A 57,671-nucleotide genomic window follows, 5' to 3' on the forward strand; every position below is an offset into this window, starting at 1 on the left:
CCGACGTATTGACGAATTTGGAACTGCTGGAAATACGAAACTATGCCGGTTTACTACGATGAAATGAGAAATTCCAACTACGCCGGCTTTTCGCAAAAAAGTGCAAGGCATCTACCTGCGGTTTTAGTTCAACAAGTTTCGGAGTGATCGCGGTTGAGCGATTCATCGTAGTAAACCGCCACAGTTTTGGCGGAGGCAGTCAGATTTGTGGGTGTTAAACCAAAGATTGTCCCTTTTGACTAGTCGTTTAAGAACGTCCTCAATGACTAAGTTGCAGGTGGTTGCGGTTGTGTTACACTAACGCTGCGTATATGACGCAAATATCTCGATACAGATCAATGATGTCCGTCGGTATTTGACGGAGCTAGACTGTTTAGCCGCCCTGAAGGTTTATGCAGGGAGCATGTGATCACAGGGCTTGAAAAGAAAGTTGAGCAAACACTGTGTCTGATCAACAGCAAGAAAACGAAATAACGACGACGCAAGCCGCTCCCGCTGCACCGGTTGCGTTGGACCAGGTCGCGGCGCCCGCGCAAGCCTCGGCTCCTGAGACGCCTAAGGCTGCTTCGACGCCTACGCCTTCAGCGGCTGAGAAGGCCGTGCCTGCAACTGGTGAGGAGGCTGCTCCGGCAAAGCCCAAGCGTACGCGCCGCACGGTCAAGCCTGCCACTGACGGCGAGGAGGTCACCAAGCCCAAGCGCCGTACCACGCGCACGACGCGCGCCAAGCGCACCGTTGCAGCTGACTCCTCGGCGCCGATTTCCGATGAGGTCGCGCAGGCACGTGCGTTGGCGCAGATTAGCGAGGCTCAGGTGGTGCGCGCCCGCCGTCGTGCTGCCGAGCGCGAGGCCGCGGCTCTGACCGAGCTTGCAGCTCCGTCTGTGCCCGAGACGCCTGCCGCCGACCAGCCGACCGAGAAGCCGGTACCGCGCACACGCCGTCGTACGGCTGCTAAGGCCGAGCAGGTTGCCGATCAGGTAACCCCCGAGCTCACTGAGGCTTCGGTCCGTTCCGCGGCAGGGGAGGGCACATCGCCTGTTGAGCCCGCTGCGCCTGTCGAGGCCAGCGAAGTTTCCGTTGTCGATCCGGCTTTGCGCCCGCACCGTCGCGGTCGCAAGCCCAAGGCCTTCGTCGAGGCAGAGAAGGCCGCAGCCGCAGCTGCAGCCGCTCGGGATGCTGCGGCGACCGCCGAGTCTGCAACCGCCGCCGACGCGCCCGTCCAGGATGCTACGACTTCCGAGGCCGCTCCCGCCGATGTCGAGCCCGCCGACCTCCGTCCCGGTCCCAGCCGTCGCACTGCTGCTAAGCGCACGTCCAAGGCTAAGGCTGCCAAGAAGGGCGCGTCCGAGGATTCCGCCGAGACGACCGTCGATGCATCGGCTGATGCCGCCGAGTCCCAGGACGTCGAACAACCTGCGTCCGAGAAGCCCAAGCGCGGTCGTAAGAAGTCCGCTAAGGCCAAGACGTCCGAGCAGCAGGCTGATGTCGAAGCGCAAGTCGATTCCGGTGCCGAGGCCAATGACGCTGCTGCGGCCAATGCCGACGCCGCCGCAACTGATGGTGCCGCGCCCGCCGAGGCCGAAGACGGCGCTCGCCCCAACCGTCGCCAACACAAGCGTAACGACGAGCGCAACGACCGCAAGGACGAGCGCAACAACGACCGTCGCAACCGCCAGCGCGATCGCAAACAGCGCAACAAGGAGCGCAACGCCGCCCCCACCGAGCCCACGCTTTCGCGCGAGGAGCTCGCGGCCATGAAGGTCGCCGAGCTGCGCGAGAAGGCCAAGGAGTTCGAGATCGAGACGACCGGCAAGAAGAAAGCCGAGCTCGTCGAGGAGATCTACGTCACCGCCGCGAAGGCCGAGGGCTTCCGCGACATCAAGGGCATCCTGCAGATTCGTCCGGACAGCTCCGGTATCATCCATGCCCATGGCTACATGAAGTCCAACGACGACGCCTTCGTGCCCGCCTACCTCATCCGCTCCGCGCGCCTGCGCACGGGCGACGTCATCGAGGGCTCGCTGCGTCCTTCGCGCGGCGGCGACAAGCGCGCCGGCCTCGCCAAAATCACGACCGTCAACGGTCTGGACCCCGAGCAGATTCGCAACCGTCCCAAGTTCGGCGACCTCACCCCGGTCTATCCCAACGAGCCGTTGCGCATGGAGCACGGCAAGGACTCCATTACCGGTCGCGCCATCGACATCGTGTCGCCGATCGGCAAGGGTCAGCGTGGCCTGATCGTGTCCCCGCCCAAGGCCGGCAAGACCACGATCCTCAAGAAGATCTGCCAGTCTATCTCGATTAACAACCCCGAGGTGCACCTCATCTGCCTGCTCGTCGACGAGCGCCCCGAAGAGGTCACCGATATGCAGCGCTCCATTAAGGGCGAGGTCGTGGCCTCGACCTTCGATATGCCCGCCGACAACCACACCCGCGTGGCCGAGCTCGTCATCGAGCGTGCCAAGCGCATCGTGGAGCTGGGCGGCGATGTCGTGGTGGTGCTCGACTCCATCACGCGTCTTGCCCGCGCCTACAACTTGGCGGCGCCCGCCTCGGGCCGTATCCTTTCGGGCGGCGTCGATTCGGCGGCGCTGTATCCGCCCAAGCGCTTCCTGGGCGCAGCCCGTAATATTGAGAACGGTGGCTCGCTCACCATCCTGGCCTCTGCCCTCATCGACACCGGTTCCAAGATGGACGAGGTCATCTTTGAGGAGTTTAAGGGCACCGGCAACATGGAGCTTAAGCTCGACCGCGACCTGGCCGATCGCCGCATCTTCCCGGCTATCGACCCCGTTGCCTCTGGTACGCGCAACGAGGATCTGCTGGTCGACGAGCAGATGCGCCCGTTTGTCTTTGGCCTGCGTCGCATTCTTGCCGGCATGAACAACACCGAGCGCGCGGCCGCATCGTTTATCAAGGGTCTTAAGGGCACCAACACCAACCAGGAGTTCCTGGTGCGTTCGGCCAAAAAGCACAGCGACTACGAGCAGACGTTCTAGGTTGTCATCCACACGCAGCGATAGTCATCAATGCAATAAAGGGTCGGGGCTTTGAGCCTCGGCCCTTTTCTATATCGCCGCTCCGCGCTTTTTTGACCATAAGACTGGCAAGCAGCAGGTTTCCCGTTTCAATCCGACATCGTCGCTTGCAATCGACAGGGCGGTTTCGCATAATAGCTTTTAAGCTTCGCGACGGAAAACGCAGATGAAACGAACCATATACCGTTGCTTTGGGGCATAGCCCCGCTTCATCTTCTCTCGCGCAGCCAACTGAATGATGCGATTTGGGTGCTGGAAGATGGGGAGAGCTCATGGCTTCTTCTGATGCAACACAACGAGCAGTCCTTGCCGGACTTTCGTGCGGGATCGGCCTTGCCGCTCCCGTGGTTATGTATGCCGCGACGCTGCCGTTTTCGTCGGTGAACGAGACGGTCGTGGCGGGTGCGGTTCCCTTCGCCGTGGGCGCGGTGGCGGGCGTGGGTATCTATGCCGCCTCGCTGGGTATCTCCGAGTACCGTGCGCAGCGTGAAGAGCGTCTGTTCCAGCCCGATGCCATGGGCGGTGCCGCCAATCTCAATCAGCATCAAAGCGAGTTCAAGACCGCCTCGATTCCAGCCCAGCAGCAGGATGCGACTCCTTACGCTGCGGCTTCTGCTTCTCAGACTCAGGCGGAGCAGTCTACCTCGGCATTCCTTTCCGGCCTGACTGGTGCGTTCCAGCGCCGTCATGCCGATGATGGCGTCCCTACCATCGCGCGAGCCGCAGATGCTATGGACGAGGCCGAGGCTTGGTCCATGATCGACAGTATGCTCGACGACGATTCGCCGGTGAGCTGCGACCCTGCACACTCGCGCGACGTCTATCAAGTCGCCATCGACGAGCTCACCAACGGCGGGCAGACCGGCTCCTTCAATCGCGACGACATCGCCGCCGCGGCACGCGCCGTGTCTGGTTCCCAGGCCGCCCCTGCGGGCAGCACGGCGGCTTTCGTGGCACTCGTTGCCAACGCGGCAGCCAATAACGCCTACAGCGCTACCTCGGCGGACGCGAACGCTTCTGCCGACAATTCGTACGTTGATGAAGCCATGACTGCGGACGAGGAGGCCGTTGCCGCCCGCCGTGCCGCCGAAAGCTCGCTGTGGGGCGCTCCTGCCCAGCAGCAGGCGGCTGAGGCTGCGCCGTACAATGCAAACCTCGCCAGCATGCCTATCATCTCCGGTGCCGCGGACATCGATCTCGATGACCTCGATGAGCCTGCAGCCATCACCGCATCGATTGATGCCCAAGATCGCATCGACACCGGCGACCTTCCGGATGCCTCGCTCGAGGTTGATGTCCCCATGGCCGATTACTCGGGCCACGAGGACATGTGGGCCGCCGCCACCGCGATTCTGGATGAGATTGACGAGCCTGCTCCTGTTGCAGCCCCCGCTCCCGTCGCTGCCCCTCAGCCTGCTGCCCCCGCCTATGTCGGCCGTCACAGCGCTGTGTTCCCCGAGGATACCGCCCGTATCTCGCGCGAGAGCATCGAGCGGGCCGAGGCTATTGCCGCCGGCATTATGGAAAATCGTCGTCACGAGCGCGTCAATCAGATCCTCGAGGAAGAGATCGAGCGCCTGCAGTCCTCTACCGCCAAGCGTACGGGCCGTGCCTATCTGAGCGTTATCGAGGGCGGTACCGCCAGCTTCGCGCCGCTCCGCGCGGAGGCATAACTTCTGCATGGTTAAGATCAATCGAAAATGGGCGGTTGTAACCTGCCTGATGGCGCTCTTGATCTGGGGCAATTCGCTGGTTCCCGGCTCGGGGTCGGGCTCGCTGAGCCTGACGGTCATGGAAGCTATCCGCGGTTTCCTGCACGGCGTGGGACTTCCATATGAATGGGTGACCAACTTTGTTGTTCGCAAGTGCGCGCATTTTACCGAGTATATGGTGCTCGGCATCTTGGCAACGCACGCCTTTGATTTTGAGGGCCGGCGCACCTTTGACGTGCTGCTGCCCACGGCGGTGTTCCTGCTGCTGATTCCTTCGATCGACGAGACGATTCAGCTCTTTGTGCCGGGACGCGCCGGCATGATCACCGATGTGATGATCGACTACTGTGGAGCGGCAACGGGCGTTGTGCTCCGATATCTACTACAATCGCTCATATGTGCCAAAAAGGCCGCCTAGGACGTATGTTTGGTCCTAGGCGGCCTTTTTTATTTGAGGACTTATATGAGGCGTGGTGGCGTCGTTCCGTAGGTCGGATTTGCCGGGCGCGCCACGCCCTGTGGGTGCGTCTGCTACTGAAGCGCCTGTGCGCCCAGGGCCAGGCAGCCCATAATGCCCTGTTTGCCCTCGAGGCTGTTGTTGACGATGTAGTTATCGATGTCGTTGACCTCGGGCGTGACGATATAGCCGTTGAGCATCTCGGCACACTTTTTGCGTGCGAGCGGCACGATGGGGGTGTGGTCGGCCACACCGCCGCCGATGATGATCTTTTGCGGCGCGTAGCACAGCGTGTAGGTCATGAGCGCCTGTGCCAGATAGCCCGCGAGCAGGTCCATGGCCTCTGGGTCATCGGCCATGTCTCCGGCGCTCTTGCCATCCCAGCGCTTTTTAACGCCGGGGCCGGCGATGAGGCCCTCGAGGCAGTTGTCATGGAAGGGGCAAGCGCTATGCTCGCCGATGGTGTCGCGCGGGTCGCGCGTGACCAGGATGTGGCCGGCCTCGGGATGCATCATGCCGTGTACGAGCTTACCGCCCGAGAGCACGCCGGCGCCCACACCGGTGCCGATGGTCAGGTAGACCACGTCCGTGAGGCCCTGGGCGCAACCAAAGGTGACCTCGCCCAAGCAGGCAACGTTGACGTCGGTGTCGTAGCCGCAGGGAATATTGAGCTCGTTTTGGATGGTGCCCAGCAGGTCGAAGTAGCGCCATGCCGTTTTGGGTGTCTCCAGGATCTTGCCGTATTGGGGCGAGGCGGGGTTGACTGCGGTGGGGCCAAATGCGCCGATGCCCAGCGCGGCGATGCCCTTGTTCGCAAACCATGCGTTGACGGCCTCAACGGTCTCCTGCGGGGTCGTGGTCGCGATCTGCTCACGCTCCAGGACCGTACCGTCTGCATAGCCCGTGGCGCAGACCATCTTGGTGCCGCCGGCCTCGAGCGCTCCGATAAGCTGCTGTTCTGCCATAGTATTCCTCTCTCTGGGACGAGTTGCTCCGTGACTAAAGTATAGGGCTCTAAACCATTTAAGAAAGCGCTATAAAAAGAAGCCTCGCAACGTGGCGGGCGGTGCGAGGCTTCTTTGGTTGCTTTAGTTGCCGGGCCGTCCTTACCCGCGCGGTTTGATTTTATCACGCAGGGACTTGAGGTTCTCCAGCGCCGCGTTGAGCGTCTCGTCACGCTTGGCAAAGTGGAAGCGAATCAGATGGTTGACGGGCTCGCGGAAGAAGCTCGAGCCGGGCACTGCGCCCACGCCTACCTTAGACGCGAGGTCCTCGCAGAATTCGAGGTCGCTGTCGTAGCCAAACTCAGAGATATCCATCATCACGTAGTAGGCGCCCTGCGGCACGTTATGCTCAAGACCGATGCTGTCGAGTCCCTGGCAGAACAGGTCGCGTTTGGCGGTATAGAGGTCAAGGACTTCATCGTAATAGCTGTCGTTGAAGTTGAGGGCGGTGACGACAGCTTCCTGCAGGGGAGCGGCAGCACCCACGGTGAGGAAGTCGTGGACCTTCTTGATGCGCTCGGTGATCTCGGCAGGGGCGATGGTGTAGCCCAGGCGCCAGCCGGTGATGGAGTAGGTCTTAGACAGCGAGCTGCAACTGATGGTTCGTTCGAACATGCCGGGCAGCGTGGCCATATAGACGTGCTCGTGGGGCGCGTAGACGATGTGCTCGTATACCTCGTCGGTGATGCAGTAGGCGTCGTACTTTTTGCAGAGGTCGGCGATAAAGGTGAGCTCCTCGCGCGTGAAGACCTTGCCGCAAGGGTTGGAAGGGTTGCACAGGACGATGGCCTTGGGGTCGTTGTCGCGGAAGGCAGCCTCGAGCGCCTCGCGGTCAAAGTCGAATGTGGGCGGGTTGAGCGGCACGTAGATGGGCTCGGCACCCGAAAGAATCGTGTCGGCGCCGTAGTTCTCGTAGAACGGCGAGAAGATTACGACCTTGTCGCCGGGGTTCGTGACCGTCATCATGGCGGCCATCATGGCCTCGGTGGAGCCGCAGGTGACTACGATATTCTCGTTGGGGTTCACCGGCATGCCCATAAAGTGCTCCTGTTTGGCAGCGAGCGCCTCGCGCATGGCCTGGGAGCCCCAGGTGATGGAGTACTGGTGATAGAGCGGCTTGGGGTCGCTGGCGATGGCGCTGAGGCTGTTGAGCAGCTGCGCTGGGGGATCGAAGTCAGGGAAGCCCTGCGAGAGATTGACGGCATCGTACTTATTGGAGATGCGTGTCATGCGGCGGATGACCGAATCGGTAAATGTTGCCGTGCGGTTGGAGAGTTCTTTCATGCCGGTCCTTTCGAGGATTTGCAGTGGGGCAAGTTTACTCCTATGGAACCGGTGGGAATTGCTCGAAACGCGCTCGAAAAACTCTTTTCAAAATTCTTGAAAATTGGGGCTTGCATCGCGTGGCGTTCCTTGCAATAATAGTCGAGCGCGAAGCGCGCAGGACACGGTGGGTGTAGCTCAGTTGGCTAGAGCGACGGGTTGTGGTCCCGTAGGTCGAGGGTTCGAGTCCCTTTACCCACCCCAGTTCTTGCTTCGTGTTGATATCGGGTCGTTAGCTCAGTTGGTAGAGCAGGGGACTCTTAATCCCAAGGTCCAGGGTTCGAACCCCTGACGGCCCACCACACGATATCTCATCTAAAGTCCGCCATAACGGACTTTAGCTTTGGGTCGTTAGCTCAGTTGGTAGAGCAGGGGACTCTTAATCCCAAGGTCCAGGGTTCGACCCCCTGACGGCCCACCCAAAGATCGTTAAAGCGACTGGCTCAGGCTGGTCGCTTTTTTGTTGACCTCGCATGGGGTCGAACCCGTTGGGGCGCGGAGCTGAGGAAATGCGTAAGCATTTGCCAGCGCAGCGCGCAAGGCGCGAAGCGCCGCAGTGACCGCCTGCGCAGCAGGCTGACCCCCTGACGGCCCACCCAAAGATTGTTAAAGCGACTGGCTCAGGCTGGTCGTTTTTTGTTGACCTCGCATGGGGTCGAACCCGAAAGGGCGCGGCCGCTTTCACAGATTGAGTCTACCCTGGGGATCGGTGAAACCGTCAGTACCCTCCTTGAGTTTCTTCTCGTCTGCCTTCACGCGACGCTCGAGCTTTTTTGTATCCTCGGCAGGCGGTAGGTTCTCGGGAACAATTCCGCGGTCGATGAGGCTACCACGCACGCTCGTGTTGTTCTCGACGTGTTCTTGTTTGATCTGGTCCAGACCGTACAGGTCGTGTTCCTCGGCGTTGAAGGCCGTCATCGAGTTCGTGAGGTCCTTTGCTTTGATGAGAACATCGGCTAGCTTGTCCGCCAATGCAGCACTCTTGGGCACACCAAGCTGCCGCTTTATGTCCGCCGTGCTTCTGCCGCCGAATAACGCCTCATCGCCCTTCGACTTGATGATCGCGAATCCTTTGGAGTCCACGCCTCGTTTGAACGCAATGCCCGAGAGCTGTTTCTCTGAATCGGATAGCGAGTGGCGCGCCTGCAAGCGCTGAATCTCTGCGAAGCGCTGCTCTATGAGCTCTTGGCGGCGCGTCTGCACGGCAAAGTATGCCTGGGCGAGCGCGATCTCTGGCTTGTTTGAATCTCCGTTCTGCGCGATTAAATAGCATGCATAGCGCGTAAGTTTGTAGTCTTTAACCGCGCGAGCGGCGACACCGGCAGTTACCATTTTCGTGGTGTCACGAAAATGGGAATCAACTGGAGTTTTGTTTGTTTCGCATGAGACTTTTGCCCTCTTAACAACTTCGGCGAAGTTCTCCCATCGAGTGTACCCCATGGGTTCCATTAAATCGCGTGCGAGCCAATACTCAACGCCGTCTTCCACATTGGCGTAGCTATCAAGTTCGATACGCCACTTCTCGATATCTCTACTGTCCATATCTCCTCCTCGCTGGTCTATCTTCTATGCGGGCTTTGCCCGCTCTGTATTCAGAATAAGGATACGCTGTCGTGCGGACACGAATGGGCCCCGTGCTGCTTCGAGCTCACGGGGCCCATGGATATCGATTGGTTGTGTTCTGCTTTAGATAGGTGTCCGGTTTAATCCGCTCGATAGTGCGACCCGAGACTTTCGGTTCGCTTGCGCATGGCTTTGACCATTTCCTGTGCTAGTCGAATCTGCGATTGCAGGCGGGCGAGGGCAGCGATTTCGCTGTCGTTGGCATGTGGCTTATTTAGAGCCGTGGCTTCGTCTTGCAGGCTTTCAAGCTGTTGCAGGGCCTCGGATAGGCCTGTTTCGGTCCTGTTGATCATGCAATAGGTGCTCATCGTGTGCCTAAGGCTGTGTGTCAGGCGTTCGGCATCTGTTGTGGCAATGCCGTACTGGGGGAGGGTGATATCCGCCTTCAGGGCTGCCTCAGGCTCCTTCTGCGCTGCAAGGGCTGCCGATGCGCCCGCGACGCGCCCGAACACGATGCCGTTGGCGCTTGACAAGCCACCAATGCGGTCGGCGCCGTGCATGCCGCCTGTCGCCTCGCCGCAAGCGTAGAGGCCCTCAACGCCCGTGTGCGCGGTCTTATCGATCTTGATGCCGCCGTTAGCGGCGTGGGCATACATCGCAACGCGCATCTCGTCGGTCGGCGCGATGCCGTGCTCGTCTTGCAGCCAGGTGGCAAAGGTCTGCACAAACTCTGGGACATCCTCGCGGGGGAAGTCGTAGTGGAGTGCCAGGCCTTCGGCACCTGCCTGTTCGATGACGAGATCGATAGCGCGGGAGGCCAAGCGTGACGTGAAGGGACCATATCCAGAGCGCTGCTCGAGCAGGTCGTCCAGCTTGTCGTCGGCAATATCTACCGGCTGGTCTACATGCACGTAGCGCCAGGTTTTCTCGTTGAAGACCAAGTTACGCCTGGGCTCGATGAAGCCAGGCATCATCTGCATGAACTCTATATTAGTAAGTGTTGCGCCGTGCGCCAGTGCGATGGCCTGCGAGGAGCTGAGCACATCAGCCGACGTAAGGCTGCGCTCGAACAGGCCGCCTGTGCCACCGGCTGCGATGATCGTGGCCTTGGCAGCAAAGGGCACGATTCGATTTTCGGTAAGGTCGTAGAGTACGGTTCCGGTTATTCTGCCGTTCGTGTCCTCAACAAGGTCGATAAGCTCATGGCGGGGGAGCAGGCGAATGCCGAGCGACTCGATCCAGGTCGTCAGAGCGTCCTCAAGGGGCTTGCGGGTGAGGCCGCGCCACATGCGCGTCTTGTGGTCAAAGCAGGGGATAAATTGCTTTTGTTGAGCACTCTTGGCGCTTTGCGGACGCTGGAGCTCAACGCCCAGGTCTTGCTCGAGCCAGTCAATCGCTTGGGGAATGCCGTGGACGAACGTTTGGACGAGTTCGGGGTCGGCAACGCCGCCGCCGACGGCCAGGATGGTGTCGATGAGGTCCTGCTCGTCGTCTTCGTCGACGGGACCGATGAGGCCGAGGCCCCAGGTACCCGGGAAGAAGCTCGATCCACTCATGGTCTTGCCGGCGCTTGCCACAGTGACGGTTGCACCCGTGCGTGCCGCTTCGATGGCGGCACAAAGGCCCGCAATGCCAGATCCTATTACCAGTACATCAGTCGATTCCATCGGATTCCTTTCTCGTCCGGCGCATTGTCGCACGGGTGATCGGCAATGGGGCCGCAAAGACCCGGCAAATCGGTAAAGGGCAAATATGGCAGGTGGGCGTCATGGACGCTCTGACGCTCCATCTCATCACATCTTGCATTTCGCCCCAGCTGATATATCGGCATTAGCTACCCTGCGCCAGCGCAAACAAAAAGAGCCGCTACCCGGGTGGGTAGCGGCTCCAAAGCTCAACTATATGAGCATCGCGCGGGCGCGATTAGGCCTTGAGGGCCTCCTCGACGGCGACAGCGCAGGCGACGGTGGCACCGACCATGGGGTTGTTGCCCATGCCGATGAGACCCATCATGTCGACGTGCGCAGGCACGGAGGAAGAACCGGCGAACTGGGCGTCGGAGTGCATGCGGCCCATGGTGTCGGTCATGCCGTAAGAGGCAGGGCCGGCGCCCATGTTGTCCGGGTGCAGGGTACGGCCAGTGCCGCCACCAGAAGCGACGGAGAAGTACTTCTTGCCAGCCTCGAGGCGCTCCTTCTTGTAGGTGCCAGCGACGGGGTGCTGGAAGCGCGTGGGGTTGGTGGAGTTACCGGTGATCGAGATGTCGACGTTCTCGTGCCACATGATGGCAACGCCCTCGCGGACGTCGTCGGCGCCGTAGCAGTTGACGGCGGCGCGGGGACCATCGGAGTAGGGGATGGTCTCGACGACCTTGAGCTCGCCCGTGAAGTAGTCGAACTGGGTCTTCACGTAGGTGAAGCCGTTGATGCGGGCGATGATCTGAGCAGCGTCCTTGCCCAGACCGTTGAGGATGACGCGCAGCGGCTTCTTGCGAGCCTTGTTGGCGTTCAGAGCCAGGCCGATAGCACCCTCAGCGGCAGCGAAGGACTCGTGACCGGCCAGGAAGGCGAAGCACTCGGTGTCGTCGGAGAGCAGCATAGCGCCCAGGTTGCCGTGGCCCAGACCGACCTTGCGGTCCTCGGCGACGGAGCCGGGAACGGTGAAGGCCTGGATGCCCTCGCCGATGATGGCGGCAGCCTCAGAAGCGGACTTGACGCCACGCTTGACAGCGAGAGCGCAACCGAGGGTGTAGGCCCACTCGGCGTTCTGGAAGGCGATGGACTGGGTGTTGTTGACGATCTCACGCGGGTTGAAGCCCTTGTCGGTGCAGATCTGCAGAGCTTCCTCGAGGGAGGCGATGCCGTTGTCGGCGAGGCACTTGTTGATCTTGTCAGCGCGGCGCTCGTAACCTTCGAACGTAACAGTCATAGTTATTTCCCTCCCTTTCTACTCGTGAACCGGGAACACGCTGGCGACGGAGTGAGTCTCCTCGTCGGTGCGCGGGTCGATGTACTTGGCAGCATTCTCCCACTGACCATAGTGGCCCATAGCGCCAGCGATGGCCTCCTCGGGGGTCTTGCCGGCCTTGATGGCGTCGGTGAACTTGCCGAGGTTCAGGAACTCGAATGCGATGATCTCGTTCTTGTCGTTGAGAGCCATGCGGGTGACGTAGCCCTGAGCGAGCTCGAGGTAACGAGCGCCCTTGGCCTTGGTGCCGAACATGGTGCCGACCTGAGAGCGAAGGCCCTTGCCGAGGTCGTCGAGGGAGGCGCCCACGGGCAGGCCGCCCTCGGAGAACGCGGTCTGGCTGCGGCCGTAAACGATCTGCAGGAAGATCTCGCGCATAGCAACGTTGATGGCGTCGCAGACGAGGTCGGTGTTGAGGGCCTCGAGGATGGTCTTACCGGGAAGGATCTCGGAAGCCATGGCGGCAGAGTGGGTCATGCCCGAGCAGCCGATGGTCTCAACGAGGGCCTCCTCGATGATGCCGTCCTTGACGTTCAGCGTGAGCTTGCAGGCGCCCTGCTGAGGTGCGCACCAACCCACACCGTGCGTAAGACCGGAGATGTCGGAAATCTCCTTAGCCTGGACCCACTTGCCCTCCTCGGGGATGGGTGCGGGGCCGTGGTATGCACCCTTGGCAACGGGGCACATGTTCTCCACTTCCTGTGAGTACTGCATGCCTCTCCTCTCTATCGTGTTGGCGTCCCGTCTGGGGGTCGTGGCTGGCGATTGCCGGGCGACCCTTCGAAAGGGACATGACATGCAGCTCCTATAATACCGCGAAATGCACGGAATATTCGGCGAACGGCTCAGTTTTCGTAGCGAGAAGTCCGGAAGTTTTAATTGAAACGGTTTAACTCTATGTTCTGTGGTCGTGAGTTTCCGTAGAGGGGGTCCGTCTTGGGCAAGCTTTTGGTCCGCTCTTGCAAGCGTTGCAGTGGTTGACCTGTTGCAACGGTGCCGTTCGCCGCCTGTTTGCTGCCTTTGGCCGCGCGAGTGTATTGTTTTGCGTGAATGTTTTGATGGCACGCTTCAATCGTGCAGTATTGGATGGTAAGCAGATCCCGGCGAAGGGAGCGCCATGCAGCGCGTTTGGAGAACGGTTACCGGCTTTTACCATGTCTGTGCCCGCGGTGTGGGCAAACAGCTCATCTTTGAGGGCGATGAAGACCGGTGGGAGTTTTTGGAGCTGATGCGCGAGCGCTGCCGCAAGGCGGGCGTGACGGTTATCGCCTGGTGCCTTATGGGCAATCACGTGCGTCTGGTGCTTGCAGATTACGAGGACGCGATGAGCGCGGCGATGCACCGGCTGCTTTTGACGTACGCGCGGCGGTTCAATAAGCGCACGGGGCGCACAGGCCATCTGTTCCAGAACCGTTTTGACCGGCGTTCGCTCGATACCGATTGGCAGGTGATGGAGGCTATTCGCTCCGTACACGCCGATCCGCAGGAGGTGGGCGTTAGCCTAATCGAGCGTTATCCCTGGAGCAGCTTTGCGGAACATCTGCGTTCTTACGACGGTGACGCGGCCGATGTCGCGAGGGGATTTTCTGATCCTTCTTGCGTGCTTGAGCTTTTTGGTTCTGCCGAGGGCTTTATTGCCTATTCGCTTTCGACGCCCGACGGCAGTGAGCCAGCGCTGTGCGATATGAAAGAGACGGAATGGGAACGCCACGCCTTTGCCGACAAGATGGCGAAGGAGCTCGGGGTTCCGCTTCGTGGGGTTAAAGTCGCACCGCCGGCGCAGCGCGATACCGTTATTTTTGGATTGCACGATGCCGGTTTTACGGTGCGCCAGATTGAGCGGTATACCGGGATTGGCAAAAGTACCGTCTCTCGTATCGTGCGCGCCCGCGCGCGAACGGCGATGCGGGCTGGCGGAAACGTGATGTAAGGTCGCCTGTTCACCGCAGTTGGGGTCGTCCATACGCCGCAACCAGCGTTCAAAAGCTTGGTACGGTAACTGCACTTCTTAATATGCATAGAACAATCGTCATCTTGCATAAAAAAACAGCTCAGTCCGGGTTTGCCCGTGCCTACCCCCGTCTGCGCCGTGCAAAAAACGGAGTTTTCAGCATCGTGGTGCTTTCGGCACTGCCGCAGTCTTGCAACATACGGGTCCCGAAGCTATTTATGCCTTCCGATGCGCCTCCGAAGCGCATGTATGTGATCCCTGAGACCGCGATGCTTGTTCTAAAACACAATATATATGCGCCTGGAGACGTTGATTAACGCTTTCGATGCGTATACATACAGCTTGGCGTGCTGAATACTCGCAAAAATGCACGTCGCACCCTATGGGACCCGTCTGCGGCAGGCGCGAAGCGAGTCGGAGCTCAGCAGAACGGGGCTTGGCGCATTGCTTGGCGGGCCCGGGGCCCTGCCGCAGGCCTTTGGTGCTGTGGAAAACGCCCGTGTTCGCGTCTGGCCGTGTGGTAAATGACAGACGGGGCGCCGGACGCGCTGATTTTGTGTGTTCGTGCTCATTAGGAAAAACAGAGCCGCCCGTATCGGGCGGCTCGGCAATCAAAAACCTTGGATTCGGAGCATACGCTACTGGTTAGCTTGCCCCTCGAGCATGCCGTCGAGGGTGCGCCAGGCGAGCTCGGCGCATTTGACGCGGGCGGGCATGTGCGAGATGTCCTGGAGCTGGGCGGCTTCGTCCAGGTCTTCCAAGTCCTCCTCGGAGAGCTGCTCGCCGCGGATCATGGCGAGGAAGAGCTCTGCCAAGCGGTGAGCTTCCTCGACGGTCTCGCCGGTGATGAGGTCGGCCATGATGTCGGCACTGGCCTGACTGATGGCGCAGCCGTGGCCGGTAAAGGAGGCCTCCTCGATCACGCCGTTCTCGACGCGCAGCTGCAAGGTGAGCTCGTCGCCGCAGCTGGGGTTGATGCCGTCGTGCTCGTGCGTGGGGGCATCCATCTCGTACTTGTAGTCGGGGTGCGAGTTGTGCTCCATAAACGTGGTGGAGGTGTACAGATTACCCATTGAACGTGCTCCAAACGTGATGCAGGCCGGCGATGAACTTATCGATGTCGGCCTTGTCGTTGTAGAAGGCCACGCTGGCGCGGCAGCAGGCGAGGTTCTCGACGCCCAGCCAGGTAAGCAGCGGCTGCGCGCAGTGGTGACCGGCACGGATGCACACGCCGTCCATGTCCATGATGCTCGCGACGTCGTGCGGGTGGATACCCTTGACGTTAAAGCTGACGACGCCGTGATGGTTGTCCCAGTAGATGGAGCCGATGATCTGGACAAAGTCGAGCTGCATGAGTTCGCCCATCAGGTAGTGGACGAGTGCCTGCTCGCGTGCCTGGATGTTTTCGTAGCCAACCGTGTTGACGAGGTAGTCGAGTGCCGCACCCGTGGCGAAGATGCCGGCGGCGTCCTGCGTGCCGGCCTCGAACTTCTCGGGGACGGGCGCCCAGACGGCGTCCTGCTCGGTGACCGAATCGATCATCTCGCCGCCGGTGAGCATGGGCGGCATGGCGTTGAGCAGGTCCATCTTGCCCCACAGCACGCCGATGCCCATGGGGCCCATGGCCTTGTGCGCGCTAAAGGCAAAGAAGTCGGCGCCCAGGTCGGCCACGTTGACCGGCATGTGCGGCAGCGACTGCGCACCGTCGACGACCAGGTAGCCGCCGTACTTGTGCACGAGTTTGCCGAGGTTCTTGACCGGGTTCTCGACGCCCAGCACGTTGGAGACCTGGCCCACGGCCAGGATCTTGGTCTTGGGACCAACCTTGGCAAGAACTTCCTCGGTGGTGAGCTGGCCGGTCTTGGTGGGGTAGAGGTAGACGAGCTTGGCGCCGGTCTCGCGGCAGACCTGCTGCCACGGAATCAGGTTGGAGTGGTGCTCCATGATGGTAATGACGACCTCGTCACCGGGCTCGAGCACCGTTGGCGCAAAGCTCTTGGCGACCAGGTTGAGCGACTCGCTCGTGTTGCGGGTGAAGACGACCTCGTTGGCCTGTGAGGCGCCGATGAGGTCGGCGATCTGCTGGCGGACCTTCGCGATGGCCTCGGTGGCCTCGACGGACAGCGAGTACAGGCCGCGCAGGGGGTTGGCGTTCATACGCTGGTAGAAGTCGCGCTCGGCTTCGAGCACGCAGGCAGGGCGCTGCGCGGTGGCGGCACTATCGAGGAAGGCGATCTCGGGGTGCTGCTGAAACAGCGGGAACTGCGCCTTGTAGGGGTTGGTCTCGATGTCCACAGTGGGCCAGCCGCGCGAAGCCTCGTCGCTGGCGTCGAGCTCCATGGGCTCGGGGGCAGTACAGGTGTCGCATTTAACGTGCTCGGTGTCGATCATGCGAGCTCCTCTTCAAAGTTGTCGATCAGGTTGTTGCCCAAGCGGACGACGGCTGCGCGGGTGCGCTCGTCGGTGGCGGAAAGCGCGGCGTCCTCCAGCTTGGCGCGGATGAACAGGTCCTCGGCGGCGTTTTGGTCAAGGCCGCGGCAGGCGAGGTAGAACAGCTGCTCGTCGCGGACGTGACCGATGGTGGCGCCGTGGTTGCCGGCGACGTCGTCCTCGTCGCACAGTATGACGGGAACGGTCTTGTTGTCGACGCCCTTGTTGGCCAAAAGCACCATCTCGCGCTCGGTGCCGGTTGCACCCTTGCAGCCGTGCACGAGGTCGATGGTGCCGCGGTAGACCTTCTTGGACGTGCCGGTCAGTACGCCGTTGGCGTCGATCTCGCACTCGGTCTTGCGACCGCGGTGGCGCAGCTCGTAGTTAAAGTCGCGCACCTGCTCGCGGGCGCCCAGGTAGTCAGTATCGATGGTGACCTTGGCGGTATCGCCCAGCAGGTCGCCGGCAAGGCCGGTGGCGCTGGCGCCGGCACCCAGGACGGTGTGCTGTACGTTGACACGGGCGCCCTCGTCCAGGAACAGGCCGGTGTCGTCGAGCGCGATCCAGCTATCGTCGAGCGTCTGCGTGCAGGTCACGTTGACGGTGGCGTACTCGTGGGCGCACACGCGTAGCACGGAGCCCACGACGCCTTGGCCGGCAACGGGGGAGTCTAGGGCAATATGCAGATCGAGCGTCGACTGGGGACGGACGACGACGTCAATGGCGGCAATCGCAGCCGCTGCGTCGACGCCACTCACGCGCACGGTAACCGTGGCGTGCTGGTATGCGGGCACATCGATGACGATGCGCTTGGTGGCGTGGTCGGCCAAGTAGGTGTAGGCAGCCTCGCCCATGCCAGTCTCGAAGGCCTCAGCGGGGGAGAGCTCCTCCTCTAGCTTAATGGCACCGGCCTGGTAGACGGAGGTGGCGGGCACGTCGAGCTCGGTCTCGGGCGTGATGCGGGCGCGGTCGGCGGCATCACCCGGGGCGGAGGCGCGGCGCTCGGGGAAGTGCTCGGCCATGGCGTCCATGGCGGCGTCAAAGGCGTCGGCAGAACCGCGGAACTGCTCGTCCAGCCCCTCGACCTCAATGGTTTCGGCGGGAGCGGCGGCAAGTTCGTCCGAAAGCTCAAGCTTGGTCTGGTTCATCTTGAGCCAACCCCAAGTGGCGGCCGGCATCGCATTAACTTGCTCGAGCGTGGTAGCAGCGGTGTTCGTGGTCTGTTTCATTATCCGATCGCTCCTTCCATCTCGAGCTTGATCAGGTTGTTCATCTCGACGGCGTACTCCAGCGGCAGCTCCTTGGAGACCGGGTTGGCAAAGCCGTTGACGATCATGGTACGGGCCTCTTCCTCCGAGATACCGCGGCTCATCAGGTAGAACACCTTGTCGTCGCCGATGCGGCCGATGGTGGCCTCGTGGCCGATGTCGACGTTCTTGGCGCGGATGTCCATGGCGGGGATGGTGTCGGAGCGGCTTTGGTCGTCGAGCATGAGCGACTGGCAGCTTACGGTTGCCTTGGAACCCTCGGCCTTAGGCGTGGCCACGATGGAGCTGCGGAAGGTCTGGATGCCGCCGCTCTTGGAGATGCCCTTGGTCTCGACGGTTGCCGAGGTATCGGGCGCGTTGAGCACGACCTTGCAGCCGGTATCCAGGTTCTGGCCGGCGCCGGCAAAGGTGATGCCGGTAAAGCTCGAACGGGCGCGGCGGCCGTTGAGCACACTCATGGGGTAGAGGTAGCCCACGTGGCTACCGAAGGAGCCGCTGATCCACTCGATGTCGCCGTCCTCGTCCACGCGCGCACGCTTGGTGTTGAGGTTGTACATGTTCTTGGACCAGTTCTCGATGGTCGAGTAGCGCAGGTGCGCACGCTTGCCCACAAAGAGCTCGACGGCGCCGGCGTGGAGGTTGGCTACGTTGTACTTGGGCGCGGAGCAACCCTCGATAAAGTGCAGGTCGGCGTCGTCCTCGACGATGATGAGCGTGTGCTCAAACTGGCCGGCGCCCTTGGCGTTAAGATGGAAATAGCTCTGCAGCGGGAAGTCGAGCTTGGTGCCCTTGGGCACGTAGACAAACGAGCCGCCCGACCATACGGCGCCGTGCAGGGCCGCAAACTTGTGGTCGGTGGGCGGGATGAGCGTCATAAACTTCTCGTGGATGAGCGGTTCCCACTGCGGGTCGTGCAGGGCCTCCTCGATGCCGGAGTAGACGATGCCCATCTTAGACGCTGTGTCCTGCATGTTGTGGTAGACGAGCTCGGAGTCGTACTGCGCGCCGACGCCCGCCAGGTAGCTGCGCTCGGCCTCGGGGATGCCCAGGCGCTCAAAGGTGTTCTTGATGTCGTCGGGCACCGATTCCCAGTCGTGTTTTTGGTCGGTGTTGGGCTTGACGTAGGTGACGATGTTGTCCATGTCCAAGCCCTCGATGGAGGGGCCCCACGTCGGATCCGGGAAGCGGTTGAAAATCTCGAGGGACTTTAAGCGCAGGTCGAGCATCCACTGCGGCTCGTCCTTCTTGGCGCTGATCTCGCGCACGATGTCGGGCGTGATGCCGGCGTCGAGGCGCTCGAATCCCTCCTCGCCATAGGTGAAGTCGTAGAGGCTGCGGTCGATGTCCGCGACCTCGGTGCGGTTCTTGGTCATTGCGTCGCCCCTTTACGCCTGCTGCTCGGTAGCGGCGGCCTGAGCTTGGGCACGCTGCTCGGCGGCCTCGCGCTCGAAGGTCTCAAAACCGTTCTTGTCGATCCAGGGGATTAGCGAGGCGTCGTCCTCGCGTACGATGTGGCCCTTGACCATAACGTGGACGCGGTCGACATCCAGGTGCTCCAGGATGCGCGTGTTGTGTGTGATGATGAGCATGGAGCCGTCGCAGCTCTTGCGGTAGGCGTCCATACCATGGCTGACGGTGGACAGGGCGTCGACGTCCAGGCCTGAGTCGGTTTCGTCCAGGATGGCGAGCTTGGGCTGCAGCAGCAGAAGCTGGAGCATCTCGACCTTCTTTTTCTCGCCGCCCGAGAAGCCCACGCCCAGCTCACGGTTGAAGTAGGCGGTATCCATGTTGAGCTCGGCCGCGAGCTCCTTGACGCGACGGCGGAACTCCTTGCCCTTCATCTCCAGGCCGGGACGGCCGGCGATGCTGGCGCGCAAAAAGCTCGACAGCGGCACGCCCGGGATCTCGACCGGGGCCTGGAAGCTCAGGAACAGGCCGGCGCGCGAGCGTTTGTCGGTGGTGAGCTCGGTGATGTCTTGGCCGTCAAAGACGATGCGGCCGTCCTGCACGGTGTAGACGGGGTCGCCCATGACCAGGTGGCCGAGGGTGGACTTGCCGGCGCCGTTGGGTCCCATCAGCACGTGGGTCTCGCCGGCGGCGACGTTGAGGTTGACGTTGTGGAGGATGGTCTTCTCGTCCACGGAGGCGGTCAGACCTTCGATGGAAAGCAGCGGATTTGCGCTCATGCTGTCCCTCTCTGTATATGATGTACTCATAGGTGTACTAAACCCTAGGAATCTTCTCGGAATAAAGTTACTATGGGTTCGGCGTTAGTCAAGGGAAAACCCGACTAATCCACTCGACTTTTCTAGATGTGGGACAAAATAACAAGGTTTGTTTGTCCCACTTACTTAAAATTTGGGACAAACAGACCTGGTTATGTTGTCCCAGATGTGATGGGAGGGTAGGTATGCTCATTTCTTCCAAGGGCCGCTATGCCCTCCGGCTGATGATCTATATCGCGGCGCTGGGCGACGCCGAGGGCAAGATTGCCCTGCGCGAGGTTGCCGACCGCGAGCATATCTCACAAAAGTATTTGGAGCAGCTGGTTCGTCCGCTTATGAAGGCGGGCCTGCTTAAGAGCGTGCGCGGCAAGGGCGGCGGCTACATGATGGCCAAGGATCCAGCCGAGGTGCGTGCCGGCGACATCCTGCGCGCCGTCGAGGGCAGCACGGCGCCCGTGGCGTGCGACGGCATCGACAACAGCTGCACCCGCAGCGATTTGTGCTCGACCGTCAAGTTCTGGCGCGGCCTGGACGACGTGATCGAAAAGTACGTCGACGGCGTGACGTTGGCCGACCTGGCCGCCGTCCCCGAAATCAACTTTGACATTAAGCTGTAGGTTGAGCGCAATTCCTTAAGATTTCGCGGAGGGTTGTTGCCGTTTACCGAGGGGTTGTTGTGTAACAACGGGCGAGCTGCAATACTGATTTTTATCTTTGCAAACTGAACTTTAACTACACCAATGCAGGGAGGATCTTATGCAGCCCAAGCATTCTGCTATTGTCGCGGGCCTGACGTTGGCGCTTTCGTTTGGCGCCGTTTCCTCGCCGGCACCCGCCGCTGCCGAGGAGCCCACGCCGGGCGTTGCCTCGGATGCCACCGATATCGATAAGGGTCTCTACACCCAGCAGTCCTTCTCGGGCGTGCTGAGGTCGGTCCAGGGTGTTTCGTTTGTCAACGTGACTCCCGAGATGAAGTACTTTACCAAGTACGAGAGCCATGGCAACTACAACCAGGGATTTTCGTATGGTGACGGCTATAACGCACTGGGCTACTATCAGTTTGATCGCCGCTGGTCGCTCATTCCGTTTATGAAGCAGGTTTACAACTACGATTCTGCCAAGTACGGCATGCTCAAAGATGCGATTGATCGCGGCAGCGAGATTTCCAACGCGAGCAATGCCATGTACGAGAACGGCCAATTTACCGAGCTGGGCCGTATCGCGCAAGAGGCTTTCCAGGGTGCTTACAACATCGATCCTGTCGAGTTCTCGGCACTTCAGGACGCCTATGCGTACAACTCTTACTACGCAGTGACCGAGGCGTGGCTCAAGAGCGGCCTGGGCATTGATATTTCGGGCCGCGCCGATTGCGTCAAGGGCATGGTGTGGAGCATCACCAACATGTGCGGCACCGGTGGCTGCAGGGACTTTTTCCGCTGGGCGAATCTTTCCAACGATATGTCCGACCGCGAGTTTGTGACGGCGCTCTCCAATAGCGTGGTCAACAATGTCGCCACTAAGTTTTCGAGTCAGCCCCAGTATCATGAGGGCTGGAAGAATCGTTATAAAAATGAGCTGAAGGACTGCTTGGTTTTTATCGCCGAGGATGAGGCTGCCGCTGCGACGCCCGTGCAGCCCGAGCCCACACCGGCGCCCTCGCCGACACCTGATTCGAATGACGACTCGAGTGACGATGCCAACGATGACAGGATGGATGCGCCCTCGACCGATGCTGACGGTAATGGCTCTGCTGGTGGCACTACCAACGACGGCTCTACCTCGAACGGCTCCAATTCGAACGGCTCTGCTGCGGGCGATTCGTCTTCAAGCTCTGCCGGCAATACGGACAGCGACGCTTCTGGTTCGACCGACGCTGACACCTCTAACTCATCCATCGGCTCGAGCGATTCGTCCGTTGACACCGGCTCTAACAACGGCTCTGGCTCTGACGCAACCCCTGATTCCGATGCTTCCAAGGACGACTCGAATAAGGCGCCGGACGCTCCCGTTGCTTCGCCGGACAAGAAGCCTTCTTTCTCCGAGCAGCTTGGTTCTACGCTGGGTTCTTCGCTGATGGCTGGCGTCAATAACGGCTCGGCCCAGAACAAGGACAACTCTGATCAGGTTTCCACGGAAAAGGCTGAGGCTGCAAAGGGCGACTCCAAGGACGAGGCATCCGAGAAGGTTGAATCCGATAAGGGTTCTAGCTCTGAGGAGAAGGACAAGGATAAGAAGTCTGAATCTGAGGAGAAGGACAAGAGCAAGACCGAGGGCGAAAAGCAGCAGGGCGAGGACGAAAAGAAACAGTCCGAAGACGACGACAAGAGCGGTGCCGACAACCAGAGCCAAGAGCAAAATGGCTCCAAAACGGTGACCACTACTACCACGACGACTACAACTACCAAGTCATCTGGCGGCAATATGCCCAAGACGGGCGACTTGATCGTGATGGCGAGCCTTGCCAGTGCAAGCTTGGCCACACTGGGCGCTACGTCTATCGTAAGTGGTAAGCATAAGCTCGATCAGCAAAAGAAGGCTGCTGGGCAGAACGACTCCGAGGAGTAGTCCCTTTCGGTTGCCCGACAGCTAAAGATTCGCAATGGGGGCCGGTGCAGTTGCATCGGGCCCCATTTTTGTTGCACAACGATTTGTTATGCCCCCTCAAGGCCTTTGTTCCTACCGTTGCCCGATGCCTTTGCGCGGATGCAGCGTTGTGCTTGAACTGCTCGCTACAATGGGCCTCGTGCTACGTTTTAGGGAGAAGTTACAGTGTCTGAACAGGAGTATTGCAACAGTGCCGATACTTTTGGCGTACGGCTTGTCAACCATGTCGATGATGCGGTTATGCCGGTCGGTGTACATGATTTTGCCGATGCCATTGGTCGTTGCATGCTGATCGATAAGACCATGTTTATTGCCGATGTGTTGGACTGCGGCGCGTCCGTTGTGGTGTGCTGTCGACCCGAGGGTTTTGGCAAGAGCATGAACTTGTCGATGCTCAGGGCTTTTCTGGAGCGTCCCGCGGTCGGTCGCACCGGTCGGAGCTCGTTTGCCGATGCTCAGATTTGGGATGCGGACGGCGGGCGTTATCGGGATGAGTACGCTTGCTATCCGGTGATATCGCTGGACTTTTCTGGTGCTGCGAGGCGTGGCCCCGCTGTTGCCGACGTCCTGCGCGATGCTCTTTCGGGCGAGTGCGCCCGCCTGCTGGCGCTCTTGGAGGCTCCGGATTTAGCTCGAGATAAGGTGCGTCACATCGAACGCGTCGCGCGTGGCGTGGCGAGCGCGGACGCGGTTGACTCGGTGCTCGGTGTGCTCATAGAGCTGCTGGAGATTGCCTGCGATGAGCAGGTTGTATTGCTCGTTGATGGGTACGATGCGGCGTGGTCTCGCCGTGCGAGCGCGAGGGACGCTTCCGACGCCGATCCGGCAGAACTACTTGACCGTGTGCTGTTTGACGCCATTGCTGTCGCGGGTCATTCGCTACGCTTTGCTTGTCTGATGGGGGAGCGTCCCAGTCCTGCCGAAGCGGCGCTTTCTTCGCGCAGTTGCTCGTATTGTCTGTCGACGCCGCTTTCGACGTGGTGTGACCGTTGGTTCGGCTTTTCGGATGCCGAGGTCCAGGCTCTGTTGAATCATGCTGGGCGCGAGGAATACCTTGATGATGCGCGTGAATGGCTCGAGGGATATCGGTTTGGTAGGGCCTATTGCTCGAGTCCAGCGCGTGTGATCGGTTTTCTGGACCGAGGCTGCACGGCGCCTGTGCGCGCCGATCTGTATGGGTATGCGGATTGCCTGAGTAGGGTAGTTGCCGGGTGGAATCTCGACCGCCTTTCGGTCTTGTTTGATTTGCTCGAGGCCCATGGGTGTGCTGAGGTCCCGCTTTGTTTGGGCACTGCAGAGCCAGATGTCTCACCTGACGATGGCATGTGGACAGCGCTGTATCTGTCCGGTTTTCTCACGACGGATATGACTGAGGAGCCAGAGCATGGCGATCGGCTCCGTGCTTTGCGATTGCCCAATAACGAGCTTCGCCAGGCCTTGCGTCTAGTGATTGTTGAGTGGTTTGAGTGCGATGCCGAAGACATTCGAGACGTCGATGCGTTTCGCGACGGGCTGTGCCGTGGGAACGAGGATACGGTGAGGCGGGCGCTAAGCCGCATCCTGGGGGATGCGGGAATCGGTGAGACCGACCCAGATAAGCCGCTACCATATCATCTGCTCTTGCAGGGGCTCTGCTTTGGCTTGCCGGGCTATGCCAATCCTGCCTCGAGGCGAAAGTGTGGTGCGGGTCGCTGGGACATCCAGGTTTTCCCTACGGGTGCTGTGTTCGACGTAGCAGATACGATTGGCATGCTGGACGAGCGCCCGCTGATAACGATTAACTTGATGTATGATCCCGATGTGGATGCGCTGGGCCTGGAATTGCTGGCCGTGCAGGCGCTGCTCGACATAGAGCGCGACGGTATCGACGAAATCCGTGTGCCGCGACCCGGCGTTGGCCGCATGCGCTGGGGGTTTGGGTTTGATGGGCAGCATGTGGCTACGGTGTGCCAACGGCTTTAAGCGCCGAGGTGTTTCCGGCTTCCGTTACTCGGTGTCCTTCATGGGCGGCATGGGCTTCCAGTTGGGATCCTTGATGATCTTGCGGGCGTCCTTCATGCCGCGCCGCAGCGCCGGAATGCCGGTCTTAAAGCACTTATCGACCGCAGCCAGGCGAATGAATTCCTTGCAGAAGGTCGCGGCATTGCCCAGGCGGAACAGCATGGGGTGGTAGTCACCGTAGATCTGCATATAGCGAGCGAGGAAGCCTCGGTTGCGCATGATGTAGTAACGGTTGGTGTCGCTCGTGGAGTTGAGCTGGCGTTTGCCAGCGATGTCCCAGTTAGAGACGGCGCGGGCGCGCTTGAGCACCACGTCGGCAACAACGGCGGCGGGGAAGTGTTGGCTGGCTACATAGCCGTAGCAGGCATCGTCGCCGTAGATAAAGAAGCGCGCATCGGGTAGGCCGATCTTGTCGACCACGCGGCGCGAGAACAGGCCGCCCTCAAAGCACAGCTGGTTCATGGCGCGGTAGCCCTCGGGTCCCAGGTCCCACTTGGCGACAGGGTTGGGAATGCCGAGCGAAAGGATGAGCTGGTACTGCCAAAAGAAAGCGCCGCCGTCAAAGTCCAGGCGCGAACCCTGGATGACATCGTAGCGGTCGGTCCACTTGGCAAGACGCTCGATGCCTTCGGGGATGACGAGCACGTCGTCGTCCATCACCCAGAACCACTGGGCGCCCAGGTCGTAGGCGCATTTAGTGCCGGCGGAGAAGCCGCCCGCACCGCCGCCGTTTTCGAGCTGCGGGGCGTAGATGACACGGTCGGTGCCGCCCTGTGCGTCGGGCTGCTCGGTGTCGATGCCCCACAGGTTGGCCAAGCGCTCGTTAAATGCGGTGCACATGGCCTCGGTCTCGCGCGAATTCTCGTTATCGACAATCACGATGCGCCAGGGCGTTGCCGTGAGCTTGGTCATAGAGTCGAACAAGTTGGCCAGGAGTTCCTGGCGCTTGTACGTAACGACGACGATGGCGAGCTTATCGATGGGAGCGGGAAGGGTTGAAGGCATGGGGCAATATATCCTTTCACGCGCGGCGAGCGAGCGCTGCACGGAAGCTATCGAATACGTCCTTGGGACTGTCCTATTGTAAAGGCTCGGCGCACCTTGACGGCAAGCTTTGAATAAAACGCAGGAACCTGCCATGGGCCCGCCGCATGATGTGGGGCTGCTTTGCCCGCAAGAGGCTCCATAGATTATATAAACGCCCGCTGGCGCGCTGACCCTTTGATACCATGAAACGACAGGTATTTCCTAAGGAGCACATTTGTCTACTAACGCCTCTGGCAGCCCTGTTCTGTCGCTGCTTATTCCCATTTACAATGTTCAGCGCTACCTGCGCGAGTGTCTCGATTCCGCCCTGGCGCAGACGCTCAAGGATATTGAGATCATCTGCATTAACGACGGGTCGACCGACAACTCGCCGGCGATTATCCGCGAGTATATGGAGCGCGATAGGCGCGTCAAGATGATCGACAAGGCCAACAGCGGCTACGGCGACTCGATGAACCACGGTCTGGAGATGGCGCGTGGCAAGTACGTTGGCATCTTGGAGTCCGATGACTTTATGGCGCCCGACGCACTCGAAAAGCTTGTCTCGGCCGCCGATAGCAATAATGCCGACTTTGCGAAGGCGAACTTTGATTTCTACTGGTCTAAGCCCGAGGAGCGCCGTTCGCTGCACGAGATGTTTAAAGCCAAGGACTGTGGCAAGCCAGTGCACCCGAGCGATACGACGCAGTTCTTTAAGCAAAAGCCGTCGATTTGGTCGGCCGTGTACCGTCGCGATTTTCTTGAGCGCAACGGCATTACGTTCCTGCCGACTCCGGGGGCATCCTTTCAGGACACGTCATTCGCCTTTAAGGTGATCGCGTGCGCCGATAAGGCTGTTTACCTGCATGATGCTGTTTTGTCGTATCGACAGGACAACGAGAATTCCTCGGTCAATTCTTCGGCTAAGGTCTTTTGCGTCAATACCGAGTATGCCGAGATTGAGCGTTGGATTCGAGAGGATTATGCCCGCGACCACGCAAGCGTCGATGTCGCGCGCATGCTCATGTTCAATCAGCTCATTAAGTACGATTCGTACATGTGGAACTACGTGCGCCTGGCGCCTAAGTTCTATAAGGAGTTCCTGGTGCAGATGGCCAAGGAATTTCAGGCGGCCTTGGACGCCGGGGACTTTTCGCTTGACGACCTCAAGCCGTGGAAGCGCGCAAATCTCGCTGCCATCCTCAAAGATCCTGAGGGCTGGGTTGACGAGCACCCGAGTTTTGCGACGGATGGTGCCTTGGGGCGTGCTAAGTATTACGCCTCGGTTGGAGGCCCAGGCGTGGTTGCTGCCTTCCTCATCGAATCGCTGAGGGGGTAGGTCGGCATGGGAGAGGCCTCGTGTCCTAAAGCTACCATTGTCGTCCCCGTTTACAACTCTGCGCGCTCGATTCAGCGATGCCTCGATTCGCTGTTGGCCCAGTCCGAGCGCTCGATTCAGGTTGTCTGCGTCAACGACGGTTCGACTGATGATTCGTTGAACGCGTTGCGCCAGATCGCGCAGGCCGACGATCGTGTACTGGTGATTGACCAGGAAAACGCGGGCGTCTCGTGCGCTCGAAATGCCGGTATCGATGCTGCCGAGGGCGAGACCGTCTTTTTTGTGGACGCCGACGATTACATCGATGCCCAGACGGTCGAGCGCGTGCTGCATGCCATGGAGTCTGCGGATGCCGAGGCCGCCGTTTTTGGCGGCGTCTGTGAACCTGCCGATGCTGCCCCCAAACGCGTCCAGCAACTCATGAGCCCCAAAGCTAGTATCTTTGGCGCCCGTGATCCCCAACTGCTGTTCCATTCGAATGCGCAGCCCTATGCCTGCCGCGCGGCTTTTTCGCGCGAGCTGTTCAATCGCGAAGGTATTCGCTTCGCCCCCGGTTTGGCTTTGGGCGAGGACGTCGTCTTCCAATTTGCGGCTTATGCGCTTGCCCGCAAGACCGTCGTCATGCCGGACAAGTTCTACCACTACGTGATGGAGAGTGAATCGGCGACGCACGAGTTCAACAGTGCCGAGGCTCGCGCCAAAAAGCTTGACGCCCACATGAGGATGCTCGAGGAGGTCTTGGAGGACTGGGCGGCCTACGGTCTTTTGGACCTGTGCCCCGGCGAGCTGATAACTTGGTTTTTGGACCTAATTGTGTTCGACCTGGCGCGCTTGGATGCCGATGACTTCCATCGCGTGGCGGCTCGCGTCAACATGGACCTTACGACGTTTTTGGGAACGGAGTGGGCGGATATGCCTGCTAAGGGGGCCGTTTGCCGTGTTGCCCAGAAGCTCGTTGCGGCGACCTCGGGCGTTTCGATGGCAGACGCCACGCTGTTCTATCTTTCGACTCGCGGTCTCAAAGCCTGCCTGGAGCGCTTTATCTAATTCCAAGCGCTGCCGCTCGCCGCAACTCGGCTGTTAAAATAACCCTGTTACACGCTACTCAACAGGAGGTTCTCTTGCAGAACTCTGATACCCCTAAAGTTTCGCTGCTTGTCCCTATTTGCAATGTCGAACGCTACCTGCGCGAGTGCCTCGATTCCGCCGTGGCTCAGACGCTCAAGGACATCGAGATCATCTGCATCAATGACGGTTCCACCGATAGCTCGTCGGATATCATCCGCGAGTACATGGAGCGCGACCCCCGTGTGAAGATGATCGACAAGACCAACAGCGGCTACGGTGACTCGATGAACCGCGGCCTGGAGATGGCGCGCGGCGAGTACGTGGGCATCCTTGAGTCCGACGACTTTATGTTTGAGGATTCGCTCCAAAAGCTGGTCGCCAAGGCCGATGCTGAGCATGCCGATGTGGTGAAGGGCGACTTTTACCTGTATTGGTCCACGCCCAGCGAGCGCCGTGAGCTGTTTGGGATTATCGACGAGCATATGACGGGCGCCGCGTATCGCCCCGTCGATCGCCCGGGTATCTTCTACCGCAAGCCTTCCATTTGGTCGGCTATCTATCGCCGTGAGTTCCTCAACGACAATCAGATTCGGTTCCTTCCCACGCCGGGCGCCTCGTATCAGGACGCCGGCTTTAACTTTAAGGTTTGGGCTTGCGCCGAGCGTGCCGCGTTTATTGCGGACCCCATTTTGTGCTATCGCCAAGATAACGAGAAGAGCTCCGTTAATTCGCCCAACAAGGTGTTTTGCGTATGCGACGAATATGCCGAGATGCAGCGCTTTTTGGATGAGCGTCCCGAGCTCAAGGCTCAGCTCCAGGGGATTTTAATGCGCATGAAGGTCGATACGTACCGTTGGAATGATGAGCGCCTGGTCGATGAGCTGCGCGAGCAGTTTTGGCAGAAGGCCTCGCCCGAGCTCAAGGCCGATTGGGATGCCGGTCGCTTTGATCTGTCGCTGTTCGACCCGCGTGGCGAGACCGACTTGCGCCTGATGGTCAAGTCGCCCCGTGCCTATATCGATTCGCGCTTTGACTTTAAGAAGCCTGGCAAGCTCAATACGTTTAAGCATTACTTTAAGATAGGCGGTCTGCCGCTGGTCTGGCGTGTACTGACGTATCAGCGCACCTACGGCGACAACCCGCACCCCGATGACGTTCCGGTCGCACAGTAGGAGCGAGTGACTATGGCTACCCCCAAGATTTCCGTTGTCGTTCCCATCTATAAAGTGGAGGAGTGTCTGGCCTGGTGCTTGGACTCCCTGCTTGCGCAGGACATGCCCGATTGGGAAGGCGTGCTGGTTAACGATGGCTCGCCGGACGGTTCGCGCGATATTGCGGCTGCCTATTGCGAAAAGGACGCGCGCTTTACGCTGGTCGATAAGCTCAACGGCGGCCTGTCGAGTGCACGTAATGCAGGCATCGCCGCGTCCACGGCGCCTATCGTCGCGTTCTTGGATTCCGACGACCGATTTACGCCCGATGCGTGCCGTGTGATCGTAGATGCCTTTGAGCGCGAGGGCTGCGACGTTTTGACCTTTGGCGCGAACCCGTATCCGCTGGAGGCGGGGTATCCGTGGCTTAACTATGTGCTGAGCCCGCGCGATGTGTCGTTTGAAGGCTATAGCTCTGACCTGCTGTTTAAGGAAGCATCTCGCCCGTTTGCATGGCGCACCGCCTGCAAGCGTGAGTTTTTGCTGGGCAACGGGATCGTGTTCGACGAAACCGTTAAGTATGGCGAGGACCAGGTCTTCGATTTTGCCGTGTACGGTCGTTCGCACAAGACCGCGCTTATCTCGAACAAGCTGTATGACTACCGCGTGGCGCGCAAGGGTTCGCTCATGGACACCATGCGCTACGACGACGAGACGCGTCTGCTGGAGCACGTGAAGATTTACTCCGCGGTGCTGGCTGACTGGCAGCGCGACGGTATCGATGCTCAGCATGCCGATGACCTGGCGTACTTCCTCTGCGATCTGGTGCTGTACGATGCGCTCAGGCTGTTGAGTACGGATTGCGGCAAGGTGTTTGCTGCCGTTGCCACGGCGCTTGCCGGTTCTGCCGTGGGCAGCGATGCTGCGCTCGCACAATGCGCTCCTTCTGTTGCTGCTATGGTGCGTGCGGCGCTTACCAGCAAGGCCCCCAATGTCCGTGCGTGCAAAAAGCTCATGTTCGATTACGATGTCTTGAGGTTTGGGCGCCTGGGTGCCTGCAAGCGCGTGGCAGCGAACGCCCTGGGAAAGCGAGAAGTGTAGATGAGTATCAAGCGTTTGGCACTTTGCCGCAGCCAGGGCCGTCTGTTTGTGCTGCTTCGTTTTGCCGGTCAGGATGTCGCCGCGCTTATTGAGCGGGAGGGTTCTCAAGCGTTTGCCCATGCGACGGCGAGCGGTTCTTGTGTGCCGTCGCTGGTGCTCCCGGTCGATCATGGCCGTGTGCTGGCGCTTTGCCCTTCCGTTTCCGATTACGAGCGCGAGCTCGCCGTCTTGGTGCTTCCGTTTTTGGATGGCGCGTCGATGGATGTCGTTTTTGCATCCGGTGGCCAAAAGCTTGGCTCCATTCGCCTCGATAGCCGCGTGGCCAAGCTGGAATCCAAGATTAACTACAAAGCAAAGCCTGCGATGTGTGCGCTCGTTCGCGATGCACAGCGCAGCGAGTGCTGCGGTCGCTATGAGATCGATGCCGTTCGTTATTTACCGGCAGACGCCGGCGCGGTGTGGCGCTATGAGGTTACCTGGGCTGGAGACCTCCAGTGCGCACCTGAGCTCCAGATTTTCGATACGCATATGAATGCCATCGATGTCACCGTGCATGTGTTTGAGTCGCAGGTCGATGTGACGCAGCAGGACGGATGCCGCGTCAATAAAACGTTTCTGAGCGTTGAGATGCCTCAGGATATACGAGATTTTGTCGCGATTGTGAGCGATCCCACAGAGCAGATCCAGAGCGGGTTTTGCGCCATGGATGGTCGCCTGTACAACGGCATGGTCGACGACAGCTGGAACCGTATGAAGGACGCGCGTGCAGACGACGCAGCTTATCGACGTTGGTTTGAGCAGCATCGCGCAAAGCCGGGCGATTTGGCGTGCCAGTGTGTCACTTCGGTGGCCTTTGCCTATAGACCGCTCGTGAGCATTGTGGTGCCGTGCTACAAGACTGATCGGGTCTACCTGCGCGAGCTGCTGGACTCGGTGCTAGCCCAGAGCTATGACAACTGGGAACTGCTCCTTATGGATGCCTCGCCCGAATGGGACGCGGTTGCCGACCTTGCGGCAGGTGCTCACGACGAGCGCGTTCGTCGCATCGGGCTGCCCGGCAACGGCGGCATTGTGGTCAACACCAACGCAGGTATCGAGCAAGCGACGGGCGACTACATCGCGTTCCTGGACCATGACGACATTCTGGAGCCGGACGCGTTATTCCAGTATGTTTCCGCGCTGAATAAGGCGGCCGAGGGCGAGCGCCCCCAGGTCTTGTTCTGCGACGAGGACATGTTTCAGAAAACGGGGGAGTGGGGCCAGCCGGTCTTTAAGACGCGGCTCAACGTCGATCTGCTCTATAGCCATAACTGCGTGACGCATTTCCTGATGGTGGAGAAGGCGCTCATCGATCACATTGGTATGTCCCCAGAAGACGTTGCGGGCGCCCAGGATTACGACCTGACGCTCCGCTGCCTTGCAGCCGGCGCGCGCTTTGAGCACGTTGCGCATGTGCTGTATCACTGGCGCGTGCATCCGGGATCGACCGCCGACGGTTCTGCCAATAGTAAGCCGTATGCTATTGAAGCCGGGCGCCTTGCGCTTCAGCGCCACTTTAACGCGCTGGGCATTTGCGGAACGGTCGAGGAGACCGAGACGCCGTTTGTCTATCACATGCGTTATGCGCTGCCGGAGTCTGCGCCGCTGGTGAGCATTGTGATTCCCACCAAGGATCACGTTGAGACGCTCGATGCCTGCGTGATGTCGATCGCTCAGAAGGCAACGTATGCCAATTACGAGATCGTCTTGGTGGAGAACAACAGCAAAGCCCCGGAGACGTTTGCGTATTACGAAACCCTGCCAGAGCGCGTGACTGCTGCATCCGAAGGTAAGGGCATCGCACACGTTGTGTACTGGCCGGGTGAGTTCAATTACTCCAAGATCATTAACTTTGGCGTTGAGCATGCCAGGGGCGACTATCTGCTGCTGCTCAACAACGATACCGAGGTCATAAGTCCGGACTTTATCGAAGAGATGATGGGGTATCTGCAGCGTCCCGATGCGGGCGTGGTGGGCGCCAAACTCTACTTTGCCGATCATCTGGTGCAACATGCCGGCATCTTGGTTGGCGTGCGTGGCGCACTTGCCCATGCCAACCAGGACTTCTCGGCAAAGCGCGAGGGCTATCTTGCCCGCGCTGTGCGCCCCGGTAACTTTAGCGCCGTAACTGGTGCCTGTCAGATGGTCCGACGCGACGTATTTGAGCGGGTCGGAGGCTACGACGAGGAATTCGCCGTCGGCTTTAACGACGCGGACTTTTGTCTGCGCGTGTGGGAGGCGGGCTATCGAACCATCTATACGCCCTATGCCGAGCTGTATCACTACGAGTTCACCTCGCGCGGCAGGGAAGAGGCCAACGAGAAAAAGCTGCGCCGCTGGAAGCGCGAGCAAGCGCTGTTCATGCAGCGCTGGCCAGAGTTCTTCCTCGATGGCGATCTGTGGCTCGGGTCAAACCTATCCTCCGACAGTGAGTACTTCTCGCTTTAGAGCGAAGTAATTTCAAGATCCGGCAAAGTATCCTCAAGAGCTGCAAGAGCGGTGGGGGTTCAAGTACTCCTCGTTGAAGCGGCTCTTGTCATATCGAAAACGTGTGTCAGGATTTTTTTAGGTGGCCGTATTAATTAAATTGGTTCGCTTATGTGCTCGGTTTGACTCAGAAGCTATTTAGCGTAACGGTTGAGGTGTGGCGACTCATATTTAAATTGCAGTCACAAAGACACCTTTTATCGATTTCCCGTTGAAATACTGAATTGATAGTTTAAAAATAACTTAAGAGAGCCTTAAATCTCGGAGAAAGGATGTCGTATGAAAAACCTTCGAGAAAGATGGCGCGGACTAACAGTGCTGGGAGTTGTTGCATTTGCCGCTGCCTGCATGACGGTTGCCCCGGCGCCCTCATTTGCTGATATTGCTGGCGGTGGCGGAGGCGGTGGACCGATTACGGAATGGTGTTCCGACGGTCGTCCGAAGACTGGACTCGTTCGGTGCGAGGACGGCAACCTTCGCTATTTCGATCCCGAAACTGGCGCCATGGTCACGAACCAGTGGCATAACGAATACGAAGCTGTTTGGTACTATTTTGGCGCTGACGGGATCGCGGTGTCGGGCTGGCAGTCTATCGGTGGGGACAAGTATTACTTCTACCCCGAAAGCCATGATATGGCATACGGCCGAGTTCAGATTGACGGCAAGAACTACTTCCTGAACACCCCTGGTGCCAACGCCGATGGCCGCATGCAGCATAGCGGCTGGCTCTATGACTCCATCTATGGAAAGTGGTTCTATGCGACCTCCAGTGGCGAACTGCTGACCGGTTGGCATAATATCGGTGGAACTTGGTATTATTTCGACGAGTATGGTGTCATGCTGACCGGCTGGATCAACGTTTCGGGGACGTGGTACTACGCCAACGCTTCCGGTGCGATGGCCACTGGCTGGCTCAACATCGGCGGTACGTGGTACTACCTCGACGGCTCGGGCGCCATGGTCGCTAACAGCTGGCGCAGCCTCGGCGGCTCCTGGTACTGGTTCGGCGACTCCGGTACAATGGCCACTGGGTGGTTCTTGGCAGGCGGCTCTTGGTACTATGCGAGCGGTTCGGGCGCCATGGCAACCGGCTGGCTCAGCAATGGCGGCACGTGGTATTGGCTCGGAGGTTCGGGCGCTATGGCCTCTAACTCTTGGGCTAACGTTGGTGGAGTTTGGTACTGGTTCGACGATTCCGGCGCGATGGCCACCGGCTGGCGTCAGGTCGGCGGCGCCTGGTACTACTTTAGCGGTTCCGGCGCTATGGCCCACGACGCCTGGGTCGGCGACTACTACCTCCGGTCTTCCGGTGCCATGGCTACGAATGCCTGGGTTGGCTCCTACTATGTCGGCGAGGACGGCAAGTGGATTCCGGGCTACGGTTTAGTTTGGTACAAGAGCGGTAGCCATGTTTACCATACGCATAAATGCCGTACCGTTGGCAAGGACGCAAAGGGCTATTCGCAGATCTCTATCCAGGAGGCCCAGAGGCGTGGCGCTTCACGAGAGTGCAAAAACTGCCAGCAAATTGGCTAGTACATTACTGAGCTAGTTTTGATTGAGGCCCCGTTGCCCTGAAGCGACGGGGCCGCTGCGTGATTGGATGCTGTGCTGCTATGAAGAAATGGTCATTCGGAGTGCTGGCTTTTTCGGGCCTCATTTCTTTTGGGCTCCTTTTGGGTTCGCCTTCGATGTTATACGCCCTTGATTCGAATAACATTGACGAAGGTCCCGCATCTAACGTTGCCATTGCTTCTGTCGAGTCAGGTGTTGATGCTCAGCGCGAATCGGCCTTCGCCGTTGAGCAGAACTCTCAGGTGGATAATGAGGTCTCTTCTGAGGTTTCGAATCAAATTATTTGGCATCAAGGATGGATATCGCCCGAAGAGGGGGCTGGTTTTTGGCGTTGGGGCTTGTCTGACGGAACAGTCGCTGTTTCTTCTTGGAGACATATAAACGGTAGCTGGTATTGGTTCGACGACGAAGGTCGAATGGCTCAGGATGGGTTGGTTCAAGTCGGGGGTGCGACTTATGGATTCTCCTCTTCGGGTGCAATGCGTGTCGGCTGGTACCTAGATTCTACGGGCTCCACTTCTGCTTGGCGTTATTTCTCCGGTTCTGGCGCCCTGTTAAAAGGCTGGCTTTCAGACGGCAACAACTGGTATTGGCTGGATGATGAAGGCAAGATGGTCCACGACTCGATGCTGCAGATCGGGGGAGCCACGTATGGATTCTCCTCTTCTGGCGCAATGCTTATCGGATGGCATCTTGATGCTTCCGTTTGGCATTATTTCTCCGGCTCTGGCGCCCTGGTAAAGGGCTGGCTCTTGGATGGGGGCCGTTGGTATTGGCTTGATCCTGCGGACGGTTCTATGGCCACCGGGCTGAATGCATGCAATGGAACCCCTTATATCTTTAACGGATCGGGGGCCATGCTCTCCTCCCAGTGGGCGCTTATTGACAACAACTGGTATTACGCTGACTCCAACGGCTTGCTGCATGGAGGTTGGTTGCTTCTAGGGAATTCTTGGTATTACCTGGATCCAGGAAGCCATATTATGCTCACGGGCTTTGTGCGAGTGGGTACAACCTCCTATTTCCTTACGAGTTCAGGTGCCATGGCAACAGGCTGGGCACTTGCTGATGATACTTGGTATTACGCCGCATCAAACGGAGCTATTCAACGAGGGCGATGGATAAAGTCCGGAAGCGCCTGGTATTACCTTGATGATGTATCCGGCGCAATGCGTACTGGTGAATATACGGTAGGCGACACGCGCTATTATTCTTATGATTCCGGTGCGATGGCATCTTCGTGCTGGATTAACTTGAGCGACGGTATGTCATGGGCGAATTCGTCTGGAGCGCTGAGCGAGCCGTTGCCTACTTCATCTGATGGATCTCCCGTAATCGCTGATCGTGCCGACTTGTCTTCATTGCCAGGTACAATTCATATTGGAGACGCGGTTTTCTATGCGGACGCAAACGGTGTCGTTAATGTGGCATCTGGTTGGATTATGCCGAATGACGCTTCTGACGAAAACGACAATACTTGGTACTACGCATCTTCCAATGGTGTCCTTAAGTCTGGTTGGCAATATGTCAACGGTACGTGGTATTGGATGGATCCTTCCACATTCAAGATGAAAACTGGATGGCTTAATGACGGCGGTACGTGGTACTGGCTCCAGCCATCGGGCGCCATGTTTGCTAATGGGTGGCTGAAAATCGATGGCGTTGACTACTACTTCAATGCAAGTGGTGCATGGTTGAATACGTCTGGTTCTGTTTTGGGGGTCAATAGGTCCAGTCTGGTCAATTGGCTTTTGAGCCACGAAAACGACGGCTATTACCGTGGAACACGCTATGATACGCATCTTAGCCAAGAAACATGTATGTATCCAAAGGGTGATCCTCGTTGGGACGGGTATACCGGTATGAACTGCGGCGGATTTGTATCGCATGCATATATGAAAGCGGGCGGGAATTTAGCTCCCATTGCCGCCGAGCAGAGTCATTCCCCTTGGAGTGGAGGTCCCGGAAGGGGCGGCTGCGTAAACGCTTATCGTTGGTACGGCTACGCTATCGATACGTGCGCGAACGTGACTTATTTCAATTCTATTGATGAGTTACTGCGTAGTGGTTTGGCTCGTAAGGGGGACATTGTGTTCTTTAATCCTTACAACCCATATGCGGACGATAGCCACATTGGCTTTTTCTGGGGCAATTCGCCGAGCGAAAATTTGTTCTGGCATAGTGATGGTTATGGAAATCGCATCTCCGGTTTGACCGCTTTGGGCCCATCGAAAGTAATACTGATTCGTTAGAATTCCGAGTTGTAGGGGACTCTCTGGGCCCCCTACCTTTTTTGACATCTGGTTTGAAAGTTTATTTGAAGTCGGTATTCTTGGGGGCAAGAGGAGGGGGCAATGAGCCTGCGGGTTCAACCCTGCCGGTAAGTTCTTCTTTTCTTTGCAGCAATGCGCCCAACTATTTATTGTCCTAGAATGCATCTTGTCCTGTTAGATGTTCGGGAATCTTTCATAGCTATGCTGTAAGCTAGACGCAATCAAGAGCGAATGACGAGGTTTACATGAACAAACATTTTAAGTTGTTTTCGGCATTGTTGGTGCTGATGCTCCTTGCGCCCGTTTCTATGTTTGTATGCCCTGCGGATGCAGGGGCTGCTCAGACTCTGGTTGAGAATTCTTGGCGTTATGAGGGTGGACAATTAGTTTCAGATGATGCTTCTTCCGAAGAAGACGGAATAGCTTTATTGTCTATGGACACTCTTCCCGATGGGGTTACAGCTCAGGGCATTGACGTCAGCGAGCACCAAGGGCGTATTGATTGGGACGCAGTTAAAGCTTCTGGCATCGATTTCGCTATTCTGCGCGTTGGGTTTGGCGCTCCGTCTTTCGGCGGTCGAATTGACTATCAATTTAATCGAAATATTTCTGAGTGCGAGCGACTCGGAATTCCCTACGGCGTCTATGTCTATTCATATGCTTTTGATAATCAACAGGCAGCCGATGAGGCGTCCATGGTGATTGACTGCCTATCGGGGCACAATCCTAGGCTACCGGTGTATTACGATCTTGAGGACAAGACAATTATTGCAGATGGTCGTCAATCCGGAATTGCATCTAGAGCTCAGACATTCTGTAATAAGATTTCTAGTGCTGGATATAAGCCAGGCATTTATGCAAACCTAAATTGGTTTAACAATATATTGACCGACCCTGTATTTAAGAGCGGTTCTTGGGATCATTGGATTGCTCAATACAACTCCCAATGTCACTATACCGGCAGTTACAGCTTTTGGCAGTATACAAGCCGCGGAAAAGTTTCTGGTATTAGCGGAAACGTTGATATGAATTACGCGTATGTTGATGTCTCTCTTTATTACTGGCAGTTAAAAGAGGGCACTTGGTATTACGCAACCTCTGACGGCAAAGCGTATACCGGATGGTTGCGCCAGGGCGGTTCCTGGTACTGGCTCGACCCCGACGCGGGCGGCGCCATGGTGACGGGCCTCCACGCGTGCAACGGCTCAGCGTACTGGTTCAGCGCCTCCGGCGCGATGGCGACCGGATGGGTCCTCGACGGCGGCACCTGGTACTACGCGACTGGCTCCGGCGCCCTCGCCTCCGGCTGGCTCAGCCTAAACGGTGCGTGGTACTGGCTCGATCCCTCGACGCACGCCATGGCCACCGGGCTCCATGGGTGCAACGGCTCCATGTACTGGTTCAACGGCTCCGGCTCGATGGCGACCGGGTGGGTCCTCGACGGCGGTACCTGGTACTACACGACGGGCTCCGGCGCCCTCGCCTCCGGTTGGGCCTACGTCGGCAGCGCCTGGTACTGGCTTGATCCCTCCACCCATGCCATGGCTACCGGCCTTCACGAGTGCAACGGCTCCCTGTACTGGTTTAATTCGTCCGGCGCGATGTCGACCGGGTGGGTCCTCGACGGCGGGACCTGGTACTACGCGACTGGCTCCGGCGCGCTGGCGCGCGGCCCCGTATCCGTCGGCGGCGTGCCCTACTGCTTCGACGCCCGGACGGGTGCCATGCTGACGGGCTACCAGACGGACGCGCAGGGCGTCCGCCGCTACTTCGGCAGCTGCGGCCCCCTTAACGGCTGGGGCCTCGTCGACGGCTCCTGGTACTGGTTCGCTGACGGTATCGCCTCGACCGGCTGGCTTTACACCGGCGGTTCCTGGTACTGGCTCGACCCCGACGCGGGCGGCGCCATGGTGACGGGCCTCCACGCGTGCAACGGCTCAGCGTACTGGTTCAGCGCCTCCGGCGCGATGGCGACCGGATGGGTCCTCGACGGCGGGACCTGGTACTACGCGACTGGCTCCGGCGCCCTCGCCTCCGGCTGGCTCAACCTAAACGGTGCGTGGTACTGGCTCGATCCCTCGACGCACGCCATGGCCACGGGCGTTCAAACTATCGGATCATGTGAATATATATTTAATAGTTCCGGCAAGATGATGGCTAATTGCTGGTCAAACGGTGATGGGTCCTGGATGTATCATTCTTCATCCAGCGGTGCAATTGACCTTAAAGGCATCATGACCGATTCGGGAATCCAGCTGATTGACGATGACGGGAATGTTAGAACGGGCTGGATTGAGAGTCTGGGTTCTCGATATTATTGTTCTGCTAATGGGGTAATTCTGACTGGATGGCAGCAAATTGCTGGGTCTTGGTATTACTTTAACCCGGATGGTCGAATGGCGACCGGCTGGCTTAACGATGGCAGCAACTGGTACTGGCTGGATTCCGCTTCTGGCGCGATGAAAACGGGATGGCTTTCCCTTGGGGGCACATGGTATTACCTTGATGTCGCACGTGGGGGAGTAATGTTGAGTAACGGTTGGTATTGGATCGGCTCTACTGACTACAAGTTCAGTTCATCCGGCGCAATGGTTGGCGCTTGGGTCGATGTCCCGTGCTATTCGCAGTACCCGGAACTTCCTACTGGCTGTGAGTCGGTTGCCCTTACAAACTTGCTTAACTACTATGGTTTCGGTTTAGGTAAGACGATTATTGCGGATTACTATTTGCCCAAGGGAAGCAATGGCAATTTTGTTACCGCTTTTGATGGCAATCCAAGGCGTAGCAGCGGGGGTCTCATGGGATGCGTCGCACCTGCGATTACTATTGCTGGTAATAACTTTCTGCGTGCTGCTGGAAGTGGCAAGCAGGCAAAAGACGTTTCTTTCTCGTCAATTTCTTCCATTAAGAACAGGCTGACCTGTGGTCAACCTGTTGAGATGTGGAATACCGAATGGGGAAGTTGGCCAGGAGGCCGTTATGCTGCGCGTTGGTATAACGGGCATTCCTATGGTCTGTGGGGCGGTAATCATGCCGTAGTCCTTAAAGGCTATGATGACGAGCAGGGAATTGTCTATCTTTCGGATTCGATTAACGGCAATGTTACGCGAAATGCCCAAGTGTTCTTCGGCACGTGGCAACAGATGGATAGCCAGGCCGTGGTAATTGAATAGCCATGATGCTAAAAGGGGAGAGCTCGACGAGCTCTCCCCTTTTGCTACTTTGTTAATCTAGCTACGCCGTCTTCTTACGTCCAAATAGTTCGTCCCAGTTACTGGCTGCCAAAACTGTTCCGCATACAATTACAACGCAGCAGATTACGGATGCCATGTCGGGAATTGTTCCAAGCAAGATCAGGCCAAAGACCACTGACCATGCCGAATAGGAGATATTCAGAGCCATCGCACGCGCTGCTCCGATTGCCGCAATGCCCTTGTAATAGAACAGATAGGATGCAGTTCCTGCGAGTCCGGCGAGTGCAATAATCAATGTGGGCATGCTTGGGATAGCGCCCAACGTGAAATGCCATGCTCCGAAGAGGGGGAGTACGAGCACTCCATAAACAAGTGCACTTGTAGTTTCGCGGATTTGCAAAGCCGTTTCGTCATCAACGGCATCATCTTTCATTCCCCATGCGCACAGCACCGCTTCGGATCCCCATCCAATAACGGCAAGCACCGCCCCGAGTAAGCCGAGGGGGGCATTTGCAATCTCACTCGACCCGGCCGATAGATAGCCCATCGTCATTACGCCGCAAAGAGCAACGAGAAGGGAAAGAATCTGGCCTTTGCCCATTTTCTCCTTCAGCAGCACGAAGGAAAGGAATGCTCCGACTGCGGGATAGAAGGCGGAGATGATTGCCGTGTAGGCAGCTCCGATGTTATTAATTGCCAATACGTAGCCGGTCATTCCGATAGGTCCACCGAGTAGAGCGCCGGCGATGACGACCTTGCCCGAACGAGTTTTAAGTGCAGCGAGCGTGTCTTTCAGTCTGCCTCGGACTCCCATGTAGCCAAAGAGCCAGATTGCACAGAAGGCATCATGGAGAAAGGATCCCGCAATGGAGGCACATGCAAGCGCTTCCGCCGATCCAATATAGGGCGCAAGCGCCAAGCCGATTCCAAGAATTACTGTATCAAGGCCCCAAAGAAGACCGCTAAAAAAGCCGAATTGCATCGTTACTCACCTTTCCGATAGATCTCCAGTGCCTTTTTAAGGTATTTGGCACCGTAATTGAAGTAGATATAGAGCCATTCGCCCACGAAGTCGCCTTCGGCTTCTTTCAGAAGAGACCAGAGGTACCAGCACCATCCTGCAAGGGCAATGTGCGCATAGTTATGCGCAATTTCGTTGTTTGTTGCCCTGCGCCCAAAATATGCATCAAGCGCGCGGTCGACTTCATCTTCGGAAAGCTCACAGCAGACACTGCAAGTTCCAAAATCGTTCGCGTAATCGCTCATGCCAGCATATTCCCAGTCAATGAGATAGTACTTGTCGTTTTCATCGATAAGAAAATTGAGGTAGAAGAAGTCATTGTGACAAAGGCATTTTGGCGCATTGTCGGCCTGAACAAAGCGCTCCAATTCATCGATTTCGGCGGCCATTTCCGTGTAGCCTGGAATGTCGATGGGACCTTTTTCCAGAAGAAGTGATTCGTAGCGCTTCGCTTCGAGGTAGAAGTCAAATTCGGTTTCGACGTTTGCACCGCTCTCGTGAAGCGAACGACACATCTGCATCATTCGATTCATTTGGGCAGCATCGTGTGGATTAGGCTGCTTTGCGTTGGGTACAAACTTCGAAATTTTCCAACCGCGCTTTGGGTCCTCATGGATGAACGTATCGTCAAGGCCGAGTTCCTTGGCCTTTTTAAGTGCGGCTACTTCTCCATTTCTGTTAATAAGCAGTTCGGTTCCGACTCCCGGATGGCGGTAAACGTACTCTCCATCATTGGTTCTAAAGTGGCACGATAGGTTCGTAAGACCTTGTTTAAGGGGATAAACGTCGTGAATCTCTGATTTGGAGCAGCCGAGCACTTGCTCGATGTTATCGAAAATATCGGAGTCAACGTTTTCGATAAAATGCGGATCAAAGGCACGCAGCTCATCAAGAGAATCGAATTCGTTGATCTCGCCCTCAGGATACTTCTTGATCACCATATCGAGCTCCTTGATGTGCTCGATATACAGATCTTCCCAAAGTTTGTCCGTTGTTTCGGGCTTGTTATATTCCGTTTCAAGAATCTGCTTAAACGCAAGCGAGAAGGCTTTATCAAAGTAGACATGCCCGAGCATGTACCATGCATCGGACCCGCCAATCGTAACATTGGTGATTCTATCCATTGCTCCCGTTTGAATGCACCATTCTTTGGTGGCGCCTTCAGCATATTGAGCAGAATAAAATGCTTTCCAAACATATGCTTCAAACGGATTGTTTAGAAGGTAATCATCGCTTGAGCAAATGTAGGTGTTGCCAAGTCGCTCCCTTACGCACATAAGTGATGCGTGGTTATTTTTGGATGCGTATTCGTTGTTGACGACAATCGAAACGCCGAACTTGCTTTCGAGATAGAAGAAATATTCTTTTTTATAGCCGACAACGACGGTGATATTGCTGATACCTGCGTCTTGCAGCTGCCTAATCTGACGTTCGATGAGAATCTCACCACGTACCTTTAAAAGGCCTTTGGGCTTTTCATACGAAATGGGAGCAAAGCGGCTCGAAAGCCCCGCAGCCAATATCACTGCGTTTTCAACCTTATAGGGGTGAAGTGCTTCGTAACCGCTGTCGGTTAGGCTGTCCGATTCGAGAAGGCCCTCATTCGTAAGCTCTTTATTTGCTGCGTTTACCGATCCAAGTGAGAGGCCAGTGCGCTCGGCAACTTCTCGCTGGCTGGCATATGGGTTCTTTAGGTATTCGTACAGAACAGTAAAGTTACGCTTGGTCAGTTCCACTGCAGGCCTCCAATTAAGATGTTCATTGCTTAGGGAAAGAATAGAATGATTGAACGTTTTGTTCAATTTAATATATTTATCTACATAGACTGAACAGACAGTAACGAAAATCAATCCTGGAATGTGGATTAAAATAAATAAATGAGATATCTGGGAGGGTCGCTTATGTATCGATTCGAAAAGAAGGCCACGTTTGTTTGTGCTGCTGCGTCATTAGTCACTGCTTGCTGCTTGCCCCTGAGTGCGAATGTCGCGTTTGCACAGGATTCCGTTGAGGCTCAGAGTATTGAGTCAAAAGCGGATTTTTCTTCTGTGGTTTCCGATGATTTGCAACCTGATAATTCTTCCGTCATAAAAGATGGCTGGCAACGAGACGAGTCGTCTGGAGTTTGGTATTACGGAAAAAACGGTAAACACCAAACTGGCTGGCTGCAAAGCGGGGGCTATTGGTATTGGCTTGATCCAGCCAATGATGGTGCAATGCAGACAGGTTATTTCAATGTGACCGATGCTGGCGGATCGACTGTTTCGTTTTATGCGAATGACGGCAATGCCGCAACGCCTTTTGGCGCGCTATATCAGAACTGCTGGCTACGTAACTCAGATGGAAATTGGTTTTATGCCAATGCTGGAGGCGATTTAGCTGCTGGTTGGTTTTATCAAGACGGCACATGGTATTACCTGGATCCTGCCACCCATATAATGCAGGTTGGTTTTGTCGACCCCGGGAGCGGGAAATACTATTTAGATGCCACTGGTGCTATGAAAACCGGCTGGATTCTCGTTGACGGGAATTGGTACTGGGCTTATTCATCGGGTGCCCTTGCTTCGTCATGGCAAACGATAGGTGGGGCTCGCTATTATTTTGACCCACAGACGTTCATCATGTTTAAGGGTCGTCAAAAGATTGATGGAAGAACCTACATTTTTGGTGACTATGGCCTCGCAAATGGATGGTACAAAGACGGAGCAGATTGGTATTACTGCTCTAACGGTATTGCGGCCACTGGCTGGAAACTCGTTAACGGCGCTTGGTATTATCTCGACCCAGCCCTCGATGGTAAGATGTCCGTTGGGTATTTAGACCTTGGCAATGCAGCTTATTATTTAAAGCCTAACGGGGCTATGGCTGTTGGTTGGGCTCAGGTCGAGGACGGCTGGTATTTCGCCTCCCAATCTGGTGCACTTATTTCTGGCTGGTATAAAGAGGGCACGAGCTGGTATTACCTGGACCCTGTTAGCCATCTCATGAAAACGGGCTTATTTGAGGTGGGCGGCAACGATTTTTTTGCAAACCAGAGCGGTAGGCTTATGGTTTCCAGCTGGGTTACCGTTAATGACGGCGTTCAAAGATACGCTGATGATAATGGATATCTTTGCAAGGATGTGATTCGCGAAAACGGCACTATCCTTAAAACCGCCGGAGCTGATGGTTGGCAGGTTGCGTCCGGCTGGGTTAACGTCGCAAATCTAAGGTTTTACGCAGAGCCCGGAACGGGCGTCATTCATCGTGGATGGCTGCAGATTGACGGCGATTGGTATTGGCTTGATGCTGATTCTGGCGTGATGAAGACCGGATGGGTTTTTACTGGCGGTGCATGGTATTACCTAAACGCTGACGGAAAAATGGCAACTGGTTGGAAATGCCTGAATGGAACATGGTATTACCTTGAGTCCAATGGAAGCATGCATGTTGGCTGGCTTAAAGATTCGGGTAAGTGGTATTGGTTAGACGGCAGCGGCGCTATGGCAACGGGCGCAAGAACCATCGATGGCGTTCGTCGAGTTTTCTGGAGCGATGGACAGTGCGACAAAGTTGGCTGGCAAAATCCATCCCAGTATCCTCAGGTCAGTTCTTGGACTGTTCGGCTGCCTGGCTATTGCACCGGATACTTTACCTATGTGACCCCTTCTCGCATTTCTGTCGAAGCAACGCGGGAAGATTGCGTGAACGCCTTTATCCAGCGCGCCTATGAGTATATTGGTACGCAATATATTGAGCCTTGGTCTACCGCTCCCGGTGGAGCTGTTGATTGCTCTGGTTTTGTCTTGCAGTGCCTTTATGCTACTGGCATGGATATGGGTGTTTACAACCCTTATAACCATCGCTGGGATCCAAGCCAAACCTATAATTCCATGAATTGGTATCGAAGCAATATCTTTATGCCCGTGAGCACGAGCTCGATTCAACGCGGCGATGTGATTTATTACCGCGGTCATATTGCAATTGCACTTGGCGGCGGCTTGATGATTGATTCCTGGCCTCATCAAGGTGTCGGAATTCATCCTATTAGTGCAAGGGGAAATGTAATCGGCGCAGCTCGTCCGTTTATTTAATAGATTCCCTGCAAGACAGTCGGTACCGGTTGGGGGCCTGAAATGAATGCTCGGATTGATCATCGAATTTGCTGGCGAGTAATTGGCTTGATGCTATTTTCCGCCTTACTCTCAGTTATAGCCCCCGCATTTTCTTGCACTGCTTATGCCGTGGAAGAGGGGGCGGATAACGGTGTCGTAGAGCGCGACTCGACAGGTGGGCCGGGAGCATTGGTCGGTGGCGGTTGCTCTCAAGACTCCAGCGATTGTGCCGGCAAAACAACGGAAGATTCGAGCCTACAGGTTGTCGAAAGCCATGACCCGTCGACTACAGAACAACTATCTGGATGGCAATGGAACGGTTTGTCCTGGTATTACTATCTAGATGGCTGTCGTTTGACCGGAATTCAGAATATTGACGACTCGCTGTACTACTTGGACCCCGCTCGTGACGGCGCAATGAGCTGCGGCTGGATTTTTACTGAAAATAAGTGGTATTACGCGGGTCCGTCAGGCGCTTTGGCAAGTGGCTGGCAGTTTATTGGAGACCAATGGTACTGGTTTGACTCCCTTAACAGCTGTTCTATGGCTACTGGTCGACGTGTTATTGATGGGCACCCTTATCTTCTTGGAACCTATGGACTGATTAATGGATGGTGCCTTGATAACGGTTTATGGTATTGGGGTAGCAATGGTGAAGTCTTAACCGGCTGGCTTCAAACTGGCAATAACTGGTATTGGCTTGATCCCGCCAATGATGGTGTTATGTCTAGAGGAATCGTTTCTGTCGGTTCGTCTCGTTACTATTTATCGGATTCCGGCGCAATGGCTGTTGGTTGGGCGTTTGATGGGACGGACTGGTATTACGCTGACGGTTCCGGCGCACTTGCATCGGGCTGGCGTTTGGTGAATGGCGTTTGGTATTGGCTCGATGTCGCAAATGACAATAGAATGGCTACCGGCTTTTTTTCCATCGGATCGAATCGGTATCATTTTTCTTCAACGGGAGCGCTGTCACTCGGCTGGTTTATGAGCGATGAAGACTGGTATTACGCTGAGCCATCTAATGCATCGGGTATTGTAAAGACGGGTTGGCTGAAGGACGGTAGCCAATACTATTATCTTGATCCTGCCGTCGACGGCAAAATGCTGCTCGGGCATTTTTCTGTAAATGGGAAAAGCTATTATGCAAAAGGCTCAGGCGCTGTTGCTTGTCGTGAATGGGTAGATGTCCAGGACTCGGTTCAGGATGGTCCGTCTAAGGCTTTTGCTGGTTCTGACTGCTCGTTGTGCGGAACATTGCGCAATGGGAAGTTATTTACTTCAAACGGCGATGGCGAATTGGTCGAAGCGCGCGGTTTCGTGACGCTTGGTGGCTGCATTTTCTATGCTGATCCGACTAATGGCTCTTTGAGCGTCGGCTGGCAGAACGTTAACGGAAAATGGTACTTCTTTGATGAGACCGCTGGCTATGCACGATCTGGCTGGCTGAGCAAGGATGGCTCCTGGTTCTATTTAGATCCATCTACTTACGTTATGAAAACCGGTTGGGTTGCCGTTAACGGATATTGGTATTACTTGAATTCGTCTGGTTATATGCAGACGGGATGGCTCAATTTGGGCGGCACCTGGTATTGGCTTGATGCTAGTGGGGCTATGGCTACTGGCTGGCGCGTTGTGGACGGATCCTGGAATTACTTCATGGCTAACGGCGCGTGGGTGTCAGACTATATGGACGCTAAAGCTCAAAGTTATTCAAGCAATACAAATTGGCTGATACTTGTCGATACGTCACGTTGTATCACGAGCATCTACACTGGGTCATGGAATAATTGGTCCTTAAACCGTCGATATGTATGTTCGACGGGAAAAGCCAGTACGCCAACTGTGATAGGGGAGTACCAAGTCTACGGAAAGGGATACTCCTTTGGGCATGGATATACTTGCTATTACTACACACAGTTCTATGGTGATTATCTATTCCATTCTTCGCCCTACTACGTCAACAGTAACCGGGTGATGGATCCCACGATGGGCGTTCCATCCTCTGCAGGATGTGTGCGCCTTGAGATCCAGAACGCAAAATGGATTTACCATAACATTCCTTATGGAACAAAGGTTGTTACCTATTGATATTGGACAAGTGTCTTTAAAGGTGGGAGAAAGACACTGATTCTTAAGGGACTCTTTTCCAATTGAGGTGCTTTGATTTGGCAAGCGGTTTCATGAGAAGGCAGTCATAAACTGTATGCACTTCCGGTGCGCAGGATTTTAATTCTCTACGAGCTTCCTTTTCAGATTATTTTGAAAAGCCAACCATCTCGCTCCCTCTAGGGGGGCGAGATGTCGGTGTTGGTGTTAAAAATTACGGGAGCACCATTCAATTTGCCGCCATGTATTATCTAAAGGCCGAGCCTTCTCCTGTCTTTTTTGAGCGTAATAAACAACACCTTAAATCTCTAATGATTGCTTTGCTAATCTTGAAAACATGACTTTGGGAGGATTTTTGGAAATAGAAAAGGGAAATGGTACAGGCGTATGCGTACTTCTTTCAGCATATAAACCTGATCTTAAGTTTTTCGCCGCTCAACTTGATTCGATTGATGAACAAACGTTTCCGGTTACGCTTTTGGTCAGAAATGACTGCCCCGAATCGGCCTCTTTAGAGGGGTTTATCCAAGAGCATATAAAGAAAAACGCCTATCGTTATTATCATGGCGATAAAAATCTCGGTTATGTCAAATCGTTCGAGGCACTACTCTCTTTGGCAGAAGGGGATTACGTAGTATTTTGCGATCAAGATGATATTTGGGAGCCTAACAGAGTTCAAGTTTCGCTCAACCATATGCTAGAAGAAGGCTCAATTCTTGATGTTTGCGATAGATCGGTAATCGACGAAAACGGAAACATGCTGGTAGAGAGCTACAGAAAAGCTCATCCAAATTCGCCTGAAGTAAATTGGTGCTCCGGAGAGGATATTACTATTCAGGCTGCAAGTGTATGCTACGGCATTGGTATGGCTCTCATGCTAGATGCGAGTGCTGCTAAGTCGATGATTCCCTTTCCGGAATCCACTGCACATGATTTGTGGTTGACATTGGGCTGCAGCGAACTGGGGAAGTGCAGTTTTACAACGACTCCCTTGGTTAAGTATCGTCGACATGGCGGGAATGAAACTGGATTCCTTGCGGGTGTTGCTTCAAAAGATGATTGGTATTTAACAAGAGTCAAAAACAGGGTTGATACAGCTAAGCAATTTGCCGAAAGATTTCCTGATTCACCGCACCTAAAGGAAATAATGGGGTTCGCCGATGCAAGAGAGCGACGCTCCATAATTGGCTTGCTTAAATATCGACGAGCTTGCCCGTCCATTGCTAAAGCTGAAATCATTATGCGACTTGTACCGAATTGGCTGTTTCTTTTGATTTTAAACATGATTAAAGAAGCAAAATAGCTTCGTATCCGAATCGCGACTTGTTCAGAAGGGCGCTTATATTTGTGGAAGCCACAGAGAAGACTCTTTCGATTAAACACAATATGTTCTGGAATACCGTTGGCTCGTTGACGAATTTAGGCTGTCAATGGCTAATCACTATATTGGTCGTTCGACTGTCTGATGGATATAGTGCTGCTGGAATTTATTCCCTTGCTATGTCTATTTTCAACATGTTTTCTCAATTGGCCCAATACAGGATGTACACGGTACAAATTGCAGATGTTGAAAGGAAAAACTCTGCTGGTGAATACCTGACTTTTCGTTTCTTTACTACGTTTATGGCGTTTGCAATGTTGGCCGTCTATTCCATTGCGACGTGTCGTATTGATACGGTGCCTGCTGTTCTTTTGTATGCTCTCTATAAAACCGCCGGCTTAGTTATTGATGTCATGCATGCCAATGATCAGGTTGGCCATAGGATGGACTATATTGGGAAATCCCTCATAATGCAGGGCATTGGTTCTCTCCTTTCGTTCATTGTTGTCTTTGGGCTGTTAAATAGCCTCGAAGGTGCATTGTTGCTAATGACGGTAGTGACTATAGGTATCGGTGTTATTTACGATTATCCGAGATCAAATCGAATCTCTGCAATCAAACTTGGAATTACCCAAGCGAAGGTCAGAGCTTTCCTATGTGGCTGTTTGCCCATCGTTCTGGGCGGCATTGCTGCTTCTGCGGCGCCGAATATTCCAAGGCAGTATTTATCTTATACATTCGGAGATTCTGCTCTAGGCATTTATGCATCAGTTGCTGCTCCCGTGGCAATTATCCAAATGGGTGCGACGTATATCTATAATCCTTTATTAGGTTATTTAGTAGAGCGTTACTATTCTAGGGAAAAGTCCTTTTTTACGCTTATAGGTAAAATACTTGCCGGTATTTTATTTGTCGGCGTCATATCAGCAGTTGCGCTTTTCTTTTTCGGCAAATTATTGCTGTCTTTGTTTTATGGCGCTGGAATAGCCAAACATTCTGATCTCCTTCAGCCTATGTTGGCTTGTGCCTTTTTGACTGGCATTGCTTGGTTTGTCAACGATTTGCTGGTTTCTCTTGATAACTACCGAGGGGTATTTGTTGGCAGCATATTGTCCTTAATCAGTGCTGTTGCTGTCATGGCTCCCGCGCAAGTGTTGTTTGGCTTAAATGGCCCTACTGTAACGGCGCTTATATCCAATGCTATTTGCCTAATTTATCAGTCTTTTGTTTTGGGGAAACAGACGCAAGAATGGTTTGGGGAAAAGAGATAGGCCGATGATGTCTAAAGCTCACGCGCTATTAAAGCTTCAAAACACTGAATTGGATATCCTTCAGGTTGTCGCTGCATTCTGCTCTAAGCACGGCATCAGGTGGTGGCTTGATGGCGGAACATGTTTAGGAGCAATGCGTCATAGGGGGTTTATCCCTTGGGATGATGATATAGATATCGGAATGATGCGTTCAGACTATGACCGCTTTTGCTCTTTAGCCGAGGATGGTTTACCGGAAGGATATTCGCTCCATACATCGCGGAATACTATTGGCTATGCTGCGATGTTTGCTAAGGTGTATCGCGATGAAACTCGCTTCGAGAATCAGGAGGCTCGAGAGGCTTCCAGTTCGATGGGTATTTTTGTCGACATCTTTCCATATGACCAGCTCTATACAGATAAACGCCTTCGTGCAAAACAAGTCCGAACTGCATCAATTGCACAGAAAAGAGCTTATTTATATCACTCTTCTTCCATTGTTGTCCCTCATAAAGGGTTCCTTGGACAACTCGAGCAAATTGGTTGTTCTGCTATACACGTAGTGGAACGACTGGTTTCTCGAGGCGCATGCTCTTACCAGGATTTGTTCGACTCCTGTATTGCCGACTCAAATACGGGTGAGGTCTCTGATTATTGTCTGACGTTAAGCTGGCCGAATATGGCGCCAGTGCCTATTTCAGAGATTTTCCCTCTGAGCAGTGCGGTTTTCGAAGGCAGTGAATTCCCCGTTCCTCGTATGACGGATAAATATCTTACAACGATGTATGGCGAATGGAAGAAAATTCCGGAGCCGGAAAATCGACATACCCATCTTCCTCTTCTGCTTGACTTTGGGGATGGTGAAGTCTGGACTGCGCAGAATTAAGGATATGAAATCTTTACCAGATGAGGTTATGTAATGAGTTCTTCTATTTGTATTTTCACCCATCATTATCACCCGCAACTTAGTGGAATTGGTAATTTTGTCGATGGTCTCGCTCATGCCCTAGCTGCCCGCGGCGACAGGGTGGTTATCGTTACTAATGATTCAATGCGCGTAGGAGTCGGTCATTCAGTCGAAAACGGTCTCGAGATAATTCGGCTTCCATGTATTTCATTGCTTGATGGAAGGCTTCCTCTTCCCAAAAAAACCGGCGATTATTACCGGCTCCTGCAAAGCCTTGATGATTATGAGTGGGACGGCGTACTTATCAACACGAGGCTTTTCCCCCTCTCACTCGAAGGGCTGAAGTTTGCTGTGGATCATAACACTAGGGCCGTCGTTCTCGACCATGGTTCAGCGTATCTTTCTTTCAATCAGCCATTCCTTGATTATTTTGTGCGCCGATATGAGGATTGGATTACTGATCGCGTAAAGACGTTTGAACCTGATTTCTATGGGATTTCTTCTAAAAGCGTTGAATGGCTTCAGCATTTTAATATCGGTGCAAAGGGTGTAATATCGAACTCAATCAATGCTTCAATTTATAGGAGCATCTCTTCGGGTAGAGATTTCCGATCAGAATTAGGTGTCCCTCAGTCATCTTTAGTTGTGGCTTTTGTTGGGCGGTTTATTCCTGAAAAGGGAATTTATTCAATTATTGAGGCAGCTCGCGCAAAGGATATTACCAAGCGTGATATTTGTTTTGTTCTTGCAGGGGATGGTCCGCTGGCCAATGAAGTCAAGGAAGCCTGTTCGTCGAACTTGTTTTGGCTTGGGAGATGTAGCGCAGAGGACATTTCCTCCTTACTTCAGCAAGCAGATGTGCTTTGTCTTCCAACTCGGTCCGAAGGCTTTTCGACGGTACTTCTTGAGGCTTCAGCTTGCGGAACGCCTGCTGTGGTAACAGATGTGGGAGGCGCGCACGAGCTTATTCCAGATGATAGCTACGGCACGATAATTCAGTCCATGTCATCTGATGAGGTGGTTTCGGCATTATGCAGGCTTTTTGATGATCGAAAGCTGCTTTCTCTACAGTCTCGAAACTCTAGGGCCCTTGTTGAAAATCGATATAGCTGGGACGCCACTGCTATAGATGTCGAGAAGGCGTTTTGTATTTGCTAAGTGATACTTGGCTGGCTTTTACTTAGCTTTTGAGTGAAGTTGGATCTAAGACCCGAATTTGTTATTGTCGACTTATCCTATTCGATTTTGTCTTTAGTTGGAGATGCACGTTTTGAATAATCCTGCAATTAAGAAAAGCGAGTACGCGCTTGCCATCTTTGGGCTGGGACTTCTTTTGTTAGCTGTCGCGACATCATTGCACTATAAGAATTTAAATCTATTCATTCTTGAACTCTTTTGCGATGTCGTTGCTGTTGCGTGCTTATATTTGCAACCGAAATCACAGTCGAGCGGTGATGCTATTCGTCAGATAACCGTTCTCGTCGCGTCCAGTATCCTCAGCAGCTTTCTGCTAGTTTTCATCATATTGGCTGGCGCGAAGACGTTTGGCCCCTTCGGTCTTGGTGCATGGAATATCTCAGGTCTGGTTATATGCTTTCATTTAGTTTTAGCGTTCCAGGGAATTGAGCTTTGCTATGGCCTGATGAAGAGCTTCGTAACCTCGGTTAAGAAAACTGATGCTAAGAAGTGTTTCTTTTATTTGGCGGTTTTTGTTGGCTTTGCTGTTTTAATCGCTTTTATTGGCATTCCGCTCGATAAGTCAAAGACGGTGTTGTTCGCGTCTGCTTTGCCCATTACGGTTTTGATCGGATTGATTGCTATTAATGGGGGCATTTCTTATCTGAAGCCCGAACTGTTCGCTTTCGCATGCATTGTCTCAATTGGTCTATCCGTAATTATTTGCTTTCCCGTTACAAATTTTTTGACATGGGATGATGAGGTCCACTATGGAAATGCAAACAGTTTTTCCTACCTCACAAATGCTGAAATAACAAATTCTGACCGAATGATAGTCGAGCAGTTTTATATGGGGGACGGCTTTAGTTTGGATGCAGCTTTGGGTAAGTACCCAATAGATGAAACAAGAGAGTTTAACCGTGGCTCTGTTGAGCAATTGGTCAGAGAGGCTGATAAAAATGATTTAGCTGAAGGTATCGAACGTTTTAATTGTTTTGATAGTGTGGCTCTTTCTAAAATTGCCTATATTCCTTCATCTATCGGCCTTTGTTTGGGTCGCTTGCTTCATCTCCCATTCTCTATCAAATTTGCATTGGGTAAAATTTTTAATTTGTTTGCGTATGCAGTTATCTGCGGAATCGCAATTCGTATAGCCCCTTGCAGAAAATGTCTTTTCACTTGTATTGCGTTGTTCCCGTCTGCTGTGTTAATGGCAGCCAGTTACTCGTATGATCCCTGTGTGATATCGTTCAGTTTGCTAGGAACAGCTCTTTTGTTGAAGATGCTTATTTCTGAAGAGGATATTTCTGCTAAAACGTTCTTCGCATTTCTACTATCTTTTGCAATCGGGTTTGCAGCTAAAGCGATTTATTTTCCCTTATTTGGACTTGCGCTTTTAATTCCTGCAAATAAATATGTTTCAAGCAAGCAAAGACGTATCTTGATTGGTACTGCTCTATTCGTTTGTGCCATTATGATCCTATCTTTCTTGACGCCATATTTCTCATCTGTCGTAAATAATATTTCTGATGCACGTGGTGGCTCCGAAGTCTCTACGGCTGGTCAAACGACGGGAGTGCTTGCAAATCCAGTTGGAACTATAGCTGTAATCTCGAATTTCGTTTTTGGATCGATGCTGACCCCGGCGTTTCTCAATTCAATATCAACGAATATGGCTTATCTTGGGGACGTGTCTAATCTGTTCCCATGGCTTTCGTATCTCCCCATCATGCTGTTTGAAGCTATTTGCATTATTGATAATGAAAAAGATACTAAAATAAAGCTTAGCCGTTGCGGAATTGTTTGGACTCTATTCCTGGTTCTTGCTACTTGCCACCTAGTTGCTTTGGCTCTATACATCGCTTTTACAGGAGTTGGAAGCCAGACAGTTGCGGGTGTCCAAGCGCGATATCTCATACCTTTGATAATACCTTTTGCCTGTCTATTGCTCAGGTTCCCTATTTACTGCGATGAGGAGGTGAAGGCTAAAGTTACAGCCTTTATGCTCGGGGCTCCATTTGCGCTGCTGTATTTTGTGATGTTCGAGCTTCTGTATATCCGTTTTTTCTAAATTAGCGATATAGGTCATGGTTATAGTAGGAGTGGGCAATTAGTTGGATTCGATTGGATCGAATGGGACGGCGTTGAGGGTTCGCTCAGGACATGCGCCCCGTATTTGAGGCAGAACTGCAAGGGGTCCTTTTCCTGCGGTGATGGATGGGGACTCCATGTGTGCTCTAGTTGAGCAAGCTAAATATCTAAGCTTGAGATGTAACTTTCTAATGGTTAGACAGGATACAGTAAACTTAAGTCTGAGTTAAGCTATGCGTTGGACTGTAAGAGTCGCAAATTCTTTGGGCGTCGCTAAGAGCCAACTGTTTTTGGAATGGATGAATCTCGATTGTCTTTTACTTCAACGACATGTTCAAAAGGACATCTGCGTGTTCTCGTAATAATTCCTGCCTATAACGAACAGGAGTGCATTCTCAATACCGTTGCAGCTATAAAAGCTGCGGGTTATGACTATGTCGTAATCAACGACGGCTCACAAGATACAACGCTTGAGCTTTGTCGAGAGCATGGTATCAACATATTGGATTTGCCGCAGAACCTTGGTATCGGTGGAGCGGTCCAAGCGGGCCATAAATATGCCCAGAGATTTGGCTATGATATCGACATTCAGGTTGACGGCGATGGCCAACATGATCCTTCTTATATTCCTGAGCTTGTAAAGCTGATTGAGAGCGGTGCGAGTTTGGCGATAGGCTCTCGATTTCTGGTTGAGACTGATGGTTTTCAATCAACTTTTATGCGTCGTGTTGGAATCAGGTGGCTTTCATTTTTGCTCGAGTTGCTTACGGGTAAGGTGGTCACCGATCCCACTTCTGGCTTTAGGGCCTGCAATAAAGATGCTATCGACCTGTTCTGCAAGAGTTATCCTGATGACTACCCGGAGCCAGAGTCGATTGCTTTGGCTATGAAGCTTGGTCTTCCCGTTATGGAAGCGCCTGTAAAGATGAATGAGCGCCAAGGTGGACGTTCATCTATCGGGGGCTTCTCTTCCGTCTACTATATGGTCAAGGTTACGTTAGCCATTGTCCTTGTGTGCTGGGTTCATAGGGGAGACAAATAATGAATCTTATTTTGAGGATTGGTGCGGCCCTCTTTTTCGGCGGATTCCTCGTCTATGTTTTACGTCTCGTGTCCAACGGAAAGATGCTTCTTAAGTACTCTTTGCTGTGGATTTTGATGTGTATGGCGGCCTTGATCTGTGATTTATGTCCTCAGATTATTTATAGTTGCTCAACAGCTATTGGGTTTGTCAACCCGGCCAATTTCCTTTTTTTGGGTGCAATCGTGCTGTTGCTTGCAATCTCTCTGTCTCTTAGCGTTGCCGCGAGTCGTCATGTTTTGGCGATCAAAAACCTTACTCATAGGATTGCCCTGCTCGAAAAAGAGCTTGAGAAAAGGTCTGATCATGAATGAGCTCAATACATGGTTTGATTCAGTTCCTTCGGCTATCCCTCATTAGGGCTCCTAAGTTTGTGCACCATTGATCGCGCTCGACTGCTGGTTGTGGATTGTCTAACAAATAGACAATCCCTATGTTGAGTGTCTTATCGTTTTATCTGGTGCAACGTATCAAGCGAGTTGTCTTGCATATTAATTAATTTGGGAACTGCATCTCTGGGTCGACTGCATCTGGATATTCAAAGGTTAATTTGATTTGGCGAGAAGAGAAAAATGATGAAAAATCGACATCTGAGTTTAATCAGCGTGGTTTGTCTAACATCTATTTGTTTCATCTCTCTTTTATGGCCCGCAATCGCATTTTCATTAACTGAAGATTGCGTGGCTGAAGGCACTGATGGCTCTTTGGTTCAATCGGGTCAGGAAGCATTTGGGACATCAGGTAGCGATCGTTTGACTTTGGATTCCGATAATTTCAAAGCATCTATCGATTCGTCGATATATGAATATACTGGCGATGTGATTACTCCTGATGTCTCTGTTTTGACTGCCAGCGGTTCTGTGCTAGCAAGCGGAATCGATTATGAAGTCACGTATTCAGATAATGTTGCCCCTGGCTGCGCCACTATAAGAGTGAATGGGCTAGGGAATTACGCCGGCGTTACCTCTCAACTGTCGTTCCAGATCGTTCGTTCCTCTGATAATAACATCGCTCTTCCTGGTTCTTGGGCCTACCAAAACGGTAAATGGTGGTGGAGATATGAGGCTGGTGGTTGGCCGTCAAACTGTTTTCTGTCCATTAGAGGGGCGGAGTATTATTTTGATTCCGAAGGTTATGCAGCTACTGGCTGGAAATACTTGAACGATGGCTGGCATTTATTTTCTAACTCCTGTGCACATTTGAAGGGATGGGCTGCCACCGGTGGGCGCTGGTTCTACCTTGACGAGACATCGGGTTCAATGAAGACCGGCTGGGTTTTAATTGATGATAGCTGGTACTATTTGGACAGTTCGGGCGCTATGCAGACCGGGTGGTTACTCCTTGGCAATACTTGGTACTGGCTTGAGCCTTCTGGATTAATGGCTACGGGCTTTAGGCTTGTTAACGGCTCTTTGTATCATTTTTCCGAATCCGGTTCTATGAGCTCCGGTTGGTTTATTAACGATGGGGCATGGTATTGCTCCAACGCATCGGGAGAGATTCGTACCGGGTGGTTTTACAATGGTTCTAGCTGGTATTTGCTAGACCCCAATAATAATGGCGCCATGCTGGAAGGATTTCAAACTGTAAATGGCTCCATTTATTATTTGGATCCGGATAGCGGCGGTGCATTAAAGTGCAACACTTGGGTCTTCTCACAAGATGAAAACGTATATTATGCGTGCAGCAGTGGTGCGATTGTGCTTTCGGGCGTCAAGGACGGCGCGGGTGGAATTAAGCTCAGGGATCCCGAGGGAAAGCCTGTCGCTGGCTGGTATTGGTCCTCAGCTGCACAGGTGTGGTTTTACACAGACTCAGATGGGGTTCTGCAGCGCGGTTGGCGATTCATTGACGGTAGGTGGTATCACCTCGACAACGAATCCGGAGCCATGAATACTGGCTGGTTCCTCGATGATGATGGAACGTGGTACTACCTTATGTCTTCTGGACAAATGGTAAATGGCTGGAACAGAATTTGAGACTCCGAGTATTTCTTTAATGCCTCAGGTGCTTGGGTGGAGCCTGAGCACTCCGCGCGCGCCTCCTTGCAGTCCCAGATCGTTAATCGTTGCCATAGCGTTCCTTCTCCTGGGGCGGGACTGTGCTCGGAGTGGGTTAGCCATGTGTTTTACCCCGTGCTGGGGTCATATCCCAACGGCGACGCATGCGACATGTTCTGGAATTGGTGTTACAGCCGAGATATATCTCAGCTTAAAGTTGGAATGATCGTTGCGGTCCCTACGCATACTCATACAAGTGCTGGTGCCCGCTGGGGCCATATTGCTATTTATATCGGAAACGGTATGGTTATGGATAACATCGGTTACATCAGGACAACATCACTTGCTTGGTGGCTGAACTACTACCACACTACCGCTATACCACAGTGGGGCTGGGTTTTAAATACGCCTTTGGAATGATGCGGATTCTGGCCAGCATGCGGAATCAACGCCTGCTTGTGTATCGAATCACAAACGCTTCTTAACTGTATATCATGTATGGAATGCAATTATTCATAGTAAGGGAATCGAGGGTTGACCCTCGATTCCCTTATCTATTAGTCGCATTTTAATAAGGCTAAAATTAGAAAGCGCAGAATTAAGCTAACACTTTATAAATGATAGTAGCGATTTCCGGGTTCTCCCACGCTGAAATTTGGGTTAATGTACGGATCGCCTTCGACATAGTATTTTGCCCAGCGATAATTCATGTATGCGACTTCTTTGTGGAACCGAATCTGCTTTTCCGTATTGTTTTCAACGCCTCTAGAAATCGACTCGTAGTGATAGAGCTCGACTTCGGGCGTGTATACGATCAGGTCGTTA

General features: G+C 54.8%; 40 protein-coding genes and 3 tRNA genes (1 of these 43 running past the window's edge). 28 read left to right on the plus strand and 15 right to left on the minus strand.

What is annotated here, in order from left to right; all coding sequences use genetic code 11:
- Nucleotides 1–443: 443 nt before the first annotated feature.
- The 3 genes from rho (at nt 444) to AAAV44_RS00275 (ending at nt 5,168) form a co-directional block, all read left to right on the plus strand.
- Nucleotides 444–2,999 (plus strand): transcription termination factor Rho, encoded by a 2,556-nt coding sequence (gene rho, locus AAAV44_RS00265; RefSeq protein WP_349113979.1) that lies wholly within the window; start codon nt 444–446, stop codon nt 2,997–2,999.
- Nucleotides 3,000–3,310: 311 nt separating this feature from the next.
- The gene (locus AAAV44_RS00270; RefSeq protein ID WP_349113980.1) at nt 3,311–4,711 is read left to right on the plus strand and encodes a hypothetical protein; all 1,401 of its coding nucleotides are present in this window, start codon (nt 3,311–3,313) and stop codon (nt 4,709–4,711) included.
- A gap of 7 nt (nt 4,712–4,718) precedes the next feature.
- Entirely contained in the window at nt 4,719–5,168 is a 450-nt protein-coding gene (locus AAAV44_RS00275) for a VanZ family protein (RefSeq protein WP_316366670.1), read from the plus strand.
- A 113-nt stretch (nt 5,169–5,281) separates the two neighbouring features.
- On the opposite strand, the gene AAAV44_RS00280 is transcribed toward AAAV44_RS00275, so the two are convergent.
- Both AAAV44_RS00280 and AAAV44_RS00285 read right to left on the minus strand, forming a co-directional pair.
- Nucleotides 5,282–6,172 (minus strand): ROK family protein, encoded by an 891-nt coding sequence (locus tag AAAV44_RS00280; protein WP_117770214.1) that lies wholly within the window; start codon nt 6,170–6,172, stop codon nt 5,282–5,284.
- A gap of 141 nt (nt 6,173–6,313) precedes the next feature.
- Nucleotides 6,314–7,495, minus strand: coding sequence for an aminotransferase class I/II-fold pyridoxal phosphate-dependent enzyme (locus AAAV44_RS00285; RefSeq protein WP_349113982.1), 1,182 nt, complete (start codon nt 7,493–7,495; stop codon nt 6,314–6,316).
- Between the two features lie 166 nt (nt 7,496–7,661).
- On the opposite strand from AAAV44_RS00285, the gene AAAV44_RS00290 reads away from it, so the two are divergent.
- From AAAV44_RS00290 to AAAV44_RS00300, 3 genes are all read left to right on the plus strand, one after another.
- A tRNA-His gene (locus tag AAAV44_RS00290) sits at nt 7,662–7,738 on the plus strand.
- 22 nt (nt 7,739–7,760) lie between these two features.
- Nucleotides 7,761–7,836 (plus strand) — tRNA-Lys (locus AAAV44_RS00295).
- Between the two features lie 43 nt (nt 7,837–7,879).
- A tRNA-Lys gene (locus AAAV44_RS00300) sits at nt 7,880–7,952 on the plus strand.
- 263 nt (nt 7,953–8,215) lie between these two features.
- Here AAAV44_RS00300 and dinD read toward each other — a convergent pair.
- The 4 genes from dinD to AAAV44_RS00320 all read right to left on the minus strand — a co-directional run bounded on the left by dinD (nt 8,216) and on the right by AAAV44_RS00320 (nt 12,778).
- Complete coding sequence (gene dinD / locus AAAV44_RS00305; RefSeq protein WP_349113983.1) at nt 8,216–9,076, minus strand: DNA damage-inducible protein D; 861 nt, start codon at nt 9,074–9,076, stop codon at nt 8,216–8,218.
- Nucleotides 9,077–9,237: 161 nt separating this feature from the next.
- Nucleotides 9,238–10,764, minus strand: coding sequence for an FAD-binding protein (locus AAAV44_RS00310; RefSeq protein ID WP_349113985.1), 1,527 nt, complete (start codon nt 10,762–10,764; stop codon nt 9,238–9,240).
- Nucleotides 10,765–11,020: 256 nt separating this feature from the next.
- Complete coding sequence (locus AAAV44_RS00315; RefSeq protein WP_349113987.1) at nt 11,021–12,025, minus strand: GGGtGRT protein; 1,005 nt, start codon at nt 12,023–12,025, stop codon at nt 11,021–11,023.
- Between the two features lie 18 nt (nt 12,026–12,043).
- A complete protein-coding gene (locus AAAV44_RS00320; RefSeq protein WP_349113988.1) occupies nt 12,044–12,778 on the minus strand; it encodes a hypothetical protein in 735 nt (244 codons plus the stop codon).
- Nucleotides 12,779–13,181: 403 nt separating this feature from the next.
- Between AAAV44_RS00320 and AAAV44_RS00325 the strand changes: the two genes are divergently transcribed.
- Entirely contained in the window at nt 13,182–13,994 is an 813-nt protein-coding gene (locus AAAV44_RS00325; RefSeq protein WP_349113989.1) for a transposase, read from the plus strand.
- Between the two features lie 659 nt (nt 13,995–14,653).
- On the opposite strand, the gene sufU is transcribed toward AAAV44_RS00325, so the two are convergent.
- From sufU to sufC, 5 genes are read right to left on the minus strand one after another with little or no spacing between them, the layout of a single operon-like run.
- The gene (sufU, locus tag AAAV44_RS00330; RefSeq protein ID WP_343000588.1) at nt 14,654–15,088 is read right to left on the minus strand and encodes a Fe-S cluster assembly sulfur transfer protein SufU; all 435 of its coding nucleotides are present in this window, start codon (nt 15,086–15,088) and stop codon (nt 14,654–14,656) included.
- The gene (locus tag AAAV44_RS00335) at nt 15,081–16,406 is read right to left on the minus strand and encodes a SufS family cysteine desulfurase (protein WP_349113991.1); all 1,326 of its coding nucleotides are present in this window, start codon (nt 16,404–16,406) and stop codon (nt 15,081–15,083) included. The genes sufU and AAAV44_RS00335 overlap by 8 nt, the downstream gene beginning before the upstream one ends.
- The gene (locus tag AAAV44_RS00340) at nt 16,403–17,674 is read right to left on the minus strand and encodes a SufD family Fe-S cluster assembly protein (protein ID WP_349113992.1); all 1,272 of its coding nucleotides are present in this window, start codon (nt 17,672–17,674) and stop codon (nt 16,403–16,405) included. Before AAAV44_RS00340 ends, AAAV44_RS00335 begins: the two co-directional genes overlap by 4 nt.
- A complete protein-coding gene (gene sufB / locus AAAV44_RS00345; protein WP_349113993.1) occupies nt 17,674–19,086 on the minus strand; it encodes a Fe-S cluster assembly protein SufB in 1,413 nt (470 codons plus the stop codon). Before sufB ends, AAAV44_RS00340 begins: the two co-directional genes overlap by 1 nt.
- Before the next feature lie 12 nt (nt 19,087–19,098).
- Nucleotides 19,099–19,899: a Fe-S cluster assembly ATPase SufC gene (gene sufC / locus AAAV44_RS00350; RefSeq protein ID WP_349113995.1), complete on the minus strand. Its 801-nt coding sequence runs from the start codon at nt 19,897–19,899 to the stop codon at nt 19,099–19,101.
- A 224-nt stretch (nt 19,900–20,123) separates the two neighbouring features.
- Here sufC and AAAV44_RS00355 point away from each other — a divergent pair, with 224 nt between their 5' ends.
- From AAAV44_RS00355 to AAAV44_RS00365, 3 genes are all read left to right on the plus strand, one after another.
- Nucleotides 20,124–20,555 (plus strand): Rrf2 family transcriptional regulator, encoded by a 432-nt coding sequence (locus tag AAAV44_RS00355; protein ID WP_055310594.1) that lies wholly within the window; start codon nt 20,124–20,126, stop codon nt 20,553–20,555.
- A 139-nt stretch (nt 20,556–20,694) separates the two neighbouring features.
- Nucleotides 20,695–22,503: a hypothetical protein gene (locus AAAV44_RS00360; protein WP_349113997.1), complete on the plus strand. Its 1,809-nt coding sequence runs from the start codon at nt 20,695–20,697 to the stop codon at nt 22,501–22,503.
- Between the two features lie 204 nt (nt 22,504–22,707).
- Nucleotides 22,708–24,504 carry an AAA family ATPase gene (locus tag AAAV44_RS00365; RefSeq protein ID WP_349113998.1) on the plus strand — a complete coding sequence of 599 codons (1,797 nt, stop codon included), beginning with the start codon at nt 22,708–22,710 and terminating at the stop codon, nt 24,502–24,504.
- Nucleotides 24,505–24,528: 24 nt separating this feature from the next.
- On the opposite strand, the gene AAAV44_RS00370 is transcribed toward AAAV44_RS00365, so the two are convergent.
- Nucleotides 24,529–25,548 (minus strand): glycosyltransferase, encoded by a 1,020-nt coding sequence (locus AAAV44_RS00370; RefSeq protein ID WP_349114000.1) that lies wholly within the window; start codon nt 25,546–25,548, stop codon nt 24,529–24,531.
- A gap of 256 nt (nt 25,549–25,804) precedes the next feature.
- On the opposite strand from AAAV44_RS00370, the gene AAAV44_RS00375 reads away from it, so the two are divergent.
- The 8 genes from AAAV44_RS00375 (at nt 25,805) to AAAV44_RS00410 (ending at nt 39,775) form a co-directional block, all read left to right on the plus strand.
- Nucleotides 25,805–26,908 carry a glycosyltransferase gene (locus AAAV44_RS00375; RefSeq protein ID WP_349114001.1) on the plus strand — a complete coding sequence of 368 codons (1,104 nt, stop codon included), beginning with the start codon at nt 25,805–25,807 and terminating at the stop codon, nt 26,906–26,908.
- Between the two features lie 6 nt (nt 26,909–26,914).
- Nucleotides 26,915–27,955: a glycosyltransferase family 2 protein gene (locus AAAV44_RS00380; protein ID WP_349114003.1), complete on the plus strand. Its 1,041-nt coding sequence runs from the start codon at nt 26,915–26,917 to the stop codon at nt 27,953–27,955.
- 74 nt (nt 27,956–28,029) lie between these two features.
- Complete coding sequence (locus AAAV44_RS00385) at nt 28,030–29,148, plus strand: glycosyltransferase family 2 protein (protein ID WP_349114004.1); 1,119 nt, start codon at nt 28,030–28,032, stop codon at nt 29,146–29,148.
- Between the two features lie 12 nt (nt 29,149–29,160).
- A complete protein-coding gene (locus AAAV44_RS00390) occupies nt 29,161–30,228 on the plus strand; it encodes a glycosyltransferase (RefSeq protein WP_349114005.1) in 1,068 nt (355 codons plus the stop codon).
- Nucleotides 30,229–32,715: a glycosyltransferase family 2 protein gene (locus AAAV44_RS00395; RefSeq protein ID WP_349114006.1), complete on the plus strand. Its 2,487-nt coding sequence runs from the start codon at nt 30,229–30,231 to the stop codon at nt 32,713–32,715.
- A gap of 318 nt (nt 32,716–33,033) precedes the next feature.
- Nucleotides 33,034–34,290 carry a hypothetical protein gene (locus AAAV44_RS00400; protein ID WP_349114007.1) on the plus strand — a complete coding sequence of 419 codons (1,257 nt, stop codon included), beginning with the start codon at nt 33,034–33,036 and terminating at the stop codon, nt 34,288–34,290.
- A gap of 80 nt (nt 34,291–34,370) precedes the next feature.
- Complete coding sequence (locus AAAV44_RS00405) at nt 34,371–36,581, plus strand: hypothetical protein (protein WP_349114008.1); 2,211 nt, start codon at nt 34,371–34,373, stop codon at nt 36,579–36,581.
- Between the two features lie 266 nt (nt 36,582–36,847).
- Nucleotides 36,848–39,775, plus strand: coding sequence for a GH25 family lysozyme (locus AAAV44_RS00410; RefSeq protein WP_349114010.1), 2,928 nt, complete (start codon nt 36,848–36,850; stop codon nt 39,773–39,775).
- A 61-nt stretch (nt 39,776–39,836) separates the two neighbouring features.
- Here the strand turns inward: AAAV44_RS00410 and AAAV44_RS00415 are convergent, their stop codons facing one another.
- Together AAAV44_RS00415 and AAAV44_RS00420 are read right to left on the minus strand one after the other, a co-directional pair.
- Nucleotides 39,837–40,778 carry a DMT family transporter gene (locus AAAV44_RS00415; RefSeq protein WP_117798349.1) on the minus strand — a complete coding sequence of 314 codons (942 nt, stop codon included), beginning with the start codon at nt 40,776–40,778 and terminating at the stop codon, nt 39,837–39,839.
- 2 nt (nt 40,779–40,780) lie between these two features.
- Entirely contained in the window at nt 40,781–42,553 is a 1,773-nt protein-coding gene (locus AAAV44_RS00420; protein WP_349114011.1) for a phosphotransferase, read from the minus strand.
- A gap of 165 nt (nt 42,554–42,718) precedes the next feature.
- Here AAAV44_RS00420 and AAAV44_RS00425 point away from each other — a divergent pair, with 165 nt between their 5' ends.
- From AAAV44_RS00425 to AAAV44_RS00470, 10 genes are all read left to right on the plus strand, one after another.
- Nucleotides 42,719–44,890 carry an NlpC/P60 family protein gene (locus AAAV44_RS00425; RefSeq protein ID WP_349114012.1) on the plus strand — a complete coding sequence of 724 codons (2,172 nt, stop codon included), beginning with the start codon at nt 42,719–42,721 and terminating at the stop codon, nt 44,888–44,890.
- Between the two features lie 42 nt (nt 44,891–44,932).
- Nucleotides 44,933–47,002 (plus strand): L,D-transpeptidase family protein, encoded by a 2,070-nt coding sequence (locus tag AAAV44_RS00430; RefSeq protein WP_349114013.1) that lies wholly within the window; start codon nt 44,933–44,935, stop codon nt 47,000–47,002.
- 373 nt (nt 47,003–47,375) lie between these two features.
- Complete coding sequence (locus tag AAAV44_RS00435; RefSeq protein WP_347479385.1) at nt 47,376–48,323, plus strand: glycosyltransferase; 948 nt, start codon at nt 47,376–47,378, stop codon at nt 48,321–48,323.
- Nucleotides 48,324–48,367: 44 nt separating this feature from the next.
- Complete coding sequence (locus AAAV44_RS00440; RefSeq protein ID WP_124786114.1) at nt 48,368–49,612, plus strand: polysaccharide biosynthesis protein; 1,245 nt, start codon at nt 48,368–48,370, stop codon at nt 49,610–49,612.
- A gap of 4 nt (nt 49,613–49,616) precedes the next feature.
- On the plus strand, nt 49,617–50,477 hold the full coding sequence (locus AAAV44_RS00445; RefSeq protein ID WP_158564979.1) for a LicD family protein: 861 nt from the start codon (nt 49,617–49,619) through the stop codon (nt 50,475–50,477).
- Nucleotides 50,478–50,510: 33 nt separating this feature from the next.
- The gene (locus tag AAAV44_RS00450; RefSeq protein ID WP_117786524.1) at nt 50,511–51,656 is read left to right on the plus strand and encodes a glycosyltransferase family 4 protein; all 1,146 of its coding nucleotides are present in this window, start codon (nt 50,511–50,513) and stop codon (nt 51,654–51,656) included.
- A gap of 112 nt (nt 51,657–51,768) precedes the next feature.
- Complete coding sequence (locus AAAV44_RS00455; protein WP_158564980.1) at nt 51,769–53,745, plus strand: DUF2142 domain-containing protein; 1,977 nt, start codon at nt 51,769–51,771, stop codon at nt 53,743–53,745.
- 330 nt (nt 53,746–54,075) lie between these two features.
- On the plus strand, nt 54,076–54,807 hold the full coding sequence (locus tag AAAV44_RS00460; RefSeq protein WP_229025531.1) for a glycosyltransferase family 2 protein: 732 nt from the start codon (nt 54,076–54,078) through the stop codon (nt 54,805–54,807).
- Nucleotides 54,807–55,160 carry a DUF2304 domain-containing protein gene (locus AAAV44_RS00465; RefSeq protein ID WP_117786521.1) on the plus strand — a complete coding sequence of 118 codons (354 nt, stop codon included), beginning with the start codon at nt 54,807–54,809 and terminating at the stop codon, nt 55,158–55,160. The genes AAAV44_RS00460 and AAAV44_RS00465 overlap by 1 nt, the downstream gene beginning before the upstream one ends.
- A gap of 258 nt (nt 55,161–55,418) precedes the next feature.
- Nucleotides 55,419–56,825: a hypothetical protein gene (locus tag AAAV44_RS00470; protein ID WP_349114014.1), complete on the plus strand. Its 1,407-nt coding sequence runs from the start codon at nt 55,419–55,421 to the stop codon at nt 56,823–56,825.
- 632 nt (nt 56,826–57,457) lie between these two features.
- On the opposite strand, the gene AAAV44_RS00475 is transcribed toward AAAV44_RS00470, so the two are convergent.
- On the minus strand, nt 57,458–57,671 hold the final stretch of the coding sequence (locus AAAV44_RS00475) for a glycosyltransferase family 2 protein (protein WP_349114015.1). 2,258 nt of this gene lie beyond the right edge of the window; 214 of the gene's 2,472 nt are visible here — the last part of the coding sequence; the start codon falls outside the window, past its right edge; the stop codon is at nt 57,458–57,460.

Origin of the sequence: Collinsella sp. CLA-AP-H1 (genome assembly GCF_040092945.1) — a bacterium.
Classification (GTDB): domain Bacteria; phylum Actinomycetota; class Coriobacteriia; order Coriobacteriales; family Coriobacteriaceae; genus Collinsella.

Coding starts and splice junctions, on each gene's coding strand:
- AAAV44_RS00380 (WP_349114003.1), top strand. CDS start 26,915: ATGGGAGAGGCCTCGTGTCCTAAAGCTACCATTGTCGTCCCCGTTTAC.
- AAAV44_RS00415 (WP_117798349.1), bottom strand. CDS start 40,778: ATGCAATTCGGCTTTTTTAGCGGTCTTCTTTGGGGCCTTGATACAGTA.
- AAAV44_RS00450 (WP_117786524.1), top strand. CDS start 50,511: ATGAGTTCTTCTATTTGTATTTTCACCCATCATTATCACCCGCAACTT.
- AAAV44_RS00360 (WP_349113997.1), top strand. CDS start 20,695: ATGCAGCCCAAGCATTCTGCTATTGTCGCGGGCCTGACGTTGGCGCTT.
- AAAV44_RS00285 (WP_349113982.1), bottom strand. CDS start 7,495: ATGAAAGAACTCTCCAACCGCACGGCAACATTTACCGATTCGGTCATC.
- AAAV44_RS00310 (WP_349113985.1), bottom strand. CDS start 10,764: ATGGAATCGACTGATGTACTGGTAATAGGATCTGGCATTGCGGGCCTT.
- sufU (WP_343000588.1), bottom strand. CDS start 15,088: ATGGGTAATCTGTACACCTCCACCACGTTTATGGAGCACAACTCGCAC.
- AAAV44_RS00370 (WP_349114000.1), bottom strand. CDS start 25,548: ATGCCTTCAACCCTTCCCGCTCCCATCGATAAGCTCGCCATCGTCGTC.
- AAAV44_RS00325 (WP_349113989.1), top strand. CDS start 13,182: ATGCAGCGCGTTTGGAGAACGGTTACCGGCTTTTACCATGTCTGTGCC.
- AAAV44_RS00355 (WP_055310594.1), top strand. CDS start 20,124: ATGCTCATTTCTTCCAAGGGCCGCTATGCCCTCCGGCTGATGATCTAT.
- AAAV44_RS00270 (WP_349113980.1), top strand. CDS start 3,311: ATGGCTTCTTCTGATGCAACACAACGAGCAGTCCTTGCCGGACTTTCG.
- AAAV44_RS00465 (WP_117786521.1), top strand. CDS start 54,807: ATGAATCTTATTTTGAGGATTGGTGCGGCCCTCTTTTTCGGCGGATTC.
- sufB (WP_349113993.1), bottom strand. CDS start 19,086: ATGACCAAGAACCGCACCGAGGTCGCGGACATCGACCGCAGCCTCTAC.
- AAAV44_RS00275 (WP_316366670.1), top strand. CDS start 4,719: ATGGTTAAGATCAATCGAAAATGGGCGGTTGTAACCTGCCTGATGGCG.
- AAAV44_RS00395 (WP_349114006.1), top strand. CDS start 30,229: ATGAGTATCAAGCGTTTGGCACTTTGCCGCAGCCAGGGCCGTCTGTTT.
- sufC (WP_349113995.1), bottom strand. CDS start 19,899: ATGAGCGCAAATCCGCTGCTTTCCATCGAAGGTCTGACCGCCTCCGTG.
- AAAV44_RS00410 (WP_349114010.1), top strand. CDS start 36,848: ATGAACAAACATTTTAAGTTGTTTTCGGCATTGTTGGTGCTGATGCTC.
- AAAV44_RS00400 (WP_349114007.1), top strand. CDS start 33,034: ATGAAAAACCTTCGAGAAAGATGGCGCGGACTAACAGTGCTGGGAGTT.
- AAAV44_RS00425 (WP_349114012.1), top strand. CDS start 42,719: ATGTATCGATTCGAAAAGAAGGCCACGTTTGTTTGTGCTGCTGCGTCA.
- AAAV44_RS00280 (WP_117770214.1), bottom strand. CDS start 6,172: ATGGCAGAACAGCAGCTTATCGGAGCGCTCGAGGCCGGCGGCACCAAG.
- AAAV44_RS00390 (WP_349114005.1), top strand. CDS start 29,161: ATGGCTACCCCCAAGATTTCCGTTGTCGTTCCCATCTATAAAGTGGAG.
- AAAV44_RS00315 (WP_349113987.1), bottom strand. CDS start 12,025: ATGACTGTTACGTTCGAAGGTTACGAGCGCCGCGCTGACAAGATCAAC.
- AAAV44_RS00405 (WP_349114008.1), top strand. CDS start 34,371: ATGAAGAAATGGTCATTCGGAGTGCTGGCTTTTTCGGGCCTCATTTCT.
- AAAV44_RS00335 (WP_349113991.1), bottom strand. CDS start 16,406: ATGATCGACACCGAGCACGTTAAATGCGACACCTGTACTGCCCCCGAG.
- AAAV44_RS00445 (WP_158564979.1), top strand. CDS start 49,617: ATGATGTCTAAAGCTCACGCGCTATTAAAGCTTCAAAACACTGAATTG.
- AAAV44_RS00430 (WP_349114013.1), top strand. CDS start 44,933: ATGAATGCTCGGATTGATCATCGAATTTGCTGGCGAGTAATTGGCTTG.
- AAAV44_RS00470 (WP_349114014.1), top strand. CDS start 55,419: ATGATGAAAAATCGACATCTGAGTTTAATCAGCGTGGTTTGTCTAACA.
- dinD (WP_349113983.1), bottom strand. CDS start 9,076: ATGGACAGTAGAGATATCGAGAAGTGGCGTATCGAACTTGATAGCTAC.
- AAAV44_RS00320 (WP_349113988.1), bottom strand. CDS start 12,778: ATGCAGTACTCACAGGAAGTGGAGAACATGTGCCCCGTTGCCAAGGGT.
- AAAV44_RS00340 (WP_349113992.1), bottom strand. CDS start 17,674: ATGAAACAGACCACGAACACCGCTGCTACCACGCTCGAGCAAGTTAAT.